Origin of the sequence: Rhizorhabdus antheiae, assembly GCF_049889055.1 — a bacterium.
GTDB lineage: Bacteria > Pseudomonadota > Alphaproteobacteria > Sphingomonadales > Sphingomonadaceae > Rhizorhabdus.
In genome coordinates this window covers 1-55,829 of the sequence record NZ_JBLTWO010000014.1, presented here as the reverse complement: position 1 = coordinate 55,829, position 55,829 = coordinate 1, and the positions used below count along the sequence as shown (strand labels likewise).

Below are 55,829 nucleotides of genomic sequence, written 5' to 3'. Positions count from 1 at the left end.
GGTCGGTGACATGGCCTGCGACCGCGCCGTCGGCACCGATCACCGGCCAGCCACTCAGGTCCGAATCCTCGCGCGCGATGCTGAAGCCATTGGCCTTGCTGAGCGGCAGGATGCGCGGATGGCCCTCCATGTCGAGATCGGGGTGCTTGGCGCGCTCGGCCCAGGCGGCCGGGCCGATGCCGTCGGCGAGCGGATTGCCGGTGGGCTCGTATGGCGCGCCGGCGAAGCGGTCGGTGCGACGCGCGGCGATGTCCACCGGCTCGCGGCCCTTGGTCGGCGCCGTGACGAAGCCGTGGCCGAAGGGCAGGCGGAACGCCTTGGTCGAGGCGGTGCTGAGCGGGCCGCCGGGCGTTTCGACCCGACCGGTGAACTCATCCTCGAGCGGATAGCCTTCGCGCCGGTCTTCGCGGCGCAGGTAGAAGACCAGGCAGACGAAGAAGAGGACGAACGACCAGAAGACCAATAGGGCTACATCGATGCCGGGCGTGAGTTCCAGGTTCATGGCAGGACCTTTCAGATCGGAAATTCGCTGAGGCCGAAGCCGCGGGTTGAGGACGGGGTGGATCGATAATTGCGGACGAGCGGTCCGAGTGCGACCAGTGCCGCGACGAGAAGCAGGATCTCGATGGCGTAGACCAGTGCATAGCCTGTCGTCGGCGCGGCCAGCGTCGCGCCGAAGCGGTTTTCGACCGCCGCAGACGACACCGCGTCGCGGACGATCGCGCCGATCGCGATGGCGAGGCCTGCGGCCGTCGCCTGCACCGCGCCCCAGGCGCCCAGCGCCAGGCCGGTCCGCTCCGCATCGCTCAGCGCCATCGCCGCCGTCAGCGTGCCGACAGAGAACAGCCCAGCGCCGACCCCGATGAAGGTCGCGCCGATACCCAGAAGCACCGGCAAGTGGAGCGGTCCTGCGAAGATGACGCAAAGGAAGGCGCCGATGCCTGCCACGCTGCCGAACCCGGCCAGCCGGTGCGGGTCGGCTCCGGCGGAGAGCGCGCGGGCGGCATAAGTGAAACCGGCGAGCATGCCGACCGCCCAGAGCGCGGTGAGCGACGTCGTCGCCCCGACCGAGAGGCCCAGGATCTGCCCGCCATAAGGCTCGAGCAGCACGTCCTGCATGCTGAATGCCGCAGCGCCCAGCCCGACGGCGACCAGCAGTCGCCGCGTCCGCGCACTGGCGATGAACGGGGCCCAGACCGCACCAAAGGCAGGGCGCGGCACCGCCGGCACGGTCGAGCGCGGCATGCGGGCTTCCTGCTTCCACAGCGCGACGACGTTGAGCACCATCGTCAGCATCGCCGCACCCTGGACGATCTGGACCAGCTTGGTCGGTGTGAAGTCCGCCAGCAGACGGCCGATGACGAGCGCGCTGACCAATGTGCCGACGAGCAGCATGACATAGAGCAAAGCGACCACGCGCGGCCGGCTATCTTCGGTGGCGAGGTCGGTCGCAAGTGCAAGGCCTGCAGTCTGCGTCGTATGCATCCCCGCGCCCACCAGCAGGAAGGCCAGGGCGGCACCGATCTGCCCGACGATCGCGGGCCCCGTTCCGCCGCCGGTCATCACCAGCAGCCCGAATGGCAGCAACGCCAGCCCGCCGAACTGCAGAAGCGTCCCGAACCAGATATAGGGTACCCGCTTCCAGCCGAGCACCGAACGGTGCGTGTCGGAGCGGAAGCCGATCAGCGCGCGCAGTGGTGCGAACAGCAACGGCAGAGAAACCATGGCAGCGACGATCGACGCCGACATGCCGAGCTCGACGATCATCACCCGGTTGAGCGTACCGGTCAGCAGTACCGCGGCCATGCCGACCGACATCTGGAACAGCGACAGCCGCAGCAGGCGGCCGAGCGGGAGGTCGGCCGTCGCGGCATCGGCAAAGGGCAGGAACCGCGTACCCACGCGGTTCCAGAACGCACCGTTCCGCAAGGCGGCCACGCGGCTCATCCCGGCAGCACCTCCAGCGCATGGCTGGTGTAGAAGCCGCTGCCTATGCGCTCGCTGCGGCCGATCCGGGCAGACGGCATCGCGCCGCCGATCAACGTGTGCAGCAGCCGCTCGCGCACCGGCTCGATCGCCGGCGCGCGGTCGCCGCGCGGGAACAGCTTGCCGATCGCGTGCATGACGACGAGCGGCCGCGTCGACGGCGCGAAGGTGAACAGCAGCGATCCGTCGGTGCGCTCCGCCAGACCCGACAGCACGTCGACGATATCGAACGCGCGGTAATGGATCAGCGAGTCCATCGCCACGATATGGTCGAAGCGGCCAAGCGCGGGATCGAGCAGATCGCCGACCCGCCAGTCGATCTTCAGGCCCTGCGGCGTACGATGATGGGCGACCTCGACCAGGCTGCGCGCCACGTCGATCGCCACCACCGATGCCCCGCGCCGTGCGGCTTCGACCGCCAGCGCGCCGGTGCCGCAGCCCGCGTCAAGCAGCCGGAGCCCTTTCATGTCGGCCGGCAGCCACGACAGCAGGGTGTCGCGCATCCGGTTGCGGCCTGCACGAACGGTAGCGCGGATGCCGCTGACCGGTGCGTCCGATGTCAGTTGCTCCCAGGTCTTCGACGCGGTGCGATCGAAATAGGTTTCGAGCGACGTGCGGCGATCCGAATAGGAGGAGGAGGGCGCAGCGCTGGCCATCACTCGAACCCCAGGAATTCGAAGATGTCGCGATCCTTCATCGGCTCGGCATCGAGCGGGTCGACACCGGCCCACAGCATCGCTGCCAGCCGCTTATATTCATCGCAGGCCGCCGCGACCTCGGGCGTCTGCTCCATCTCGAACAGGGTGCATTTCTTGAGACGCGAGCGCCGGATGGCGTCGAGATCGGGGAAATGCGCGAGGCGCTTCAGACCGGTGGCGTCGTTGAAACGGTCGATCTCGTCGGTCGCGGCAGAGCGGTTGGCGATGACGCCCGCCATGCGCACGTCATAGTTTTTCGACTTGGCTTTGATGGCGGCGACGATGCGATTCATCGCGAAAATGCTGTCGAAATCGTTCGACGCCACGACCACGGCGCGCTCGGCATGCTGGAGCGGGGCGGCGAAGCCCCCACACACCACGTCGCCCAGAACGTCGAACAGGACGACGTCGGTGTCCTCTAGCAGGTGGTGCTGCTTGAGCAGCTTCACCGTCTGGCCGACGACATAGCCGCCGCAGCCCGTGCCTGCAGGCGGTCCGCCAGCCTCGACGCACATGACGCCGTTATAGCCTTCGAACATATAATCCTCGGGGCGCAACTCCTCGCTGTGGAATTCGACGGTCTCGAGCACGTCGATGACGGTCGGCATCAGCTTCTTGGTCAGCGTGAAGGTGCTGTCATGCTTGGGATCGCAGCCGATCTGGAGCACACGCTTGCCGAGCAGCGAGAACGCGGCAGACAAGTTCGACGAGGTGGTCGACTTGCCGATCCCACCCTTGCCATAGACGGCGAACACCTTGGCGGTGCCGATCCGGTCATTGGGGTCGAGCGCGACCTGGAGCGAGCCTTCGCCATCCAGTTTCTTCGCAGGGGGATCGAACAGGGCCATCATCAATTTCCTTATGCCGCCACGGGGGTGACGCCTTCGAGGCGGTCTTCGAGTTCGTCGCTGGCCGCCTGAAGCGCGGCGAGAGTTTCCGGATCGGGCATCCAAAACTGGCGTTCGCTGGCCTCGATCAGGCGGTTGGCCACGCGGGCCGAGGCTTTCGGATTGAGCGCAGCGAGGCGCTCGCGCATTGCCGGATCGAGGACATAGGTTTCGCTGATGCGCTGGTAGATCCAGGGCGCGACCTGTCCCGTGGTGGCCGACCAGCCCATGGTGTTGGTCACGTGGCTCTCGATGTTCCGCACGCCTTCGAAGCCGTGCTTGAGTTGCCCTTCGTACCACAGCGGGTTGAGCATCCGCGTCCGCGTCTCGAGATCGACCTGCTCGGCGAGCGTGCGGACCTTGGTCGGCCCTTGCGTCGCGTCGACGATGTAGATCGGAGCGGGGCTGCCCTTGGCGCGCGTGATCGAGCGGCTGATCCCGCCCAGCGCATCGACATAATGGTCGATGTCGGTGACACCCAGTTCGACCGAGTCGAGATTCTGGTAAGCGAGTTCGACCGTCGCCAGCGCGGACTTGAACAGTTCCGCCTGACGCGCCGGCTTGCCATCGGGGCCATAGGCATAGCCCTTCTGGCGCTCGAACACTTCGGCGATCTCGTCGGGATCGGTCCATGCACCGTCGTCGATCAGCATGTTGACGTTGGCGCCGTACGAACCTTCGGCGTTGGAGAAGACCCGCAACGCCGCCGTCTGGAGGTCGCAGCTGTGCCGGTCGGCATGCGCAAGGCTGTGCTTGCGAACGAAATTCTGCGTCAGCGGTTCGTCGGCCGAGGCGGCGAGCCAGGCGGCCTCGGCGATCATGCGCGTCTGGAGGGGCAGAAGATCGCGGAAGATGCCCGACAGGGTCACGACCACGTCGATGCGCGGGCGGCCGAGTTCCGCCAGCGGCACCAGCTCTGCCCCGGCAAGCCGGCCATAGCCGTCGAACCGCGGGCGCGCGCCGATCAGCGTCATCGCCTGCGCGATCTGCACGCCTTCGGACTTGAGGTTGTCGGTGCCCCACAGCACCATTGCCAGCGTCTCGGGCAGCGCACCGTCGGCGCCATGCCGAGCGAGCAGCGCATCCGCCTGCCGCTTGCCCTCGGCCATCGCATAGGCGCCGGGGATGCGGAAGGGATCGAAGCCGTGGATGTTGCGCCCGGTCGGCAGCACCTTGGGGTTGCGCAGCACGTCGCCGCCCGGTGCCGGCCGGACGAAGCCGCCGTCGAGCGCATGGACCAGCGCGTCGAGTTCGCCATTATGCTCCGGCAGCTCGGCACCGGCTGCGATCATCTCGGCGCGTTGAGCCTCGGGGATCGGCTGGCCCAGGACGTGCAGGCCGTGCGGGATCAACTCACGCTCGATCTCGTAGATGCGGCTCGAAAGCACCGCGATGTCGCTGGCATCGAGGTCGAGCAACTCCGCCGATGCCGCGATCATCGGCTCCAGTGCGGCGCGCTCCTCGATCGACGGCGATGAGCGCCAGCGCTCGATCAGCGCCTTGAGGTCGGTAAGGCCCTTGTAGAGCCCCGACTGCGCAAGGGCGGGCGTCAGATAGCTGAGCAAGGTTGCGCCGGAGCGGCGCTTCGCAATCAGGCCTTCGGACGGGTTGTTTGCGGCGTAAAGATAGATGTTGGGCAGATCGCCGATCAGCCGCTCCGGCCAGCAATCGCCGCTCAGCCCGGCCTGCTTGCCGGGCATGAACTCCAGCGCGCCATGGGTGCCGAAATGGAGCACGGCGTCCGCACTGAAATCCTCGCGCAGCCAGCGATAGAAGGCGCTGAACGCGTGGGTCGGCGTGAAGCGGCCCTCGAACAGCAGCCGCATCGGATCGCCTTCATAGCCGAAGGCGGGCTGGATGCCGACGAAGACGCTGCCGAATTGCGCGCCCAGCACATGAATGGTGCCGCCGTCGCTCTGCTGCTTGCCGGGCGCGGGCCCCCATTGGGCCTCTATCGCTGCCAGATGCGGCTCGCGGCGCACATGGTCGTCGGTCTGGATCCGCGCATGGACATTGGCGTCTGCGCCGTAACGGGCGGCATTGCCCTTGAGCACCGCGTCGCGCAGCGCATCGACATCGGCGGGGACAGCGACGTCATAGCCTTCGCCAGCCAGGCGGGTCAGCGTTGCATGAAGCGATTCCCAGACCGCGAGATGCGCCGCCGTGCCGGTCGCACCGGCGTTGGGCGGGAAGTTGAACAGCACGATCGCGAGCTTGCGCGCCGCGCGCTCGGAGCGGCGCAGCGCTGCCAGCTTCGCGACCTTGCCCGCCAGCGCCTCGGCGCGTTCGGGGCAGGACTGCATCTCGCGTGTCAGCGCCGCAGCGGGGAAGGTGCAGCCGCGCCCGCAACCGGTGCAGGGCGCGCCCGATCCGTCCGCCCGCCCGCCGAACACGCTCGGCAGGATCGCGCCGTCGATCTCGGGGATCGCGACCATCATCGTCGCCTCGATCGGCAGCAAACCCTGGCGGCTGGCGCCCCATTGCTGGAGTGACTGGAATTCGATCGGGTGCGCCGCGACATAGGGCACGTCGAGCGCGGCCAGCATCGCCTCCGCCGCCGCCGCATCGTTGTAGGCGGGGCCGCCGACCAGGCTGAAGCCGGTGAGCGATACGACCGCATCGACCGTCGCGCGTCCGTCGGCAATGAAGAAGCGCTCGATCGCGGCGCGGGAGTCGAGCCCGCTCGCGAAGGCGGGGATCACGCGCAGCCCGCGCGCTTCCATCGCCGCGATGACGCCGTCATAATGGCCAGTGTCGCGGCTGAGCAGATAGGAGCGCAGCATCAGCAGGCCGACCGTGCCGTTCCTCGCCTTGGCTGCGGGCAGCGCCTCGATCCGGTCAGTCATCCGCTCGGCAAGCCGGGGATGATACAACCCGACATCGGGATAGTCGCGGGGGCTTTCGGCGCGCGTCGCGTGACCAGCGTAGCGATGGGCCAGCGCGCGGACCATGCCGACGACATTGTCGTCGGACCCGGCGAGCCAATATTGCAGCGTCAGGAAATAGGCGCGGACATCCTGCGCGGTGCCGGGAATGAAGCGCAGCATCTTGGGCAGGCGGCGCAGCATCTTCATCTGCCCCGCGCCTGACGAGCCGCCCGACTTGGACGACCCGCGCAGCCGCTTGAGCAGCGCGAGCGGCCCCTTTGCGGGCTTGTCCATGCGATAATCGCCCAGCCGGGTCAGTTTCACGACCTCGGCGCCCGACATCAGGCCCACCATCGCCGCGCAGGTCTCGCGCCGTGCTGCGAGTGCGGGCAGGACGGCGCGGATATGATCGTCGAGAAACAGCATCGACGCGATGATGATGTCGCCGCGCGCGATGTCGGCGAGGCAGGCAGTGAGGCGGGTTGGATCGCGGTCCCAGTCGGCGGCGGCGTGGAAGCCGATCGTGATGTCGGCCCCGTCTGCGGCGAACCGCGCTGCTGCGCGCTCGGCGGCGCCCGACAGATGATTGTCGAGCGTGACGATCACGACCCGGAGAGGGGTCTGGCGAGGAGGAGCGCTATTAGCGGGCATAATGCGCCTTCGCGTCATACAGCGTGTCGAGGGTGATCGTGGCGAGGCCGCGCTCGGCTGCGAATTTCTCGGTGTTCCGCCGCGCCTTGCCGCGGACGAAGAAGGGGATCTTGAGCAGTTCGCGCTCGGCCTCGGCGGCCCAGCCCCCGACCGCGTCGACCAATGGCTCGAGCGCGGCTTCGGCGCGCGGCTCGGACACGGCCACTGCGGGGGCGCCGTGGCCCAGATGGCTTGCGCCATGCGCATCGGAAAATTCGAAATCTTCCCGGAACATCGTCAGCAGATGCTCCTCAAGCCCCATCACCAGCGGGTGGACCCAGGTGTCGAACAGCACGTTCGCGCCCTCGAACCCCATTTGCGGGCTGTAGCGCGCGGGGAAATCCTGGACATGGACCGGCGCGGAGATCACGGCGCAGGGAATGCGCAGGCGCTTGGCGATGTGCCGCTCCATCTGCGTACCAAGAACCAGCTCGGGCTGGATCGCCTGGATCGCGTCCTCGACGGCGAGATAATCGTCGGTGATCAGCGGCTCGACGCCGTAGCGTGCCGCCGCCTCGCGCAGGTCGCGGGCGAATTCGCGATTGTAGCAGCCGAGCCCGACGACTTCGAAGCCGAGTTCGTCGCGCGCCACACGGGCGGCGGCGATGGCGTGGGTCGCGTCGCCGAAGATGAAGACGCGCTTGCCGGTCAGATAGGTCGAGTCGACCGAACGGCTCCACCAGGGCATATTCGACGTGTCGAGCGCGGCTGCCGGGTCGATGCCCGCAAGGGCTGCGACCTCGGCGATGAAGTCGCGGGTGGCGCCGTAGCCGATCGGCACGGTCCGCACCGTCTTCTGCGCATAGGTGCGCTCGAGCCAGCGGCAGGTAGTATCGGCGATCTCTGGGTAGAGGCAGATATTGAAATCCGCGTCCGCCAGCCGCGCGAGGTCGGCGGGCGTCGCACCCAGCGGAGCCACGACGTTCACGTCGATGCCGAGCGTGCCGAGCAACCGGCTGATCTCGATCACATCGTCGCGGTGGCGAAAGCCGAGTGCGGTCGGTCCGAGGATATTGGCCGACGGCTTTGCCCCATCCACTCGCGTCGCCTTCGTCACGCCCGCGCACATCCGGCGTACGAGCTGATAGAAGGTCTCGGCCGCGCCCCAATTCTCCTTGCGCTGATAGCTCGGCAGTTCGAGCGCCACGACCGGGCAGGGCAGGCGCATCGCCTCGGCGAGTCCCGAAGGATCGTCCTGGATGAGCTCGGCGGTGCAGGATGCGCCGACCAGCATCGCCTGCGGCTGGAACCGCGCATAGGCATCGCGCGCCGCCTGCTGAAACAGTTCGGCGGTGTCCTTGCCAAGGTCGCGTGCCTGGAAGGTGGTGTAGGTGACCGGCGGGCGCTTGCCGCGCCGTTCGATCATCGTGAACAGCAGGTCGGCATAGGTGTCGCCCTGCGGTGCGTGGAGGACGTAATGGACGCCCTGCATCGCGGTCGCAATCCGCATCGCGCCGACATGGGGCGGGCCCTCATAGGTCCATACGGTCAGTTGCATAGGCCGCCCTCCAACCCGTTCGCTTCGAGCGCCGCCGAGCAGCGCCGATCAGCCGCTGAGGGCCGCTTCTCAACGGCGCGCGAAGCGAACGGAGGCTGTGTGTCGTTCATAGCCGCAACACATCTCGCCGCCGCAACGGGCGCGCGAAAAGCTCGGCCAGGTCGCCGGCCTGGTCGAAGCCGTGAATCGGCGAAAAGACCAGCTCGATCGCCCATTTTGTGGTCAGCCCCTCGGCCTCCAGCGGATTGGCGAGGCCGAGGCCGCACACCGTCAGGTCGGGCCGGGCGGCACGGACGCGGTCAAGCTGACGGTCGACATCCTGGCCTTCGCTGATGAGCGTTCCGGCGGGCAGCAGTGCCAGTTCCTGCGCGAGGTGGCGGCGGTGGAGATAAGGCGTGCCCACCTCGACCGGCTCCATGCCCAATTCGGTCGCCAGGAAGCGCGCCAGGGGCACTTCCAATTGCGAGTCGGGGAGGAAGGTGATGCGCTTGCCCGCCAGCTTCGCACGGCTGTGTTCGATGGCCCGCTTGGCGCGCTCGCGTCCCGGCGCGATCACGCGGCGGAAGTGCATCTCGTCCACGCCGAACGCTGTCGCGGCGGCATGCAGCCAGTTGGTCGTGCCTTCCGCGCCGAACGGGAAGAGCGCGTCGAGCCGTGTTGCACCGCGATCCTCCAGCGCCCGAGCGGTTTCGCCCAGAAAGGGCTGCGCCAGCAGGAAGCGCGTATCGGGACCGACCGGCGGCATTGCTTCGGCACGGCGGGCGGGGAGCATGTGGACATTCGCGATGCCGAGCTCGGCGAACAGGCGGAGGAACTGATCCTCGACCACGTCGGGCAGAGCGCCGACGATCATCAGGCTCGGTACCCCCGTCGTGTCGGCGGGCAGATCGGCCACCAGCGCGGCGAGGCAGGCATCCTCTCCCTCGGTGAAGGTCGTCTCGATGCCGCTTCCGGAGTAGTTCAGAATCTTCGTGGCGCCCGTATGCTTGGTCGAAAGCCGTGCGGCCGCGCGCGACAGGTCGAGTTTGATGACCTCCGACGGGCACGAGCCGACGAGGAACAGCAGCTTGATGTCGGGCCGGCGAGCGAGGAGGCGGTCGACCACGCGGTCGAGCTCTTCGTTGCAATCGGCGAGGCCCGCGAGGTCGCGCTCCTCGATGATCGCGGTGCCGAAGCGCGGCTCGGCGAAGACCATCACGCCCGCCGCCGATTGCAGCAGATGGGCACAGGTGCGAGAGCCGACGACGAGGAAGAAAGCGTCTTGCACCTTGCGATGCAGCCAGATGATTCCTGTCAGTCCACAGAAAACTTCCCGCTGCCCGCGCTCGCGCAGTACCGGGGCGGCGTCGCAGCCCAGGGTCGCGGTGGAGGACGGAGGGGGCGTCACGCTTCGAGCGCCATTTGTGATGGCGCGGTCAGGCGAGCGGCGCGCAGCTTCAACAGGAATTGTGCGGCGTTGATGACGTAGCTCGCATAGGCGGCCAGCGCGAGAAGCATCAGCCCCCGTTCGCTGCCAAATCCGGCGATCAGCATCACCAGATAGCCGGTGTGCAGCGCCAGGACGAGCATGCTGAACACATCCTCCCAGAAGAAGGCGGGCACGAACAGCCATTTGCCGAACACGACCTTCTCCCAGATCGAGCCGGTGATCATGATCGCGTAGAGAAGCATCGTCTTGGCGACGATCGACACGGTCGCCGCAAAAGCCCCTTCGCCGGTGGCAAGGTAGCGGACGATCAGAATGACGCTGGCGAGGAAGACGAAAAACTGAAGGGGGGCGAGGATGCCCTGCACCAGGGTCCAGCGCGTCGAGTCACGCCGTTGGCGCTGCTCGATCGTGTAAAGCGGAGCGGCTCCCCGTCCCTTTGCGGAATATGCGTCGTTCGACCGCATCGCCCCGTCGTGCCCTTCTCCAGTGAGATGCCAAGCTACGACCAAGTTGACGAATGTGTCAAACAGAAATGACGTCCAATTGTTTGGACATATTTTCGTCAAACCCCCAATGCGAGGTTGCTACGCATCGACAACAGGCATAGTGTCACGACTCGTGGGGATGCCAGATCGCAGCTCCATCAACTGCCTGCGGGGCATCAACCAGCGAGAGGGACGGGCAATGGCGTCGTTAGCGCCTCGAGATCCTCAGACCGTTCCGACTGAGCGCACGCGGGGATTGGCGCGACTTGCGCCTGATCGCCTCCAACTGGCTGATTTCCACAGGGAAGCTGCAGAGGCGACATGTGATCGGTCGTTGTCCACGCTGATCGAAAATGAAATCATTCCTCGGCTGATGGTCGCGCATGCTGTTCGCGCGCACGACGTAGCCGAGGGCAGAGCCGCCCCGGAAGATATCGAGGCGCTCGCGCGTCTGGCTCTGCAGGTCGATGCCGATGCGCTCCTGAGCCATGTCGAGTCGATCCTCGCCCGGCGTGTCGGGGTCGACACGATCATGGTCGATCTGATCGCCCCTGCGGCGCGCCTGCTCGGCACCTATTGGGAAGAAGACCGGTACAATTTCGTCGATGTGACGATGGGGCTCTGGCGCTTGCAGGAGGTCGTTCGCGAGATTGCCGCGCGTGTCCCCGCCGATCGGCGGATGACCACTGGGGGGCGTCGGGTCCTGTTCGCGGCGGTACCTGGGGATCAGCATACATTTGGCGCGGTCATGATCGACGAAGTGTTTCGCCACAACGGCTGGCTGACCGACCTGATGGTGGACTGCGAAACATCCCAGCTTCTGCGACGCGCGAGCACTGAATGGTTCGACCTTGTCGGATTGACTGTCAGTTGCGACTGCCACATCGCCACCCTCCCATCGATCATATCTGCACTGCGGAACGTTTCCCGAAATCCGGGCCTTAGCATCATGGTAGGCGGGAGGGTGTTCGCCACCGATCCCGATCTCGCGATGCAGGTTGGTGCTGATGGCACTGCCGGCGACGCGAAGCTTGCCCTCAAAGTGGCTGCGGATCTTGTCCGCGTCCGCGAAGGGAATATTTCCGCTTGTAGCTGATATTATTTTCTGGAAAGCGACGCTCGTCGATGACCATGCCTGTCGCCCCGTACCAGAAAATCGCCTTTGCGCGGCCTGACATGATGCCGGGGCCCCTGTCGGCAGACGACGCTGCTTCGCTCATGTCGGCGGTCGGAGACGTGACCTTCATTCTGTCCGGAGTCGGGCGGATTCTGGATGTCGCGGTGTCGCAGACCGGCCTTGCAAGTCAGGGTTTCGCCGAGTTTATCGGTGAGGCGTGGATCGACACGGTGACGATCGAGAGCCGCCCGAAGATCCAGGAAATGTTGTCGGAGGCCGCTGTCGCCGGATCGGCGCCGCGCTGGCGTCAAGTCAATCATCCAACCGCTGGTGCCGACGTGCCCATCAGCTACATGACTATGGCGGTGGGCGACGGAGACCGTTTGATCGCGGTCGGGCGCGACATGCGTGGAGCGGCGGCGATGCAGCAGCGGCTGCTTCAGACCCAGCAATCGCTTGAACGCGACTATATCCGACTGCGCCAGGTCGAGACACGCTACCGTCTGTTGTTCGACATGTCGTCGGAGCCGGTGCTCATCGCCGATGCAGCGACAAGACGCATCCGCGAGGCGAATCCCGCAGCGCATCGTCTGCTCGACGCATCCGAGGGATCGCTGGTCGGCAAGTCGCTGGCGACGATCGTCGATCCGCGTGACCGCGACGATTTCATTGCGTATCTGGGGGCTTCCGAAGCGACCGACGATCTCGTGCCTGCCTCGCTCCGGCTCGGCAAGGCGCGCGGCGAAGCGCGGATTTCGGCGCGGCTTTTCCGTCAGGCGCGCTCGCCTCTCATGCTCGTCCGCATCTCCATGGCCGATCGTGCGGTCTCCGACCATCCCTATGACGCTGCACTCGGCGCGGTGGTGGAGCGGATGCCGGACGCCTTCGTCCTGGTCGATCGGGAATTGACCGTGCTGGCGGCCAACACCGCCTTCATCGAACTCGCCGAGATGCCGTCGCTGGAGCGTGTGACCGGTCAAGGCCTGGGAAACTGGCTCGGCCGTCCGGGAATCGACCTCGATCTTATTCTGACCCAGCTGCGAGAGCATGGCTGGGTTCGCAATGTCTCGACGATCCTGCGTGGCATGACCGGTGGCGAAGAGGATGTCGAACTATCGGGCGTGGTCGCGCCGATGGGCGACAGCGAGTGCTATGGCTTCACGATCCGCGCGGTCGCACGCCGGCTGGATGTGGTCGCGTCCGCACCGCGCGACGCGCCGCGTTCGGTGGAACAACTGACGGAACTGGTCGGTCGCATGCCGCTGAAAGACATCGTGCGCGAATCCACCGACATGATCGAACGGCTGTGTATCGAAGCGGCGCTTGTCTACACGTCCGACAATCGCGCTTCGGCCGCCGAAATATTGGGTGTCAGCCGTCAGAGTCTCTACTCGAAGCTGCATCGCCACCGGCTGGGCAATCTCGTCGGAGGACATGACTGACCTGCTGACCGTCAATTTGGTTTGACGCCTGCAGATGTCAGTTCTAGCGTTCCAAATATGGAGCGCACGAAGATTCCTCGTATCGCGACGCCGGTCCCCGATCCGCGCGATGTGCTGGAATTGCTCAAGCCGGTGACCTGGTTCCCGCCGATGTGGGCCTTTCTGTGCGGTGTCGTGTCGTCCGGGGTGCCCCTCGTCGATCGCTGGCCGTTCCTGCTGGCCGGCGTCCTGCTGGCCGGGCCGCTGGTCTGCGGCACGAGTCAGGCGGTGAACGACTGGTTCGATCGCCATGTCGATGCGATCAATCAGCCGGAGCGGCCGATTCCTTCGGGGCGGATTGGCGGCAGTTGGGGGCTGTGGATCGCGTGCACAGGCACGATCCTGTCGTTGTTCGTGGCATGGGCGACCGGCGCGTGGATCTTCGCTGCGACCTGCCTCGGTCTGGCTTGTGCCTGGGGCTATAGCGCGCCGCCGTTTCGATTCAAGACCAGCGGCATATGGGGCCCGGCGGTCGTCGCACTGACCTACGAAGGCCTGACCTGGTTCACCGGCGCGAGCGTCATGGCGGGCGCCTTGCCACCGACGCATGTGCTGATCATCCTGGCGCTCTATAGCGTCGGCGCGCATGGAATCATGACGCTCAACGATTTCAAGGCGATCGAGGGCGACCGCGCCACTGGCCTGCGCTCGCTCCCTGTCGTGCTCGGGGTCGGCCGCGCGGCTCAGCTGGCGTGCGTGGTGATGGCCATACCGCAGGCGGCCGTGGTCGCGCTGCTGGCAAGCTGGGGCCACATGCTGTCTGCGGGCATCGTCGCAGCTTTGCTCGGCGGGCAGTTGGTGCTGATGCGGCGTCTTCTGTCCGATCCCCGCCGTCATGCGCCATGGTATAATGCCACGGGGACAACCCTTTATGTGCTCGGCATGCTGGCCGCCGCGCTGGGTCTCGGTGGGGTGATCGGGCTGTGAAACCGCTCGGCTGGCTCGGGATCATCCGCCTCGGGCTGGTGCAGAGTGCGATCGGGGCGATAGTCATGCTGGCGACATCGCTGCTGAATCGCGTGATGGTGGTCGAATATATGCTGCCGGCAGCCCTGCCGGCCGGGCTTGTCGCGTGGCACTATGCGGTGCAGCTGTCGCGCCCTGCATGGGGGCATGGCTCGGATCGCGGACGGCGGCGCACCCCCTGGATCATCTTCGGAATGGTGACCTTGGCGGCGGGCACGCTGCTGGCGGTCAATGCGCTCGGCCTGCTCGCCGTGCGCTCTGCATGGGGATATGCGCTGGCGCTGTTGGCTTTCTCGCTGATCGGAGCGGGCGTGGGGGCGGCGGGAACGTCGCTGCTGGCGCTGCTCGCCACGCGCGTCGCGCCGGAGCGGCGGGCGGCGGCGGCATCCATGACCTGGACCATGATGATCGCCGGCATCGTCGTCACGGCAGGCATAGCCGGCGGACTGATCGATCCCTTTTCGCTGTCGCGGCTGGCGATGGTGGCCGGCGGGGTCGTCACGGTCGCAGTCCTGATCGCGGTGGCGGCAGTATGGGGCGTCGAAGGTCAGCCGGCTCGGGTAACGTCCGAACCCGTGGAGCGAGCGCCCGATTCGGCATTCGGCCCGGCGCTGCGCGAGATGTGGAGCGACAGTGCGGCGCGGCGCTTCACCGTCTTCGTCTTTTTGTCGATGCTGGCCTATTCGATGCAGGATCTCATTCTGGAGCCCTTCGCTGGCTTGCTGTTCGATTTCACGCCGGGGCAATCGACCAAATTGTCTGGCGTGCAGCATGCGGCGGTCCTTGCGGGCATGATCCTCGTCGGCGTGGGCGGTGGCGCATTCGGCGGGCGGAGGCCCGAAGGGCTGCGGATTTGGACGGCCGGTGGCTGTATCGCATCGGCTGTGGCTCTCATCGGGCTGGCGATCGGCGCGCGGTCCGGATCGGGCTGGCCGTTAACGGCCAACATCGCCTTGCTGGGATTCGCCAATGGCGTGTTCGCCGTCGCCGCCATCGGCGCGATGATGGGACTGGCCAGCAGCAACAAAGGGCGCGAGGGCATCCGCATGGGTGTGTGGGGCGCATCGCAGGCGATAGCATTCGGTCTCGGCGGCTTGCTCGGCGCGGTGGGTGTCGATGTGGGCCGGGCACTGACCGGGTCGATTCCCGATGCGTTCACGACCGTGTTCGCGGCCGAAGCACTGTTGTTCCTCGTTGCTGCAGGCCTCGCCGTTCGCCCCCTGCGGAGCGGCGCGATGCCGAGAATGGCCAGGGCGGCATGACCTACGACTGCGTCGTCGTAGGGGGCGGTCCGGCCGGAGCCACCGCTGCAAACGACCTCGCAAAGGATGGTCGCCATGTCCTGTTGCTCGACCGCGGCGGCCGGATCAAGCCGTGTGGGGGCGCTATCCCGCCGCGACTGATCCGCGACTTCGCTATCCCGGAGCAGCTTCTCGTCGGCCGCGCCGTTGCTGCACGGATGATCGACCCGCGCGACCAGATGGTCGACATGCTGGTCGACGAGCGCCGCCGGACGGGCTTTGTCGGGATGGTCGATCGCGACAGCTTCGACGAATGGCTTCGTGCGCGCGCCGAAACATCGGGTGCCGAGCGCAGGACCGGCACCTTCCAGCGGATCGAGCGCGATGCCGATGGCGGCGCGATCGTCGTCTACACTGACAGGCGTGGCGGGCCCGAACAACGCGTGTCGACGCGCTGTGTGATCGGCGCTGACGGAGCCCGCTCGCGGGTGGCACGGGCCACCTTGCCCGATGCCGCCGAAATGCCCTGTGTTTTTGCCTATCATGAAGTGATTGAATCTCCGCCGGCAGGCGACCCGCTGTTCGACCGCAGCCGCTGCGACGTCTTCTACAAGGGCGCCTTGTCGCCGGATTTCTATGCCTGGGTATTTCCCCATGGAAACACGACCAGCGTCGGCGTCGGCAGCGCGATCAAGGGATTCGGTTTGCGCGATTCGATTATGCGGCTGCGCGCGAATGCCGGTCTCGACAGCTGCGCTACCATCCGGCGGGAAGGAGCGCCGATCCCGCTCAAAACGCTGAAGCGGTGGGATAACGGGCGCGACGTGCTGGTTACAGGCGACGCTGCCGGAGCCGTCGCCCCGGCTTCGGGCGAGGGCATCTATTATGCGATGGTCGCCGGGCGGGAGGCGGCCTCTGCGGTCGGGGCCTTCCTGCTTTCGGGCAATCCCAAGGCTCTGCGCAGAGCGCGCCGCGCTTTCATGCGGGCGCACGGACTTGTGTTCTGGGTTCTTCGGATCATGCAATATTTCTGGTATCGGAATGACCGGCGCCGAGAGCGTTTCGTGACGATGTGCGAGGACCGTGACGTGCAACAACTGATATGGCCAGCCTATATGGACAAGCGGTTGGTCTATGCGCAACCGGCAGCCTATTTCCGCATTTTCCTGAAAGATATGCGGCACCTGCTGCAGACGGCGGGTCTGTCCAGATGAACCGCGCCTGGCTTTTCCCCACTCTGATCGCCGGTGTCGTGGCAACGGTCGTGGCGGTGATGGGGGCGACCATTACCGACATCGGGCCTTGGTATCGCAGCCTTGTCCAACCGAGTTGGGCGCCCCCGGACGCGGCTTATGGTGTCGGCTGGACGGTGATCTTTGCGTTCGCGGCTCTGTCTGCCGTCAGCGGCTGGTTGGCAATGCGCTGGAGCGAACGCGAGTGGCTGATCGGACTTTTTGCGCTCAACGGCTTCCTCAACATCCTCTGGAGCCTGCTCTTCTTCAAGCTGCACCGCCCTGACTGGGCGATGATCGAAGTGATCTTGCTCTGGGTTTCGATCCTGGGGCTGATCGTCTTCATCTGGCGCCGGTCGATCATGGGTGCCGTTTTGTTGTTGCCCTATCTGATGTGGGTCACCTTCGCCGGATATCTCAACATGACGATCGTGCGACTGAACGGACCATTTAGCTGAGCAGCTGGCTGGCCTGGGCCTTCTCCAGCGGTCATGCCGCCGATCTCGTCCTGCTGGTCATCGCAGTCGAGTTTGTCTGGCTGGTCAGGGCGCGGAGCTGGCTCCTGGCTGACGCAGCATTGCGACTCTTGCCCGGAGCATTGATGATGGTGGCGCTGCGATTGTCGCTGGTCGATGCGCCTTGGCCGCTGATCGCGCTGACCCTGGCGGCGTCATTTCCAATCCACCTCGCCGACCTGAGCCGGCGAGGTGGATCGAAGGTCATTTGAGTGTTGCGAGATAGGCGATCACGTCGGCACGCTTCTGCGCATCGGGGATCCCACTGAACGCCATCTTCGTGCCCGGCACGACACGCTGCGGGCCCTGCAGATACTGGAACAGCTTCTCGGGCGTCCAGGTGATGCCGCTGTTCTTGTTGGCCGGCGAATAGCTGTAGTCTGCAACGCTGCCGGCCTTGCGGCCAACGACGCCGCCGAGATGCGGGCCGATCTTGTTCTGGACCGGGTCATGGCAGGTCTTGCAGGCAACGAAGGCCGCTTCGCCCTTCGTTGCGTCGCCGGTAAAGCTGGCGAGCTTGGTGCCGTCGGTGGTATCCGTATTGTCTGCCGCAGGTGCAGCTGCACCTGCCGGCGCAGCCGCCGGTGCGGCCGTCGTGGCAGCCGGAGCGGCCGTATCGGTCGCGCTCGCCGTCGTCGTATCGGCAGCTTTCTCTTCGGTCTTGCTGGAACAGGCGGTCAGCGCCAAGGCGGAAACCGCAGCAAAAAAGGTTAGTCGACCAAAACGAACCATCGATTCAGATCGCATCATTACGTTCCTCTTAGCAGCATGCTCCCCGCACATATTCTCTACCGGCGAAATCAAAATGTCCATCGCTCTTTGCGTACAGGGGGGAGCGAACTGCCGGTGTCCTCCAATCGCTTGAACTTGATGCCAGGCCTTTGCCTCGCAAGGCGGTAGAGCGGGAGAAGATCATTATTCGATAGAACTGCGACGTCGACTTGGATCGCATATCGCGCATCGGTGCCGCGGCACGTCGCAGTCGAGGTTCACAGGCGTAAGGGTCGTGAAATCTGCCCAAAGAGTGCAAGAATGATTCGTAAACACAATGTGTTACGCCGCCCCGAAACTGTCTCTCGGCTATCGTGGCTATAATCTTCTCCATCGCCCGAAGAAGGTTGAGAACATTTGTTCCCTAAATGTTCTTGCGTTGTTGGGAAGTTTGTGGCTGCTTTACTCCCGGGATTTCGGGCCGAGCCGTGGGGTCGGCCTCCTTGGGGTGGTGGGCTATGGGCGGACACAATCAAACGCGTGGGACTTCGAACTGGGATAGCGCCAAGGCCGGGTTGCGGGGCGTGGTGGACTCGGCGCCGTTCGATTTGGGGGATTATACTCCGGCGGTGGTCAATGCGATTATCGATGCCGCACATGGCAAGTCGTTCCAGGCGGCCCTTGACCGGCGATTGAAGGCCGAAAAGGCACAGAATCGCTATGATGAGGCGGTTCACCCTTACGCCCGTTTGGCGGGCAAAGCGGCCGGAACATTGGCCCAGACCGCCGTACCGGGCTTGGCTCTGGCCAAGACCGTGAACGCCCCGCGCATGGCGGTCGCAACGCGGTTGATGGCGAGCGAAGCAGGCAAGCTTGCTGGGATCGGGGCAGGTGTCGGCGTGGGCACCCAAGGGGTAGGCGACGTCGTGCGCGGGAAGCGGGGTTCTCTCGGCGAATATGCGGGCAGCGCGATCGGCGGCGCGGCGGGCGTGGCAGCTGCTCTTGCGGGCAAGCCGCACTATGTCGGCGCGGTAACAGGGGGCGTCGCAGCCGGCGTTCAGGATCTTTTGGATCACGGGACGGGATCGCGACAGGACCTAGTGCGTCTGGCGAGCAAGGTCAGTACTGGTGCTGCGGACGGCAATGTCGCGCTGCTTCCCGGGTTCGGGGTCATGCGGAGTATCGAGAGACTCGCGCCGAAGAAGAAGGGTGAGATCGGCGAGATGCTGGCCCGCCAGCGGACAGGATTGCGAGGAGAGAGAGTCGAGCAAGGTCCGCCAAGACAATATCTTCGGGGCGGCGGTTATACCGTACCCGATCATCGGGTCCGGACGGCTGCCGGAAACGGCATCGTCGAAGCTAAGTTCGGCGCAAGCCACGCCAAGAAAGGGCTGAGCCGCGCGCAGACGAGAGCCAAGACTCAATATGGTGATCTTTACCGGGTCGACCATTTCCTGCCGCGCGATATTCTGGCCGGTGCGTCCGTTCCCGCCGGCTCCATCCTTTATCAGATTCCGGCACGAAATCGGTCGGAAAGACCGGTCAAGAAGGGGAAATAGTCATGAGCGTGCATGATAGCTGGATCGCGGTCCGCGATCTTCCGGGCGAGGTCCTGCTCGATCTGCTGGGGCTGGAGGAGACGGGTAAGGAGGATGTCGCTGCTTGTGCGGCGGACCCCTATGCCTGGGGCCGGACCGAGGCAGGCTGGACGGTGCTCTATGCCAATTTCAATGGCCTCGCCCATCCCGACAATCTGCGCGAGCTGTCGGGCCACGGCACGGTCATGGCCTGCGACTATCAGGATCAGGTCGATACGCTCAGCGGGCTGATGATCGCCGTGCGCGACGGCGAGACGCTCTGGAAGATCGATGTCGTGGGAGACGTGCTGGAAACAGAAGGGGCGCTTCCGCCCGAGTTCGGCCCCATCCGTGATCGGCTGAAAGCGCTCGATGACGCCGATCCCGACACAGCCTATCTCTGGGATATTCCGATCGAGCTGGGCGAGGCGCTCTGCGGGTTCAACCCGTTCAAGAGCGAAACGCAGTTCCGGTCGCTGCGTCCGCGCAAGGGTTCGACCTGGCACAGGTCGCTCACTTTGGCGGAGCACCGGAGTTACCCCGAGCCGCCGAAGTCTTCCTCCAATAATGTCCTGTGGGAGTTGGGCAGATATATGCTCTGGTGGATGTTGGGTCTGGTCGCGTTTATCGCGCTCTTGAATTTGGCAGACAGATAGCGCTGCCTCGATGCCAGCCCAACTGCGCACTGCACATGAGAATGACTGGCAATAGCGGGGAATGATCGCTATGGGCCGCTCCGACTTGGCGTTGGGGAGGCGGAATGAGTCGCGCGTTTCTGTTGTGCTGTGCTGCTTTGCCCGTTCCCGCAATGGCAGCGGATGATGTGGACCGGGGCGACGGCCGGACGATCATCGTCACCGGCAAGGCGGTCGGCTACAAGGCCGACGACACCGCCACCGCGACCAAGACCGACACCCCGCTGATCGACGTGCCGCAGACCGTCTCGGTGGTCACCCGCGCGCGGATCGACGATCAGGCGCTACGCAGCATGGCCGACGTGCTGCGCTACGTCCCCGGCACGACCGTGGGGCAGGGCGAAGGCAATCGCGACCAGATCACGCTGCGCGGGCAGAACACGACCGCCGACTTCTTCCTCGATGGCGTCCGCGACGACGTCCAATATTATCGCAGCCTCTACAATATCGAGCGGGTCGAGATATTGAAGGGACCGTCCGCGCTGACCTTCGGGCGCGGCGGCAGCGGCGGCGTGGTCAACCGGGTCCAGAAGACCCCCACGGCCGATCTTCTTCGCGCGACGGCAGAAGGCAGCGTCAACAGCTTCGGCGCCTGGGACATCGCCGCCGACGTCAACGCGCCCGTTGCCGACAATGCGGCGATCCGGATCAACGGCTTCTACGAAGAACTGAACAATCACCGCGACCGGTTCGATGGCGAGCGTTATGCCGTCAATCCCTATGTGGCGGTCGATCTGGGCGCCTGGAAGCTCGGCCTGTCCTATGAATATGTGAACGACGACCGGGTGACCGATCGGGGCATCCCGTCGGTGGAGACAGGGGCTGGGCGCCCCAACCGGCCCGTGCGCGGCCAGCGCGACACGTTCGTGGGTGTGCCAGACGCCAATCGCGCTGGGCTGGAGGCGCATATTGCCAAGGCCCGGCTCGACGGGGCACTGACCGACAGCCTCGATTGGTCGACGACCATCCTTTATGGCGATTACGACAAATATTACGACAATGTCTTCGCCAACGGCGCTGCAAAGTCGGACAGCGGCACCGTTCCCTTGTCGAGCTATGCCGACGCGACCACGCGACGGAATTTCATCGCCCAGTCCAACCTCGTCTGGAAATTCGCGCTCGGCGAGATCGGCAACACGTTGCTAGCCGGCGTCGAATATGGCGACCAGCGTTCCACCAACCAGCGCCGCAACGGCACCTTGTCGAACGCCGACTTCGATCTGTCGAACCCCGTCTATCCGACGGTCCGGTTCGGTGCGCTCGCCCGCGACACCAGGTCCGACGTCACCACATTGTCCGCCTATGTGCAGGACCAGATCGCCTTCGGCGACCATGTCGATGTGGTGATCGGCTTGCGCTACGATCGCTTCCGGATCGAGGGCACCGATTTGATCGGAGCCGCCCCGCGCCCCTTCGCCCGCACCGACGAGAAGATCAGCCCGCGCCTGGGCCTGATCCTCAAACCGCGCGAAAACATGTCCTTTTACGGGAGCTTCAGCCGGTCCTTCCTTCCCCGGTCGGGCGATCAGTTCCTGAGCCTGACCGCCACCCAGTCGAACCTCGCTCCGGAACGCTTCACCAATTACGAAATCGGCGCGAAGTGGGACATCCAGCCCGATTTGAGCGCGACGCTCGCGCTCTTCCAGCTCGACCGGACCAATGCGACGACGCCCGATCCCGACAATGTCGCGGCCACTATAAACATCGGCGGTACGCGGACCAAGGGCGTGGAAGCGGCGATCACCGGCCGGATCGCGCCGGGCTGGCAGACCAGTGCCGCTTACAGCTATCAGGACGCCAAGCTGCGCGGGAACGGATTCGTCCGGCTGGGGCAGGTGCCGCGCCATCAGGCGTCATTGTGGAACCGTTACGACGTCAACCCTCGCTTCGGCGTCGGTCTCGGCGTGATCCGGCAGTCGTCGCAATATGCCGCCATCCGGACGGTCCCGACCACCACGCGCCTGCCCGGCTTTACCCGGGTCGACGCGGCGCTGTTCCTCAAGGCCAGCGACCGCATCGACGTCCAGCTCAACATCGAAAATCTGTTCGACGAGACCTATTTCTCGGACGCACACAACAACAACAACATCTCGACCGGTGCCCCGATCAACGGCCGTCTGACCGTCCGCGTGAAGCTGTAGCCGGCGGTGCCCATCCTCCTCGACGAGGGTGGGCGCTGCCGCGATACCCCGAGGGACAGGCTGCACAGCGGCACCCGCGCGCCTAGGTCTGGTCGATGGCCTATACTGTCATCCTGCTTCTGGGCGATCAGCTCAGCCCTGATCTGTCCTCTCTGAAGGCGGCCGACCCTGCTTCGGATGTCGTGCTGATGGCGGAGGTGATGGAAGAGGCGACCTATGTCCGCCATCACAAGAAGAAGATCGCCTTCCTCTTCTCGGCGATGCGCCATTTCGCCGAGGAACTGCGCGCGGCGGGCTGGACGGTCGATTATGTGCGGCTTGACGATGCGGACAATAGCGGCTCGCTGCGGGGCGAGGCCGAGCGGGCGATGGCCCGGCACGGTGCGTCTCGGATTGTTGTCACCGAACCCGGTGAGTGGCGCCTGCTGGCGGAGATGCAGGGCTGGGCCGAAGCCACGGTTCTGCCTGACGATCGCTTCCTCGCGGACCGCCACGACTTCGTCGTCTGGGCCGAAAGCCGGTCGATGCTGCGCATGGAGCATTTCTACCGGCTGATGCGCAAGAAGACCGGGCTGCTGATGGACGGGGCCAAGCCGGTCGGCGATCGCTGGAACTTCGATGCCGAAAATCGCAAGCCCGCAGCCGACGACCTGTTCCTGCCGCAGCCGCTGAGTTTCGCGCCCGATGCGATCACCGCAGAGGTGCTCGACCTGGTCGAACGCCGCTTCCCCGACCATTTCGGCGATCTTCGCCCGTTCGGCCATGCGGTGACGCGCGAGCAGGCGGAGCAGGCCTTCGCCCATTTCCTGCGCAGCGCGCTGCCCGATTTCGGCAGCTATCAGGATGCGATGCTGCGCGGGCAGAAATTTCTCTTCCACGCCGTGGTCTCGCCCTATCTCAACGCTGGCCTGCTCGATCCGCTGGACATGTGTCGGCGGGTGGAGGCCGAATGGCGGGCCGGGCGGGCGCCGCTCAACAGTGTGGAGGGCTTCATCCGCCAGATCATCGGCTGGCGGGAATATGTCCGCTGTATCTATTGGTGGCGCATGCCCGGCTATGAGCGGGTCAACCATTTCGACGCCCGCCGGCCGCTGCCCGCTTTCTACTGGGGTGCCGATACGCCGATGGCCTGTATCAGCCAGTGCGTCCGCCAGACGAAGGAAGAGGCCTATGCCCACCATATCCAGCGGCTGATGGTGACGGGCAATTTCGCCCTGCTCGCCGGCATCGACCCGCATGAGCTCCACACTTGGTATCTCGCCGTCTACGCCGATGCCTATGAGTGGGTCGAACTGCCCAACACGGTGGGCATGAGCCAGTTCGCCGATGGTGGGCTGCTGGCGTCCAAGCCTTATGCCGCAAGCGGCGCCTATATCGACCGCATGTCGGACTATTGCGGCAGCTGCCATTATGACGTGAAGGCGAAGACCGGGCCGAAGGCCTGCCCTTTCAATCTGCTCTACTGGCGCTTCATCGGCACCCATCGGGACGGGCTGCGTGGCAATCCCCGGATGCGTCGGATGGTCGATCTGTGGGATGGGTTCGACGCCGGACGGCGTGAGACGATCATGCGTGAGGCGGAGTCATTTCTTGCCGGGCTTGGCTGAGCGGCAGCGGTCGGAGCAATACAGCACCGACTCCCAGTCGCGCTCCCATTTCTTCCGCCAGGCAAAGGGTCGACCGCAACTCGTGCAGATCTTGGTGGGCAGGTCACCCTTGCGAACCATCTTCGGCATGGCTGCAGTCTAGCGGAACACGGCCGAAGATCGATCTGAACCTTCGGCCGTCCGGTCCCTGATCGGGCTCAGTTATACCAGTCGACGTCGCCCGAGTCCGAGGGCTCGTCCTGAGTCAGCGAACCGCTGGCGTGGTGAAGCCGGGCGGTGATGCTTTCGAGCGTCGCCGCATAACTGGCCGCGCGGATGTCCTGCGAGCGGAGGATCGTCGCGACCGAGGCGCAGCGCTGGCTGACATGGTCGAGCGACTGCAGTTCGCGGATGTGCTGAGTCGCGGTCTTGGGGTCCGCGATCAGCACCATGCCGAGCTTTTCGAGCTGCACCTGGGCGGCATCGAGTTCGCTAGCCAGCATGGCCAGTACGTCATTCTGTCCGATTATCGTCATGGCATGACCTCTCTCGTCATGCTGCGTCCCGTACCAGACGGCAGCTGTTCAATATGGCGGCCGCGATGTCACCAAGGGGGAGGCTGACATCGACGGCTCCCGCCGCGCGGGCCGCCGAAGGCGCCTGATCGACCACGCAAGTCGATGCGTCTTCGGCGATGGCATAGCCACCCGCCGCGCGCAGCGCCTTGAGGCCAGCCGCGCCGTCGGTACCCAGGCCCGTGAGGATGCAGCCGACCGCGTTGGCCCCGGCGGTCTTGGCGACCGTCGCGAACAACAGGCTGGCCGAGGGGCGCGAACCGCCGACCGGATCCGAGCGCAGCAGGCGCAGCGAAGGATCGGGCCAGCGATCGATGACCGCGTGCGAGCCCAGGTCGGTGGCGAGGTAGATATGGCCCTGCTTCAGCGGCTGGCCATCCTCGGCGAGCATGATCTGTGCCTGGCAGGCGGCCTTGAGGCGCTTGACCAGCGGGTCGATGAAGCCCGGATCGATCGGCAGGCAGATGACGGTCGGGGGGCAATTGGCCGGGAAGGTCGGCAGCAGATTGATCAGCGCATCGACACCGCCCGTCGATGTGCTCATCGCCACCATCTTGCCGTTCCAGTCGAACGCGTCATGCGCAGTCGGCTTGGTCGCCTGCTTGGCCTTCTTCACCCCGCCGCTCGACGCGGCGATCACCAGCGCGGCGAGCTTCGGCGCCAGGGCGTTGAACTCCTCCGGCGTCGCGCTCTTCGGCTTGGGAAAGCAGTCCACCGCGCCCAGTTCGAGAGCCTTGAACGAAATCTCGGCGCCCTTCTGGGTCAGTGTGGAGAGCATCACGACCGGTGTCGGCCGCTCGCGCATGATCTCCTCGAGAAACTCGATACCGCTCATCCCCGGCATTTCGACGTCCAGGGTGATCACGCTCGGTTTGAGCCGGATCATCATCTCGCGGGCTTCGTCGGCATTGGCTGCCATGCCCACGACTTCGATCCCCCGCGCGCGCTCCAGCACCCCGCTGAACAGCGCCCGCATCGTCAGCGAGTCGTCAACAATCAGAACACGGGCGGTTTCCATCATCAATTCCTGGGTATTCGAAGTTGTCAGGCAGCCTCGGCGATCTGGCCGACGGGCACATCGATCGACAGGCGATCGAGCGCGAGGATCATCACCATACGGTCTTCGACCGAGGCGATGCCGTCGAGGCATTCCGAAGCTTCGTTGTCGCTCAGGCTCGGCGGCGGCTGCAGCGCCGACTCGTCGATCGTGACAATGTCGTTCACCGCGTCGACGATCAGGCCCTGGAGCTGGTCGTTGATGCGCACCACGATGATCACGTGGCGGGCAGTGGGGTCGGTCAGGCCCCAGCCGAGGCGGGCGGCGAGGTCGATCACGGGGAGCACGGTACCGCGCAGATTGACGACGCCGCGCACGTGCGACGGGACATGCGGCAGCATGGTCGTGGGCGTCCAGGCGCGAATCTCGCGAATCGCCATGATATCGACGCCGAGATACTGCTCGCCGATCTGGAAGGTGATGAATTGACGGCTCATCTGGATTTCCTTTCTCGCTGAGGAGGGAGACCGATCAGACGGTCACGCGGCGAATCGCCGAGGCGAGCTTCACCGGGTCGAAGGGCTTGACGATCCAGCCGGTGGCACCCGCCGCACGGGCGCGGGCCTTCTTCTCGTCCGAGCTCTCGGTCGTGAGGACCAGGATCGGCATATCGCGGTGGACCGACTTGGCGCGCACCGCCTCGACGAGACCGAAACCATCCATGCGCGGCATGTTGATATCGGTGATCATCAGATCAGGCTTCTCGTTCGTGGACAACCACTCGAGCGCGGCGATGCCGTCTTCTGCCTCGTGCACGTCATGCCCCTGCTCGACGAGCGTGCTGCGCAGGAGCATGCGCATGCTGGGCGAGTCATCAACCGTCAAAATCGTTTTGGACATCGCTTCATCCTTTTCCCGTTCCGCCGGGCCCACTGAGTGGCGCATCCCGGACGTTATGGACCATATCCGGTTAAAAAAGTTCAACCTCACCTTGATCTTGTACGACTGCGGGCCGCCGCACTTCGACTGGCACCTCGGCCTCGACCAGACGACAGCGCGCCTGCCCCATCGCGGCGCGGAATTCGACCCGCCGCGCCTGCGTTCCGCCGAGGTCCCTATGGGCCAGCGGTATGCGGTCGCGTGCCAGGAATTCCTCGGCGAAACGGGCGTTGCTCGTCCCGATCGCCTGCATGCCGGCATGCATGTTCGCGCCGCCGTAGAGGTGGGCGCGCAAGGTGCTGCGGGTGGCGCCGGCCTTGAGCATCTCGTTGACGAGAAGCTCCATCGCGAACAGGCCGTAGCGTTCCGCTTCGGTGTTGTCGCTGCGCATCCCTTCGCGGGGCTGCGCGAGCAAAAAATGGTTCATCCCTCCGACTTTCGCATGAGGGTCGAACAGGCAGCAGGCGACGCAGCTGCCCAGAACCGTCGTCAGCACGATCTTGGGATCGGCGGTGACGAAGTTGGTCCCCTGGATGACGTTGACGCGGTCGCGGATCGATTCGCTCGTCAGATGCTGCATAGATCGAGAACCTTCTTGCCGATGCGCTCGAGGGGCAGCACGGCTTCGCAGCCGCCCATCTCGGCCGCTGCGCGCGGCATGCCGTAAACGACGCAGGTGGCTTCGTCCTGACCGATGGTCCGGGCGCCCGCCTGTCGCATCTCGTGGAGGCCGGCGGCGCCGTCGCGTCCCATGCCGGTCAGGATCACGCCTACCGCGCGGTCGCCGAAGCTCTGTGCCAGCGAGCGGAACATCACGTCGACCGAGGGGCGGTGCCCAGACACGGGATCGGCGGCGACGAGGCGACAGATCGGATGAGTACCGTTGCCCACCATAAGGTGCGAAAGCCCGCCCGGCGCGATATAGACGCGTCCCGGAACCAGCGGCGCGCCGCTCGTCGCCTCGACGACTTCGGCCGCGCAGAGCCGGTCGAGCCGCGCCGCGAAGGAGGCGGTGAAGGTGGCAGGCATATGCTGCACCACGATCGTCGGCGGGCAGTTCTTGGGATATTCGCTGAGCAAAGTGGTCAGCGCCTCGACGCCGCCGGTGGAGGCGCCGATGCCGACGATTCTCTCGTTGCAGCGATAGTCGGTCGGCGGCGCCGCCTGCTGGTGCAACTGCGGCGAACGGCGGCGGCTGCGCGCGGCCTGCTTGACCATATTGGCGAGATTGCCGTCGTCGATCGCCAGCAATTCCTGCAGCGGGCGCTCGGGCTTGGCGTAGCAGTCGACTGCCCCGATTTCGAGCGCACGGAGGGTCGCCTCGGCGCCCTTGGTCGTCAACGTCGAGCACATCACCACCGGCGTCGGGCGCAGGCGCATCAGCTTCTCGAGGAAGTCGAGACCGTTCATGCCGGGCATCTCGATGTCCAGCGTGATGACGTCCGGGTTGAGTTCCTTGATCATTTCGCGCGCCGACTGGGCGTTCGGCGCGGTTCCGATCACTTCGATGCCGGGATCCCGGCCGAGCAGGCCCGTCAGCAGGGCCCGCATCATCGGCGAGTCGTCGACTATGAGACAGCGAACGCTCATCAGCGGATCTTTCGATAGATGGTCTGGCCGATCGAGGCGTAACGGGCGGTGCAATCGCCGATGAGCCTCTCGGAATGACCGATGTAGAGATGGCCACCGGGCGCGAGCTGTTCGGTCAGCCGGGAGAGCAGCGTCTCCTTGGTCGGCTCATCGAAATAGATCATCACGTTCCGGCAGAAGATGACGTCGAACTGCCCCTTGATCGGCCAGGGATTCAGCAGGTTCAGTTTCCTGAACCGGACCAGGTCGCGGACTTCCTTGAGAATGCGGACGTCGTCGCCGACCTTCTCGGTCCAACTGTCGAAATAGCGCCGCGGAATGTCGGTCGTGGCGGAGGTCGGGTAGACGCCTGCCTCACCGATGTTGAGCACATTCTGCGACAGATCGGTTGCCAGCAGCGCGACGTCGGTCTGGAGCAGCTGGCGCCCCTGGCCGCGGTCGCTGCCGAGCAGGACCATCGCCAGCGAGTAGATCTCCTCGCCGCTCGATGAGGCGGAGGACCACATCCTGACGCGCTCGCCCCGCCGCAGCCGGGCAATCATGTCCGGCCGCACCTCCTGCTCGAAATGGTTGAAGTGGTGATCCTCGCGGAAGAACTTCGTGTGGTTGGTGGTCAACGCCTCGATCGCGCGGGCGCGCTCCGGGGCGTCATGGGTGATCATCTCGACATAGTCGGCGAAGCTGCGCTGCCCGGTTTCGCGAAGCAGCTTGGACAGCCGCGAGTAGACCAGCATGGCCTTGCCGTCGGGCAGGCAGATGCCGGCATGCGCGTGGACCATCTTCGCGATCGCCTGGAAATCCGCCTTCGTATAGGGAAGTTCGGTTCCGGTCGAAGCGATCTGAGCGTCGAACTGCGTCATGCAGCGAGGCTCCGGGCGGGTTCGGGCTGATGCTTGATCGTCGAGGTGATCGCCTCGACGTCGAGGATCAGCGCGACGCGCCCGTCGCCCAGGATGGTGGCGCCCGCGATGCCGTCGACCCGACCATAGTTCGATTCGAGGCTCTTGATGACCACCTGACGCTGGTCGAGGATCTCGTCGACCATCAGGACCCGTCGACCGGTTTCCTCGGATTCGACGACGATCAGGACCGCATCGGTAGGTTCCGATCGGGAACCGGGGACCGAAAGTTCACGGCCGACCGACAGCACCGGCAGCCAGTGGCCGCGGACGTTGAGCATCGACTGGCCCGCGCCGATCGACTTCACGATGTCGGCCCGCGGCCGCAGCGTTTCGACGATGTGGTTCAGCGGCAGCACGAAGGTCTGCTGGCCCACCGTGACGATCATGCCGTCGAGAATGGCGAGCGTCAGCGGCAGCGCCATGGTGAAGGTAGAGCCTTCGCCAGGGCGCGAGGAAATGGTGATCCTGCCGCCCAGCGCGCTGATGTTCCGCCGCACCACATCCATGCCGACGCCGCGGCCGGAGATGTTCGACACGGTCTGCGCGGTCGAGAAGCCAGCCGCGAAGATCAGATTGTCGATCTCTTCGTTCGACAGCTTGGCGTCTGGGCTCACGAGCCCGCGCTCGATCGCCTTGGCCAGTACGCGCTCGCGGTCGATGCCCTTGCCGTCGTCGGACACGCTGATCAGGATGCGGCCCGAGCGATGTTCGGCGGAAAGCTTGATCCGGCCCTCGGGCTGCTTGCCGGCGGCAAGGCGCTCCTCGGGCGTTTCCAGGCCGTGGTCGACGGCGTTGCGGATGAGGTGAGTGAGCGGATCGCCGATCCGCTCGACGACGGTCTTGTCGAGTTCGGTCGATTCGCCCTCGAGTTCGAGGACGACGCGCTTTCCGGTGCTCGCCTGCAGTTCGCGCACGATACGCGGCACGCGGCCGAAGACCGAGCGGATCGGCTGCGCGCGGATCGACATCGCGCTGTCCTGCAATTCGCGGGTCAGATGGTCGAGATCGACGAGCTCGCTGATATGCGAAAGGCCGCAGTCGAGCAGGCGCTGGGCGAGCATCGACTGGGTGATGACGAGTTCGCCGACCAGATTGACCAGCCGGTCGAGCTTTTCCAGGTCGACGCGGATCGTCGGCGTGACGCCGACGGCCTGCGCCATCGCGCCGGCCTTGTCGGCATCGGCCGCAGCGTCCGCAGCCGGCTTGACTGCCGGAGCAGGAGCGGGGGCTACGCTCTTTGGCGCCGGCGCGGGGACTGCGGCGACGGCCGGAGTCGCCTCGACCGGGATGACCTCGACGAACGCCTGGGCGACTGGAGCGCTGTTCTCGTCCGCCGCGTCGGTGACTTCTGCGCTGACGGTCGCCTCGGCGACCGGCTCGTCCTGACTGCCTTCGGCGGCGTCGGGGCCGGTCTTGTCGAACGACAGCTGGCAGCAGTCGGAGACGAATTCGAAGATCTCCTCGATGTCCGACCTCTGGACGCTGGACGGAATTGTCGCATGCCAGCCGATATAGGCCTTGCCGGGGTCGAACTGCTCGATCGTCGGGATCGAAGAGAGGTCAGCCGAGCGCACGGTCGCACCGAGGTCGACCAGTTCGCGGATCAGAAGCAGCGGTTCGCCGCCATTGGCGAGCGCCCCGTCGAGCGGACGGACATAGAGATTCGTAAGCTCTTCCGCCCCCTCGGCGGCAGGCGCCTCTTCGGCGACGGCCGTGGGCGCTTCGTCGGCGGGACCCTTCTCCCAATCCTCGGCGGGCGCCATGCTGTCTTCGATCGCTCCGATCATCGCATCGAGATCGAAGCCGAGCGAGTCGCCCGAATTGTCGGCCGGCGCAGCAGCCTCGACTTCCGCGCCGGAGACGACCGCCTGCAACTGGGCAAGGACCGCGCTGTCTTCCGGCATCGGCTTTTCGCCGCGAATGGCGCCGACATGGTCGGCCAGCGTGTCGAAGGCGGCCAGCAGCAGCGACACGAGATCCGGCGTCAGGGCGCGCTCGCCGCTGCGCACCTGATCGAGCAAGGTCTCGAAATGGTGGGTGAAATTCTGCAGCGCCGAAAAGCCGAAGGCTCCGGCGCCGCCCTTGATCGAGTGGACCGCGCGGAAGATGGTGTTGATGGTTTCGTCGTCACCGCTTCCGGACTGCAGGGCGAGCAGTCCGGTCTCGGCATGGCCGAGCCCTTCGTCGCACTCCTGGAAGAAGATGTCCTGGATTTCCTCGATCTTCATGCGCTGGTCCCCGCGCTATTCGTTTGGTCGATGAACATGTCTGCAAGGCCCGCGAGGCGGATCACCGGTTCGATGCCCCTGCAGTCCTTGAAGCTGATGGCGATGTCGCGTTCGCGGCAGGTCCGCACCGCACTGGCAAGCAGCTGGAGACCCGCCTGACCGATCTGCTGCACCTCGCCGCAGCCGATTTCGATCGGCTGGCCAACCGCGAAGGCTGCCCGCAGCTCGTCAAGGTGCTGCACCACTGCGCTGCGATCTATGACCGGCGCCAAGGCGATCACAGTCGGCCCCGAGCCTTGTGTTTGCGTCATCACTTCCACTCCTGCAGGCTTCTCGCGCTCCGGAACGCCGTCCTGTCGACGACACCCCGATGTCCCCGACCGGCGCGACGGCTGAATTGCATGCGGTGCCCGACCGCCCCTTCGCGCCGCCGTTCACCCACGACCGCCGACGAAGAGCGATGGAGGGAATCGGTTGCGGAAAGAGACTGTTCTTCGGACATCGTTCGGACACGCTGCCCGAACTTGGTAAGATATTGGTTAAGGCTGGCGATCTCGCTGCGTCCTGGGCGGCGGGCGAGATGGTGCATTAGACGAAGGTCGCAGGGGGCCGCGCTGCAAAGGGCGTGCAGACGGGGCAAACCGATCGGTTCCGCCGGGCCAGTCCGCCTCATCCGCTTGAATCCTTCTTCATCGCAAGCCCCGGCGGGACATCCCGCAGAATCCGATCCGGGGATGCGATGAGGTAGCCGATGCGGGTAAAGTCGAAGTTAAGGCGCAGCGAAACAAGCGCACTGTTACTGTCACGTAATTGTACCTGTAATAGGTCATTGAGCGATTGCCGACGCTCTCCCTATGCTGTGTCATGAGCAGAACATGACGCCGGATCGATTCACGATGCCCCGCGAGCGGCTGTTCGAGTCGGGCGACTTTACTCGCCCGCTTGCGGCGACCGCGCTTGTCGTGCTGATTGCGGCGGCTGCCATGATCATGGTGCTTATCGGCCAGGTCGACCGCGACGCTGCCGCCCGCGAGCAGGCCATATTGTCGCACGGCGTGGATTCGCGCTTTGCCGAACTGGCTGCGTCGATCCAGCCGCAGCTGGCATGGGATGAGGCGATCGAGCGGCTCGATCATCGCTTCGACCCGTTATGGGCGCGCGACAATCTCGGTGTCTATCTGACGGACAATGCGGGCTTCGAGACGGTGACGCTCCTCGATCGCGCCGATCGCCCGATTTTCAGCCATGTGGCCACTGGGATATCCTTACGCCCACCGCCGCTATCCCAGGAGGCCGTCGCGGCCGTCATTGCCAAGGCAAGACGAGCCGAACGCGAGCGCCGGACATCGCCGGGTCGCAAGGCCGCCGGGCAAGCCTCGCCACCGCCTTATGCGATCGGCGCGGCCCGGATCGACGGGCAGGTCCATCTGCTGATCGCGATGATCGTATCCCCCGACCTGGGGCATGTCCGGCCGCTGGGTAGAACCGCGCCGCTGGTGCTCGTCACGCGACGCCTCGACCGATCCTTTCTCGATCTCATTGCCGTCCGTTTTCTGATCCGGGGACTGCACTATCGTGAAGGGAAAGAGGAGCTTGGTGGCCATGCCGACGAAGCCCGCATCGATCTGACCGACGCGCTGGGCAAGCCGGTGGCCTCGCTCGGCTGGGAGCCGGTGCGGCCCAGTGCCGCCGTGCTCGGCCGTCTCAAGGGGCCGCTGTTCCTGTTGCTGCTGCTCCTATGCCTTTCGGTGTTCGCGCTCCATCGGCGTACCCGGCGCATGGCGCGTGGCCTGATGGCGAGCGAGGCGCGCGCCACGCATATCGCCTTTCACGACATGCTGACGGGCATGCCCAACCGCACGCTGTTCGTCCGCCGGCTGCGCGAAGTTGCGGGACGCAACCGGCGCGACGGCAAGGTTTCGGCCATATTATGCCTGAACCTCGATCGCTTCCGCGAGGCGAACGACACCTATGGGCATCTCGTTGGGGACGAACTGATTCGCCAGGTGGGTGCCCGCCTGCTGCAGGCCTGTCGCCAGCATGAGATGCTGGCTCGATTCTCCGCCGACGAGTTCGCCATTTTGCTGGAGGACGCCAGTCCCGATGGTGCGGCGCGGCTCGCCGAGCGGCTTTGCGCTACGGTAGCCGAGCCCTTCGCTCTCGGGATCGGCCGGCTGACGGTCACCTGCACGATCGGCATTGCGATGCTGCCCGACGGCGACATCGACCCGGAAGAGGTGGTTCGCCAGGCCGACATGGCATTGCTCCGGGCCAAAACTGAAGCGCGCGGCCAGTATCGGCTTTTCGATGCGGAGGTCGACGCATCGGTTCGCGCCCGGCGCATCCTCGAACAGGACCTGTCCGACGCATTGCGCGGCGGTGGCTTGCGCGTCGAATATCAGCCGCAGGTCAATGCCAGCGAGCGGACAATCGGGGTCGAGGCGCTGGTGCGCTGGACCCACCCCGACAAGGGCGAAATATCGCCCGCTCTGTTCGTTCCCGTTGCCGAACAGTCGGGCTTGATCGAGCAGCTGGGCTTGTTCGTGCTGCGGCAGGCGTTCGAGGACAGCAAGAAATGGCCATCGCTGCGCGTCGCCGTGAACATCTCGTCCTGCCAGCTCCACGCGGAAGGCTTCGTCGACCGGCTCGGCGAACTGGTGCGCGACGTGAACGTGGACCCCCGCATGTTCGACCTGGAGATCACCGAGGGGGTTTTCCTGCGCGACGACCGGCATTTGCGGGAAAAACTGGCGCGGCTGCGCGACCTCGGCTTCGGCCTGGCACTGGACGATTTCGGTACCGGCTATTCCAGCCTCGGCTATCTGCGCAGCTATCCGATCACCAAGATCAAGATCGACCGCTCCTTCGTCATCGGCATTGGCGCCGGTGAAGCCTCCGATCAGGTGATTGGCGCGATTATCCGGCTCGCTTCTGCGTTGCGCCTGGCTATCGTGGCGGAAGGGGTGGAGACCGAAGCGCAATGGGCGTGGTTGATAGAGGCGGGCTGCCGCGATGCGCAGGGGCATTTGTTCGCCCGTGCCATGCCGGGGGATGCGATTACGGAACGGCTTCGCCATGAAAACGCGCAAGGGGGTTCGCCGGTCATGGCCGCCTGATCCCGACACGATGATACCCGACCGTGAGGCCGGGTATCGATCTTCGCATTGTTTGACGGGTCGAGGATCAGCTGGCCGCGCGGAGCCAGTTCTGGCTGTCGTCCCACGACGCGCTGGCGCTCTGCGCGGGCGAACGGCGGTTCGCATCCATTGAGAAGCGTCCGACCAGCCCGGACAGGCGGGTCGCTTCGGTCGAAAGGCTGTTGGCGGCGGCGGTGGCCTCTTCGACCATGGCTGCATTCTGCTGGGTCGAGCGGTCCATCGAGTTCACCGCGCCATTGACTTCGGCTATGCCCTGCGCCTGGGTCGCGGCGGTTTCTGCGATCTCGGCGGCCAACGCATTCATCTGCCCGATCCGGCTGGCGATGCGCGACAAGGCCTCACCGGTTTCGCCCACCAGATGCACGCCCTGCGTAACGCGGGCGGAACTGCCGGCGATAAGGTCCTTGATGTTCTTGGCCGCGTCGGCCGAGCGCTGCGCGAGCGCCCTGACCTCGTTGGCGACGACGGCAAAGCCCATGCCAGCATCGCCAGCGCGCGCAGCTTCCACCCCCGCGTTAAGGGCCAGCAAATTGGTCTGGAAGGCGATCCCGTCGATCATGCTCACGATTTGCGCGATCTCGTTCGAGGAACGCTCGATGTCGGCCATGGCACCGACCGCCTTCTGCACCACTTCGGCGCCGATCCCGGCGTCCTGCTGGGCATCCTGGACGGCGGCCCGTACGGCGTTAGCGCGGCTCGCAGTCTGCTTGACGGTGCCGGTGATCTGCTCCATCGCCGCTGCCGTCTCCTCGACATTCGCGGCCTGTTTCTCGGTGCGCTCGGCAAGGTCGGACGACGCATGGGCGATTTCGGACGAGCTCACCCGGATCATCTCCGAGGCGTCCGCGACCTGTGTCAGCGTTTCGTGCATCTGCGCGCGCATCTGCTCGAAATCCTGCTCGATCTGTTGATATTCGCTGCTCATGTCGGTCAGACGGTTTTCGAGGTCACCCTCGGCGAGCGAAGACAATGCCTGCCCGATCCGGCCGATCGCCTCGGCGCGCTTCTCGTCCTCTGCCTTGAAATAGGCAGACAGCGCCAGCTGCATGTCGAACAGCGCGGTCTTGACCAGCGTTCCGATCGCCTGGGTCAGCGCCTTGCCGCTCAGACGGCGGCGCACCGACTGCTTCATCATGCCGGTGATGACCTCGTCGAGGACCATCGCATAGGCGCCGATGTACCAGACCGGATCGAGACCGACCCGGGCGTGGATCAGGCCGATCGTCTCGGATCCCTTCATGAACTGGGCGTTGATGCCCTGCGTGAACAGCGCCGACCAATGTTCGAGCTGCTTCGTTCGCGCATGCTGGATGGCGCCCGGACTGCGGAAGAGTGCGCCGAGTTTCGGGTCGGCGGCGATCTTCGCATAAAGCTTGTCCAGCACGGGGCCGGCATGGTGCTCGACACCCTCGTGGATCAGAGGAAGATCCTCGTTCAGACCGGCAGACAGGCCGAAAAAGCTCAATTGCTCCGACTCGGCAGACGAGGACATCCTTATGTTGGTCATAGCACACTCCTAGTTGGGGGAGTGTCTACATCGACTCCGGTAAATATTTCATAAGCGCATCGAAAGTCTAATCGATCAAGCTGGTTCAAACTGCAAAATGGCTGATTTCCGATGTTTTCCTGAAATCATGAGAGAATCGGCGGTCAGTTTCCTGTCGGTACTTGTCGATATGTACCTAAGGTCAGGGTCGGATCGCGGGGGCGTCCAGCTTTGTGACCCCTGCTGCAACCGCGATTTTCAGCGCTTCGGCAAGCGAGCGCACACCCAGAGCGCGCATAAGTGCGGCGCGATAGAGTTCGACCGTGCGGATGCTGAGGTCCAACTCATAGGCGATGACCTTGTTCGCTTTTCCCTGGCTCAGTTTGACAAGAACTTCGCGCTCGCGCTGCGTCAGTCCGGCGATCTTGGTCTCGGCATTCTTTTGCTCCGCCGCCGTGATGCCGCTTGTTTCCATCCGGACATGCTCGGCACGACGCTGGAAATTCGCCAGCTTGCTGTCGATGGCCGCGATCAGAAGATCGAAATCGATCGGCTTTACCAGATAATCATCGGCACCGGCCTGACGGCCGTCGATCAAATGACTGTTGTCGCCATAGGCCGACAGGAAAATGAACGGGATCAGCCCGGTTCGCGACTCCTGCGCACGCAGCTCGCGCACCAGCGAAAGCCCATCCAGTTCGGGCATTTGCATATCGCTCACGATCAAGTCGGGCAGGCGGGCTTCCACGCGGGCCAGAGCCTCGATGCCATTGCCGGCGCCCTCGACCGAGAACCCTGCATTGGCGAGTTCTTCGACCAGATCGGCTAGTATTTCTGCCTCATCCTCGACGCATAGGATGTGATATTGCGAGCGTGTACTGGCCGCTGCGGCCGGATGCGTAGCCTTGTCGACGGCGGCGTCGACGGCGGCCCCACCATTGTTTTCTGCCATCGTCATCATACTCCCCAACACATCCGCCTCCGCATGGCTACGCCAAGATGATCCGAAAAGCGATTCCGCACCTGTCCGTAGATTTGTTTATGGAATAAAGACTTCTTCTGCCTTCAGTATTGTTCCGAGGGGTCGCCGCCTCTGGCGGAGAGGATCGGCTCCTCTTCGTCGACCTGCCACGTCACGGGTTTCGGCAGGCTGAGCGCGACGGTCGTCCCCCGGTCTTTCTCCGAATGGATTTCAAGCGCGCCGCCATGCGCGTCGAGTATCTGGTCGGCCAGGTAGAGCCCGATGCCAGCGCCCGGCGTGCCTGCGCTGTTCGTGCCCCGGAAGAAGCGCTGCTTGACCTGCGCCAGTTCTTCCGGCGCGATGCCGGGGCCGCTGTCGCTGACCGTCAATATGGTGCGATCGTCCTGCTCGCGCACCGATATGCGCACATGGCCGTCCTCACCCGCATAGCGCGCGGCATTGTCCACGACCGCCGCGACGGCGACGCGCATCATTTCGGGATCGATCTGGAGCGGAGTCTCCGGCAGATCGTCCACCTCGATCGTCCGACCCGGATATTGGTCGCGCAGTGCCTCCTGCGCCGGAGCGACCAGTTCGGACCAGATCGCGCGCGTAAGCCGGGGCGGCTCGCCGCGTCCGGTCTTTTCGACCCGCAGCAGTTGCAGCGCGCTGGCGAGGACGTCGTTGCAGCGGCGCACCGCGCGCCGCAGGCTCACTGATCTGTGTCGCAGATCGTCCGGTTTCAGCTGATCCGCGCGGCGCGCCAATATCTGGCCGCAGCTGTCGATAACCGTCAGCGGCGTCCTGAACTCGTGCGAGATCATGTCGATGAACCTGCGCTGCGCGGCGTTTATCGTAACTTCGCGCTGGAGTGCGGTACTGACCTGGCGCTCCTGCCCACTGATGGTCTGATAGGCATGGGCAAGCCCCCGCGACATGTGCACGAGGCTGTTCGCCAACGAGTCGATTTCGGTGACGCCGCAATGGGGGGCGGGCTGCTCGTGACGCCCGGCACCAATCTCGAAAATGGTCTCTCCGATCGCGTCGAGCGGGTCCGACAATTTCCTGCTGAGCTTCCGCGTGCGCGCATAGAGGTAGATGAGGAAGATGCAGTAGAAGAGAAACAGGGCCAGCGCCATGAGTTGCCCGATCGTCTGCAGCCGCCTACGCAGCGACTCCGCCTCGCTCAGGATCTCGTCTGCGGGAGCGAGTACCAGCAGCTTCCATCCCGGACCCGCGACGGCTCCCCTCGCGGCGATCATGCGTCGTCCGTTGAGCGTTACGTCGGTTGCGACGGTGCGATTGTCGCGAAAGAGTGCCGCGAGCGGGGCCAAGTCCTTCCGGCGCAACAGATTGTAGCTCTCCGGCTTGAAAGTGTCCGATGTCACGGCACCGTCATAGGCGTGATGACGCATCTCCTTGACACCCAGATCGCGTTCGCCGGGCCCCGGTATCGCCAGCATGGTGCCGTCGCGACCGACCAGGATGGCATAGCCTTTCCACGGGATGTTCATGGCCAGGACATGCTCGATCAGCGCTCCGATCGTGACATCGATCCCGACCACGCCTTCGAGCCGCTGCCGTAAGTAGACGGGGGCAATCGACGACACCATCCAGCCGGCGCCGGCTGGATCGAGATAGGCATCGGTCCAGGCCTGTCGGCGCGACGGATTATGTTTGGCGTCGGCCTCGTAAAAGAAATTGTAGGTCCGCACATCCATGTCGGCCGGATAGATCACCGCCGCATCCATATAGGGATAGATGCGGTTATAGCTGTCCCAGCTGTTGAAATAGGACTGTGCGACGAGAGGGTTGGTTTCCTTGAGGTCGCGCAGCAGCGGATCGATCCGGGTCAGCCTCCGCACCTTGTCGATCTGCGCAGCCCCGATGCCGCGCCGTCCGCTGTAGAAGCTGGCGCTCTTGTCGATGCCGGTGAAGGTGACCAGTGCACCAGCGGACGTGCGGCGGTGCCGCGCCATCTCGGTCGCGCTGTCCGGCGAAGCGGGCAGGTCGAGCGCGCGCCTTGTCTCGCGCGCCAATATGGTGGTCATCCCAGCAATGCTGTCGAGCGAGCCCGAAATCGACAGAGCTTCGCGCTGGGCCAGATCCGAGAGATAATCACGCGATATCTTCTCCACCGCCGCTGCGTTGCGGTCGTAGATGAAGTTGCTGCTAACCCAATAAATTGCGAGAAACGTAAGTTCGATCAGCAACAGCGGCAGGATGGCGGTGCGCAGATAGGATCCGGATATCCACGTGGCCAGATTGACCGACCCAGGCGCATCGTGGCGCGGACCATGCTCCATAAGTCTAATTCCAGATTTTTAACTTAGACAAAGATTTAATAGTCAGGATAGGGTGCCATAGCGGGAAATCAGGGGCGGCAGGAATTGCGGACAACCCTTAAGCAACGGAAGGAAGAGCAGGATCTGCCGTTGTTCGATACGGCTTACACCGTTGTGCTCGGTCAGCTTGCCAGTCCGATCTGGCTGTTTGATCTCGACAGCTTCGAGCTCATATGGGGCAATGATTCGGCGCTGACCTTCTGGGGAGCGGCGTCTATGGACGAATTCCGTCGACGCGATGCCAAGCCCCAATCGCCCGGCGTCCGGCAGCGTTTGGGCGTCGTTCGGCATGATCTGCTCGTCCATGGCATGGTCGAGGATGCCTGGACCCTCTATCCCAGCGGACAACCGACGCCGCTGACCTGCCGCCTGCGCGGATTTCGACTCGACAATGGTCATGTGGCGATGCTGGTCGAAGCGCAGACGGCGACGATCGCGCCCGACAAGATGAACGACCTCCGGCTGATGGAGGTGATCCGCCACACGCCGATGCTGGTGTCGTTGTTCCAGCCGGATGGCCGGAGCATCGTCAACAATCCGGCTGCGCATGCCTGGCTCCATGAGGTCGGGCTCGACGATGACGAGGAGGGGGACCTGTTCCTCGCGATGTTCGTCGACAGCAAGGCGGCGACTGCCCTGCGCCGGCGGGCGCTTACGACGGGGTTCGCCGAGGCGCGGCTGCGCGTGCCGGGGCGCGGCGTGCGACACCATGCGGTGCAGCTTCGCCGCGTGCTCGATCCGCTGACCGGAAGTCCGGCGCTGCTCGCCGCGCAATTCGACATGACCGCCACCATGCGGCTGGAGGCGCGGCTCGAAAAAGCCCTAAGCAAGGAGCGCGTGATCAACGAGAATCAGCGGCAGTTCCTGTCGCTGGCGACGCACGAGTTTCGTACGCCGCTGTCGATCATCGATGCGGCCACGCGACGGCTCCTCCGCCTCGGCACCAGCCTCAGCCCGGCGGTCAGCGAGCGGGTCGAGTCGATCCGGTCGGCGACGACCCGGATGCTGGCGGCGATCGAGAAGACGCTCGCGGCTTCGCTGGTCGAAGAGGGCAAGATCGCCTTTCAGCCCGAGGCGACGGATATCGGGCGGCTGATCGATCAGGCTGTGGCGACCCAGCAGGGGCTTGCCAGGGACCGGACGATCAGGCTGGAGCGTGAGGCGCTGCCGTTCCTGATGCTCGACCGCATCCTCGCCGAACAATGTATAGACAATATCCTGTCGAATGCGGTCAAATATTCCTATCCCGACAGCCCCATCGACGTGGCGGCGGTCGTGCGCGGCAACCATGTCGTGATCCGCGTCCGCAACGAGGGCATCGGCATTCCCGCGCACGACCTGCCACGGATTTTCGATCATTACTTCCGCGCCAGCAACGCGCGTGGGATCAAGGGCACCGGGATCGGTCTCTATACCGTGCGCCACTTCATGACCCTGCACGGGGGCATGATAAGCGTCCGCAGCAGCGAGCAGGAGTGGACCGAAGTCGAGTTGCGCTTTCCGATACCGGCCGCCACCTGAAAGCAGAGGGCCACCACGAGATCCTCGTGATGGCCCCTCAATGCTTGTCCGGATCCTTTACTTCGCGTTGGCGAAGTCGGGCTTCCGCTTGCCGAGGAAGGCAGCGACGCCTTCCCGTCCTTCCGGCCCCGCGATCGCGCCGGCGATGCCGCGCGCTTCGAGTTCCAGATGGGTTTCCCAGCTATTGTCATAGGCGTTGAGCAGCAGCGCGCGCGACCGGGCGATCGCGCCGATCGCGCCGCTGGCGAGCTTCGCCGCGACGGCTGCGCCTTCTGCGGCAAGCGCCTCGTCGTCGACTACGCGTGTGATCATACCAAGCGCCTCGGCTTCCTCGGCGGTCACCTTGCGGTTGGTGAGGATGATCTCCTGCGCCTTGCGCAGACCGACCAGGCGCGGAAGCAGCCAGGTCAGACCGCCGTCGGGCGATACGCCGAGCATGCCATAGGCCGCGTTGAACACCGCCGCGCGGCCGGCGAGGACCACGTCGCCGCTCAGCGCCATGCCATAGCCGGCACCGGCGGCGGGGCCGTTGACCAGCGTGACCAGCGGCTTGTTCATGCGGGCGAAGCGCGACATGGCGAGGTGTAGCGTCGAGGCGAGGTCGCCGACCATCGCACCGACCTTGTCGCCCGCCGCCGCCATCGCCGACACATCGCCGCCCGCGCAGAACATGCGGCCGGCACCCGTCATGGTGACGCAGCGTATGCTGTCGTCGCTGTCGCATTCGGTTGCGACCTCGAGCAGCGCGCGCGCAACTGGCATGTCGAGCGCATTGGCCGCCTCGGGGCGATTCAGCGTGACCTTGGCGACGGAGCCTTCGCGCTCCAGCAGGACCAGCGCACTCATCGCGGCGCCATCCGGATCGCGCCGTCGAGGCGGATCGTCTCGCCGTTCAGCATCGGGTTCTTGATGATGCTCTCCGCCAGCATCGCATATTCGCTGGGGTCGCCCAGGCGGCTCGGATGCGGCACCTGCTGGCCGAGCGAGTCCTGCGCGGCCTGCGGCAGGCCCTTCATCATCGGGGTCATGAAGATGCCCGGCGCGATCGTCATCACCCGGATCTTGTGCTGGGCGAGGTCGCGTGCGGCGCACAGGGTGAGCCCGGCGACGCCCGCTTTGGAGGAGGCATAGGCAGCCTGGCCGACCTGACCGTCGAAGGCGGCGACCGACGCTGTGTTGATGATCACGCCGCGCTCCTCGCCGACCGGCTCGACCGTGAGCGCGCGGGCGGCGAATTTCGACAGCGTGTTGAAGGTGCCGATCAGGTTGATCTCGATGACCTTGCGGTAGAGGTCGAGGTCGTGCGGGCTGCCGTCCTTGGCGACGACCCGCGCAGGCGGCGCGATGCCGGCGCAATTGACCAGCACGCGGGCGACGCCGTGCTTCGCTTCGGCCTCGGCGATGCCGGCGGCGACGCTTGCATCGTCGGCCACGTTGACCGACACGAAATGGCCGCCAATCTCAGCGGCGGCGGCTGCGCCGGCTTCGGCATTGAGATCGAAGATCGTCACTCTGGCGCCATTGGCGGCCAGCATCTTCGCGGTTTCGCCACCGAGGCCGGAAGCCCCTCCCGTGACGATCGCGGCAACGTCCTTAAGGTTCATTTACATCATCCCCTTGTCCTGGGCGAGCCAGCCCTAGAGGGGCGCCCGCCGAATATCCAGCGCCGTATCAGACCAGCTCGACCGCCATCGCGGTGGCTTCGCCGCCGCCGATGCAGAGGCTGGCGACGCCGCGCTTCAGGCCGCGATTCTGGAGCGCGCCGAGCAGGGTCGCGATCACGCGCGCGCCGCTCGCACCGATCGGGTGGCCGAGCGCGCAGGCCCCGCCGTTGACGTTGAGCTTGTCGGCCGGGATCTGCAGGTCCTTCGCGGCGATCATCGCGACGACCGCAAAGGCTTCGTTGACCTCGAACAGATCGACATCGTCGACTGTCCAGCCGGCCTTCTTCAACGCCTTCTCGATCGCGGGGACGGGGGCGGTGGTGAACAGGCCCGGTTCATGCGCATGCGCCGCGTGCGACGCGACGCGGGCGACGACCGGCAGGCCGAGCTTATTCGCGACGCTCTGCCGCGTCATCACCAGTGCCGCCGCGCCGTCCGAGATGGACGAGCTGTTGGCCGCGGTGATGGTGCCGTCCTTGGCGAAGGCGGGCTTGAGCGTCGGGATCTTCTCCGGACGCGCTTTGCCCGGCTGTTCGTCGGTCGCCACGGTCACCGGCCCGCTGCGCGTCTGCAGCGTCACCGGCACGATCTCGCGCTCGAACGCACCACTGGTGATCGCTTCGTTAGCGCGGCTCAGCGAGCGGATCGCATAATCGTCCTGCGCCTCGCGCGTGAACTGGTAGTTGCGCGCCGAATCCTCGGCGAAGGCGCCCATCAGCTTGCCCGGCGTATAAGCGTCTTCGAGGCCGTCGAGATACATCGAGTCCTTGATCACGTCATGGCCGATGCGCGCGCCGCCGCGATGCTTCGCGAGCAGATAGGGGGCGTTGGTCATGCTCTCCATGCCGCCCGCGACGATGACGTCGGCGCTGCCGGCGGCGAGGGCGTCATGCGCCATGATCGCGGCCTGCATGCCCGACCCGCACATCTTGTTGACCGTGGTCGCCTCGACATTCTTGGGCAGGCCGGCGCCGAGCGCCGCCTGGCGGGCCGGGGCCTGGCCGAGCCCGGCCGGGAGCACGCAGCCCATGAAGATCTGCTCGACCTGCTCGCCTTCGATGCCGGCGCGCTCGATCGCGGCCTTGACGGCGGCGGCGCCGAGTTCGGTGGCGGACGCGCCCGAAAGCGCGCCCTGGAAGCCGCCCATGGGCGTGCGGGCGTAGGAGGCGATGACGACGGGATCGGTGCTCATGCTGCTATCCTCATGCGAAAAGAAGAAGAGGTAAGTCGGGATCAAAGGCCGCGGGCGATCACCATGCGCTGGATATCGGACGTGCCTTCGTAGATCTGGCAGACGCGAACGTCGCGGTAGATTTTGGCGAGGCCATATTCCTCGAGATAGCCATAGCCGCCGAGCGTCTGGATGGCACCCGAGACGATCGCTTCGGCAGCTTCCGAGGCGAACAGCTTGGCCATCGAGGCTTCCTGCAGGCAGGGTTTGCCGGCATCCTTGCAGGCCGCCGCGTGGAGGACGAGGTGGCGCGATGCTTCCAGCCGGGTTGCCAGATCGGCGAGGCGGAAGCCGACCGCCTGATGTTCGATGATCGGCTTGCCGAAGCTGCGCCGGTCGCGGGCATAGCCGACCGCGATTTCGAGCGCGGCCTGCGCCATGCCGACGCATTGGGCGGCGATGCCGATGCGGCCCGCTTCCAGATTGGCGAGCGCGATATTGTAGCCGCGCCCCTCGGCGCCGAACAGCAACTCGTCCTCGACGAACAGCTCGTCGAAGCGGATCGCACAGGTGTCCGATGCTGCCTGGCCCAGCTTGTGCTCGACCTTGTCGACGACATAGCCGGGCCGGTCGGTCGGCACGAGGAAGGCGGACATGCCCTTCTTACCTGCTTCGGGATCGGTGACGGCGAACACCATCGTCAGGCCCGCGATCTTGCCCGAGGTGATGAACTGCTTGGCGCCGTTGAGCCGCCAGCCGCCGTCGACACGCTGCGCGCGGGTGCGGATCGCGGCGGCATCCGATCCCGCATCGCTCTCGGTCAGCGCAAAGGCGCCGATCATGCGGCCGCCGATCAGGTCGGGGAGGAAGCGCTGCTTCTGCGCCTCGCTGCCTTGCGCCAGCAGTCCGCCGACGAGCAGGCTGTTCTGGATCGATACGACCGTCGACAGCGCGCCGTCGGCTGCCGCCAGCTCGATCAGTGAGAGGGCGTAGGACACATAATCGGCGTCCGCGCCGCCATAGGTTTCGGGGGCCACCATGCCGAGCAGGCCCAGGCTCGCAACCTCTTCGAACAGGCCGTCGGGATAGCCGCCTGCCCTTTCGTAGGCGGCGCTGTGCGGCTTGATCCGTTCCTGCGCGAAGCTCCGTACTGCCTCCTGGATCGCAAGCTGCGTCTCGTTGAGAATCATGAAACCCCTCGGAAAATTCTATACTCACAGGTATATTGATTGCTGGCAGGTTTTGTGTCAACTCGGACGCAGAATGAAGATAGCCGATCAGCGCGACGCGCCTGCGTCCCCGTTCAGAACGCGCGAGCAGCGGGAAGAGGAACGGTCGGCCAAGCGGCTGGCGCTGCTCGTCGCGGCGGTGCGGATGTTCAACGAGCGCGGCTTCCACGCGACCCTGCTCGAGGATGTTGCGGCCAGCCTCGGTGTGTCCAAGCCGACCATCTACCATTATCTCGGCAACAAGGAGCGGGTGCTGCTCGAATGCATCCGTCTGGGCATCGAACAGTTCCGCGAGGCGATCGACGCGGCGCGGGCGCTGCCCGGCAATGGGCTCGACCGGCTCCGCCATTTCCTGCGCGCCTATGCCTGCATCAACATGGACGATTTCGGCCGCTGCGTGATCCGGACAGGCGTCGAGCCGCTGTCAGCCGAAGGCGCGCAGGTGATGCGCGACCAGAAGCGTGGCATCGACGCTGCGCTGCGCTCGTTCATCGAGGAGGGCATGGCCGACGGCTCGATCGCCGCGAGCGATCCCAAGCTGCTGGCCTTCACGCTCGCGGGCGCGCTCAACTGGCCGGCGCGCTGGCATGCGCCCGGCGGACCGATGAGCGCGGGGGACATCGCGACGCAGATGGTCGATATACTGACCACGGGGCTCGCGCCGCGCCGCGCTGAGCCGAGCGGAAAGCGGGGTAGTGGGTCAGTTTGAAATCAGCTCTGCAAAATAGCGCAGAGAGCGCTATATAGAGCGCATGACAGTTAGATCACCCGGAACGAACGCGCCGCTTCACCGGCGTACCGAAAAGGCCCTTGAGCGCAAAGCGGCACTTGTGGCTCGCTATTTGGAAGAGGGCATGACCGAAGAGGAAGCGACCGAGCGCGCACATGCTGAAATGCGCGACAATGGTAAAGGTGACTGGCGTCGAGGATGACCGCCAAGACACGCAAGCGCCCGCGTGATCCCAACCAGCTCGCGAAGCTAATTACGGATATTGCGACTGGCGAGGCGAGCGAGCCCGAGCAGACTACGTTCGAGAGGCGCGCTAGCAAGGCGGGGAGCAAAGGTGGCCCGGCTCGGGCAAAGGCTCTTACTCCTGCTCAGCGGACGGAAATCGCCAGTAACGCAGCAAACGCTCGTTGGAGGAAAGCCTAAGCGGCTTCCTCGCCCTTATAGCGCTCAGCCTGTTCAGCCGCCCGATGCTCGGCCACGTCGTCTTGAAATTCAAGGTGGAACGCTAGCTGGAGATCGGACGGAAAGTTCTTATTCATCCGCTCGACGTCGCAGACGGCACGATAAACATCGTGTGCGATTGCTTCTCGACGTTGCCGTATCGACATTTGCCGCTTCGTCGGCGTTCCTCCGTGGTCGATGTCGAAGTAGTGTTTCACCCCAACGCCGTTGGCATTGAACAACGTGACGCACTGCTTCGCGCGGTAAGTGAAGCTGCCTTCTTCATCGTAGCGTTTCGCTTGGCGCAGCGCTTGGGTGACCTGCTTGCGAAGTATCTGGCGGACGTCCTGAGGGCGCAACCCAAGCTTCCCATGTGCCATAGCCCAATCAATGAAGTCGTTAGGATCACCCGAATCCTGACCAGTCTCTTCCTCCCACTGATCCCAGTGACGGAGTAGCTGTTCGTTGTAATCGGCCATCACAAACTCCTAAAGGCCGGTTGGGGAGAAATGGCCCCAGCCGTCCTTGTGCTTCCAATCCATCAGATGGTCGCGAACCCCGATCTGATACTCGCGAAGCCAATTCCATTTCTTCGTGTGGTTTTGGATTTGCCCGACAACGATGCCGGGATGCACCTCCATACGAGCGGCAAACTGCACCACGTCCTCACGAGAAATGAAGGGGCTCTTTCGGGCGATGAAGGAGTGCAGTTGGGTGGCGGGCACACAGAACGTTGCCGCCGCCTCATTGGCAACTCGCTCGCATTCTAGTTCGGCATCCTTGCCGATATCGCTATCGACAGGAGCAAACGAGTATTCCTTGCCGTCACCGTTGAGCACATGCTCAATTTCGTGGCGCAGCACGAACGCAAAGTTGTCGATCCGGTCGAGACGCAGTGTCATTCCGATGACGGGCTGACCGCCCAACCAAACACAAACACCGTCAATCTTTGAGCCGGGGAGATGCTCAACCAGCACGAAGCGTACGCCGCACCGGTGCAAAATCTCCGGAATGTGGACCAGATCCTCCTTCAAGAGCAGATGCTCCTTTATGGAGGGCAGGCTCTTTCGCAGTTCATCCTCGGAATACGGCGGGCACTCCATCTGCTCCGCCATCTTACGAACTCGATTGAGCCAAACGTACTGGATTTCCGTGGTGCCCTCATAGTCACGCTTCCGCGCCGCGTGCGCGAGCAGCGGCGCATCGCTGACAAAAGGAATATCCTGAATACGGTTTTTGTCGAAGAAGCGCATCATCTGAAGATCAAGCAGGTCTGGTTCAGCGTCCTCGATCCAGCCACGCTTAATCATTTCCCGCAGAGGGAATACCGACAGCCATGTCGCTCGGGTCTTCACCCCGGGGTCGGCCTTTTTTGCCTTTTGAAGGTCGTACATCTTCTGCAGGTTCATGAAGAAGTCCGCAGGCATGTCGAAAGCATCGCCGAGCGCGACCGCCGTGTCCGGCGTGATTGAAGTCGCACCCTTGATCAGCTTATTCAGCTGGCTGCCATCCATCCCGAGAATGTATGCGAGATCAGCCTGCGCCCACCCTCGAGCGTCAAGCTCCTCCTCGATGAAGGTGCCGGGATGATCGACCGGCAATGGGGCGGTGGCCTTGGCCATTAGTGGTAATCCTCAATCTGCAATATCGTGACCGTCTGCGGCTCGGTTTCTTCGTCCAGTTCGAAAACCAATCGGAACTGATCGTTCAACCGTATTGACCGCTGACCTTCACGATCCCCCCTCAGCTGCTCGTAGTGCAGGCTTTTCCAATTCCGGAGTGAACGAACATCGCCCGCCGCTCTTAAGACCGTGAGCTTGCGCCGCGCCGACTTGATGATCGCGACGCCCAGACGGGTTTCCCCTGCTCGGTCAGTCTCGATCAGCGCCAGCTCCTTATTAGCAAACACGATCCTCATAACGAGGGCCTTATCATGCCCGGAATCTAGGGCGCAAGCATAAATTGACTACTAATACCAAACTGACTGTTATGCTTGACTTATACAATAAATGGTCAGATAGGTGGTACATGAATAGACTCTCAAACGACGACCGCTCTAAAATCCTCCACTTTCTGTGCGAGGGGGTTAGCATCCGCGCGATCACGCAGATGACCGGGGCGAGCAAGAACACTGTGGCAAAACTGCTCGTTGACGCGGGCAAGGCGTGCGCCGCCTATCACGACGCCAACGTGCGGAACGTGAAGGCGGCCCGGGTGCAGGTCGATGAAATCTGGTCGTTCGCCTACGCCAAGCAGAAGAACGTCGCGACCGCGAGGGATGCGCCGGAAGGTGCTGGCGATACGTGGACGTGGACCGCGCTCGACGCCGATAGCAAAATGATCGTGTCCTATCTGGTCGGCGGTCGCGGTGTTGAATACGCCATGTGGTTCATGGACGATCTGGCAGCGCGGCTCGCCAATCGCGTCCAGCTGGCGCACGACGGGCACCTAGCCTATCTAGAAGCCGTCGAGGCCTCGGTCGGCGCGGACATGGACTATGCGCAGCGAGTGAAACTCTACTGCGCTACGGTTGGTCCCGCCGGTCGCTACAGCTCCGCGGAATGCATCGGATCGAAGAAGGTCTGCCGCGAAGGCAACCCGGATATAGACAAGGTTTCGACCAGCTATGTGGAACGCCAGAACCTCACTGTGCGGATGCACATGCGCCGCTTCACGGCCCTGACCAACGCCACCTCAAAGAAAGTCGAGAACCATGCGTACGCGGTCGCGCTGCACATGATGCATTATAATTTCGTGCGCATTCATACGACGCTGCGCGTCACCCCGGCGGTGGCCGCCGGCGTCACCGATCGGCTTTGGGAGATTGCGGACATCGCAAAGCTGGTGGAAGATGCGGAGGCTAAGCCCGCGAGGCGGGGGCCGTACAAAAAAGGGGTTGAAACCCGACGATCTGCCACCGATATCATCGTCGCCGTCGTCTAGTGGTAGGACGCTTCGCTCACAACGAAGAAACTCGGGTTCGAATCCCGATGGCCCATCCAAGCCCGCTTCGGTCGGGTTTCCATTTCAGCGCCAATTTTCAAACTGACCCACTACCGACGGCGGGCTTCGATTGAGCTCACTGGCCAGGCGATGTATCCCGGCGCGGTTCGGAGGTCATGCATCATGCCGTCGCGTCATATCCTGTCCGCAGCGCTTCTTCTGGCCCTGCTCGCCCCGACCGCAACCGCCGCGGCTGAGCCTGCCGGCCGGATAACCGGCGTGGGGGGCGTCTTCTTCCGCAGCAAGGACCCCAAGGCGCTGATGCACTGGTACCGCGACGTGCTGGGCATCCCGCTCGAAAGCTGGGGCGGCGCGGTGTTGCGCTACGACGCGCCGGGCCATCCGCCGGCGGTGGTCGTCAACGCGTTCGAGGAGGCGGGGGACTATATGGCGCCCTCTACCCGGTCCTATATGCTGAATTTCGCGGTCGATGACATGGACGCCTTCCTCCGGCGCATCGAGGCGAAGGGTGTGAAGGTCCTGAAGCGCGACGACAGCGACCCCAGCGGGAAGTTCGCCTGGATCCTCGATCCGGACGGGACCAAGATCGAGTTCTGGCAGCCAGGTCCGGAACGCTGACGCTCCCGCCTCAGCCGAACAGCCCCGCCAAGAAATAGAAGAGCGCACCGATCGCGGCAGCGGCGGGGAGGGTGATCACCCAGGCGATGACGATGCTGCCCGCCACGTTCCAGCGCACCGCGGACAGCCGGCGCGATGAACCGACGCCGACGATCGCGCCGGTGATGGTGTGCGTCGTCGACACCGGAATGCCGAGCCAGGTCGCGCCGAACAGGGTGATCGCGCCGCCAGTTTCCGCGCAGAAGCCCTGCGCCGGGGTGAGGCGGGTGATCTTCGATCCCATGGTGTGGACGATCTTCCAGCCGCCCATCAGCGTGCCGAGGCCCATCGCCGACTGGCAGGTTATGACCACCCAGAAGGGGACGTGGAATTCCCCGCCGAGCATGCCCTGCGAATAGAGCAGGACGGCGATGATCCCCATCGTCTTCTGCGCGTCGTTGCCGCCATGGCCGAGCGAATAGAGCGAGGCCGAGATCAGCTGAAGCCGGCGATATCGGCGGTCGGCCGCTGTCGGTGTCGAGCGGACGAACACCCAGCTGGTGATCAGGACGAGCAGGAGCGCGAGCACCAGGCCGATGGTCGGGGAAAGCACGATCGCGAAGCTGGTCTTGAGCACGCCCGACCAGACGATCGCGGCGCTCCCCGCCTTGGCAGTGCCGGCGCCCAGCAGTCCGCCGATCAGCGCGTGGCTGGACGAGGAGGGGATGCCGAGCAGCCAGGTGATGACGTTCCAGCTGATCGCCCCCATCAGCGCGCCGAAGATCACGCGCGCGTCGACGATCTCTGCACTGACGATGCCCTTGCCCACGGTCTCGGCCACATGGAGGCCGAAGAACAGGAAGGCGATGAAGTTGAAGAAGGCCGCCATCGCCACCGCATGGTGCGGCTTGAGCACGCGGGTCGAGACCACGGTCGCGATCGAATTGGCGGCGTCGTGCAGGCCGTTCAGAAAATCGAACGCCAGCGCGATGCCGATCAGGCCGACCAGCAGCGGAAAGGAAATGATCGGGTCCATCGTCAGGCGTGGTCGAGCACGAGGCCCTGGATCTCGTTGGCGACATCCTCGAAGGCGTCGGTGATCTTCTCGAGATGGCTGTAGATTTCGCGGCCGATGATGAAGGCCATCGGCGACTTCTCGCCCTTGGCCTTGAACAGCACCTTCAGGCCGAGCGCATGGATTTCGTCGGCATGACCCTCCAGCCGCACGATCCGCTCGGTCAGGCTGTGCAGCCGGCCCGAATTGCGGCCGAGATCGCGCAGCAGCGGCATCGCGTCGGCGGTGATCCGGGCGGCTTCCACGATGATGCCCGCCATGTCGCGCATATGCGGCTCGAACTCCTTGACCTCGTAGAGCATGATCGCCTTCGCGGTCTGGTTCATCTGGTCGATCGCATCGTCCATCGAGCCGATCAGGCTGGTGATCGCAGTCCGGTCGAACGGGGTGATCAGCGTCTTGCGGACGTCGACCAGCACGTCGCGGATGATGTCGTCTGCGTCATTTTCCCGGTCGAAGATTTCCTGGCTGTGGGCCGGCATGTCGGGGCCGCCCTGCAGCAGGCGCCCGAGCGCATCGGCGGCCGCGACGTTGAGCGCGGCATGCGCCTCGAACTGCTCGAAGAAGCGGCCCTGCTTGGGCAGGAGTGCCTGGAACCAGCGCACGATGGTGAACCTTTCTGCTGAGTGGCGGCGCGTGGCCGAAACGACGCGTTCCGCCAGCCCCGGATTCCAGACCGGGGGGGTGAACTGCGCCAATATGAGTTTGAGATCGGGCTCGTCGACGGCCGCCGCGGCGTCGGTCGGCATGAACCAGCGGGTCTGCCGCTCGTCCTTTTCCGGCCATTCGTCGAGCTGGGTGGTGACCGAGAAGGGGAAGATATCGACCGTCGCCGGGCGCGAGGTGCCGTTGCGGCGCTGCTTGCGATAATCGTAACTGCCGATCGCATAAGGGCAGGCGATGCCGACCAGCCCCGCCTCCTCATAGGCTTCCTGGCTCGCCGCTTCGTGGCTGCTCAGTCCCTTGATGCGGTTGCCCTTGGGCAGCACCCATCGGCCGGTGTCGCGCGACGTGATCAGCATGACCTCGATCAGGCCCGCTGGGGTCGTGCGATAGGGCAGGACGGCAATCTGGCGAATGATTCGAATCCCCGGAGCGAAGGGGCTCCCTACAAATGTGACAGTTATGTTGCAACGTCGACGGCGAATCGGCCGCCGTGGCTCCCGCTTTCCCTTACGCCTGTCGTTCGTCGAACGTCCCCGTCGTTTCGTCGGCAGCATTCGACTTTGGTGGAGGCGGTGCGACGGTCGGTCGAAGCTCGCATGCGGCGAGTCGGGCAGGCGCCTATCCCAGGATCAACGGCACGGCACATCGAAACGCCGGGCCGCAGACAAGGATTTCACCGGGCAGACGAACGCCACGTCCTCCCGGCGCATAACAGGAGAACGACCATGACCCGCATCTTCACCGCCTTCGCCGCCCTCGCTTCCGTCAGCGTCCTCGCCGTTCCGGCTTTTGCCCAGCGCACCGCCGAAATCGCCTATGGCGATCTCGACCTGACGAGCGCAGACGGCGCCGCCACGCTCAAGGCCCGCGTTCAGCGCGCCGCCAAGCGCGTCTGCGCCTCGGAAGGCGACCGTTCGCTGAACAACGTCGCGCAGAGCCGCGCCTGCTCGACCGTCGCGATGGCCAAAGCGATGCCGCAGGTCGAACTGGCGCTGGCCAAGGCCGGCACCCAATATGCCGACGCCGGCCGCCTGACCGTCGCCGCCAAATAACCAGCCCCCGGCGCGCTTCGCCCCCAGACGCCTTGCCGCAGCGCGCTGCAGCGACGGACATCCGCAGGGATCGTCCGTCGCTGCTCTGGCACGAACCATCTACGGCGTCGCTTGATCGCGCCGAGGCATTGCCCACCTCTACAGATACATGCGGCCGGACTGGCAATTTCCTCCGCATGGGACGCACCCTCGGGTTCCCTTTCCCGGGGGTGCTTTCCGTTTCTCCCCGTTCATCTCGCAGCAGCACAGGACCGGTTCGCCTCCGCAACGGAACCCTCCGGCCGATCGCGCGTCCTTAGATCGGGCGCACCGGGCTTCGCTCGGTTCGTCCCTGTCGGCGTGCCCCATGTCCAGATGAACGGTGATTTTAACGAGATGCTGTCCCGGTCCCATCAACCGGTGCTGGCGCCACCCCCGGCGCTCGACCCCCTCCGCTTCGGCCTGTTCATCGATTTCGATGGCACGCTGGTTCCTCTGGTCGACCATCCCGACCTCGTCCGTGCGGACGGCGAACTGATCGAGCTTCTCACTGCGCTTCATGGGCGTTTTGCAGGCCGTGTCGCCATCGTCAGCGGCCGGTCGGTCGCCCAGCTGGATGCGATGATCGGAGATGTCGCTTCGGCGATCGCGGTGGCGGGGAGCCATGGCGCCGAGGTTCGTCTCGACGGCCGGCTGGTCGAACCCGAACGGCCCGCCGGCCTCGACGCCGCGATCGCCGAGGTGCGCGGCTATGGCGCCGGACACCCCGAAATGTTCATCGAGGAAAAGAGCCATGGAGTCGCGATGCATTACCGCAAGGCGCCGATATTGGAGGAGCCGGTGCGCCGCCGCGCCGCAGCCATTGCCGAACGCAACGGTCTCCAGGTTCAGCCCGGCAAAATGATGGTCGAACTGCGCGGGCCGGGCTGGGAAAAGGGGCAGGCGATCGAGGCGCTGCTCGCCGAACCGCAGTTCGCAGCGAGCCTGCCGGTGATGATCGGCGACGACCTGACCGACGAATCCGCGCTGCGCGTCGCCGAGGATCGCGGCGGCTTCGGCGTGCTGGTGGGGCCCGGACGCGAGACCGCCGCCCGCTTCGGGCTGGCCGACGTCGGATCGGTGCGCCGCTGGCTGTGGGAGGCGGTGGCATGACCGCGACGCTCGATCTCTGGCCGATCGGCAATTGCCAGGTGTCCGCGCTCGTCGACCGCGCCGGACGCTTCGTCTGGGCCTGCGTCCCGCGCGTTGATGGCGACCCCGTCTTTTCCTCGCTGCTCGACAGCAACCGGCCCTCGGCCGAAGGCGCGCGCGGCTTCTGGGAGATCGACCTGGAGGATTGCGTCGACACCCAGCAGCATTATGTCCGCAACACCCCGATCCTCGTCACCCGCCATGCCGATGCGGCGGGCAATGCGATCGAGGTGATCGACTTCTGCCCCCGCATCCATCGGCACGGCCGCATGTGCCGCCCGGTGGCGTTCGCGCGGATCGTGCGGCCCGTATCGGGCAGCCCCCGCATCAAGGTGCGGCTGCGTCCGTCGCGCGACTGGGGAGCGTCGGCGCCAGAGACGACGCGCGGGTCCAATCATATCCGCTATTTGCTGGCCGACACGACATTGCGCCTCACCACCTCGGCGCCGATCGGCTGGATCGAGAGCGAGCGGCTGTTCCGCGTCGAACGCCCGCTGCACTTCTTCCTCGGCCCCGATGAAAGCTTCGTCGGCGATATCGGCGACGCGCTCGACACGATGCTCGAGCATACGACGCAGGAGTGGCGGCACTGGGTCCGTGCGCTGGCGACCCCGGTCGAATGGCAGGATGCGGTGATCCGCTCGGCGATTACGCTGAAGCTCTGCCAGCATGAGGAAACGGGCGCGATCGTCGCCGCGCTGACCACCTCGGTGCCCGAACATGCGGGCAGCCAGCGGAACTGGGACTATCGCTATTGCTGGATACGCGACGCCTATTACACCGTGCAGGCGCTTAACCGCCTCGGCGCGCTCGACGTATTGGAGACCTATCTCGAATATCTGCGCAACATCGTCGACAATGCCAAGGGCGGGCATATCCAGCCGCTCTACGGCGTCGGCGGCGAGGCGCGGCTGGTCGAGCGGGTTGCGCCGCATCTCGACGGCTATCGCGGCATGGGGCCGGTGCGCGTCGGCAACCAGGCCTATGAGCAGATTCAGCACGACGCTTACGGCCAGATCATCCTGTCCAACGCGCAGGCTTTTTTCGACCAGCGCCTGTTCCGCATGGCCGGCGAGGAGGATTTCCGCGCGCTCGAACGGGTCGGCGAACTCGCCTGGCAGGTGCATGACAAGCCCGACGCCGGTCTGTGGGAACTGCGCACCAAGAGCCATGTCCACACCTATTCGGTGGCGATGTGCTGGGCGGCGTGCGACCGGTTGGCCAACGCCGCGCGCGCGCTGGCGCTGCCCGAGCGCGAGGCCTTCTGGCGCGACCGCGCGCTGCAGATCCGTGCGCGGATCGAGAGCGAGGCCTGGCGCGAGGACACGCAACGCATCTCCGCCACCTTCGGCGGGGACGATCTCGACGCCAGCCTGATCCAGTTGCTCGACCTGCGCTTCGTCGCGCCCGACGATCCGCGCTTTCAGGGGACGCTGCGCGCGGTCGAACAGGGGCTGCGGCGCGGCTCGCACATGCTGCGCTATGCCACCGAGGACGACTTCGGCCTTCCGCATACGGCATTCAACGTATGCACCTTCTGGTTGATCGAAGCGTTGTGGCTCACTGGGCGTACCGAAGATGCAAGGGAGCTTTTCGAGGAAATGCTATCGCGAAGGACCCGCGCCGGACTGCTGTCCGAGGATATCGATCCCGTGACGGGGGAACTGTGGGGCAATTACCCGCAGACCTATTCGCTGGTCGGCATCATCAATTGCGCCGCGCTGCTCAGCCGGCCGTGGAGCGCCGTCCGATGAGCCGCCTGATCATCGTGTCGAACCGCGTCCAGCCGCCGACTGGCGAGGGCGGGGGCAACCAGGGCGGGCTCGCGGTCGCACTGTCCGCCGCGCTGCGGGAATCGAGCGGCATCTGGTTCGGCTGGTCCGGCGAAGCCACGGAGCAGTTCACCGGCCATATCAACCTGCGCCGCGCTTTCGGGGTTACGACCGCGACGGTCGATCTGGAGGAGCAGGACGTCGACGAATATTATAATGGCTATGCGAATCGGACGCTGTGGCCGCTGTTCCACTACCGGGTCGACCTGGCCGAGTTCGAAAGCGGCTTTGCCGAGGGCTATGAGCGGGTCAACCGCCGCTTCGCCGAGACGCTCCAGCCGCTGGTCGAGGAAGACGACCTGATCTGGGTCCACGACTATCACATGTTCCCGCTCGGCCGCTTCCTGCGCGACCGGGGCGTGCGCAACCGCATGGGCTTCTTCCTGCACATCCCCTGGCCGCCTTACCGGCTGCTGATGTCGCTGCCCGACCATCGCGAACTGGTCGAGACGCTGTTCGCCTATGACGTGGTCGGCTTCCAGACGCAGGATTCGCTCGAGGCTTTCCACGACTATGTCGTCCATGAAATGGGCGGCACGGTTGGGGAGGACGGCAGGGTCGTCGCCGGCGACCGGTCGGTGCTGGCGATGGCCTGCCCGATCGGGATCGACACCGACAATTTCCTCGAAGCCGCCAGGTCACCCGCCGCGCTGGCCGCCTTTCAGCGGATGCGCGAGAGCGCCAATGGGCGCGACATGATCGTGGGTGTCGACCGGCTCGATTATTCCAAGGGG

General features: G+C 64.9%; 52 protein-coding genes (1 of these 52 running past the window's edge). 21 read left to right on the top strand and 31 right to left on the bottom strand.

Annotated elements, in window-relative coordinates; translation table 11 throughout:
- From puhA to bchF, 8 genes are all read right to left on the bottom strand, one after another.
- A protein-coding gene (gene puhA, locus ACNI3R_RS19180) for a photosynthetic reaction center subunit H (RefSeq protein WP_426186404.1) crosses the window boundary here: on the bottom strand, window positions 1-502 show its 5' portion. The gene continues 257 nt to the left of window position 1, outside the view; only the first 502 of its 759 coding nucleotides appear in the window; the start codon lies at window positions 500-502; its stop codon lies off the left edge, out of view.
- 11 nt (window positions 503-513) lie between these two features.
- Window positions 514-1,947, bottom strand: a complete 1,434-nt coding sequence (locus ACNI3R_RS19175; protein WP_426186401.1) for a BCD family MFS transporter — start codon at window positions 1,945-1,947, stop codon at window positions 514-516.
- On the bottom strand, window positions 1,944-2,642 hold the full coding sequence (gene bchM, locus ACNI3R_RS19170; protein WP_426186398.1) for a magnesium protoporphyrin IX methyltransferase: 699 nt from the start codon (window positions 2,640-2,642) through the stop codon (window positions 1,944-1,946). Before bchM ends, ACNI3R_RS19175 begins: the two co-directional genes overlap by 4 nt.
- The gene (bchL, locus tag ACNI3R_RS19165) at window positions 2,642-3,532 is read right to left on the bottom strand and encodes a ferredoxin:protochlorophyllide reductase (ATP-dependent) iron-sulfur ATP-binding protein (protein WP_426186489.1); all 891 of its coding nucleotides are present in this window, start codon (window positions 3,530-3,532) and stop codon (window positions 2,642-2,644) included. The genes bchM and bchL overlap by 1 nt, the downstream gene beginning before the upstream one ends.
- 11 nt (window positions 3,533-3,543) lie before the next feature.
- Window positions 3,544-7,089 (bottom strand): magnesium chelatase subunit H, encoded by a 3,546-nt coding sequence (locus ACNI3R_RS19160; protein WP_426186395.1) that lies wholly within the window; start codon window positions 7,087-7,089, stop codon window positions 3,544-3,546.
- Complete coding sequence (gene bchB, locus ACNI3R_RS19155) at window positions 7,079-8,626, bottom strand: ferredoxin:protochlorophyllide reductase (ATP-dependent) subunit B (RefSeq protein ID WP_426186392.1); 1,548 nt, start codon at window positions 8,624-8,626, stop codon at window positions 7,079-7,081. Before bchB ends, ACNI3R_RS19160 begins: the two co-directional genes overlap by 11 nt.
- A 106-nt stretch (window positions 8,627-8,732) precedes the next feature.
- Window positions 8,733-10,013 carry a ferredoxin:protochlorophyllide reductase (ATP-dependent) subunit N gene (locus ACNI3R_RS19150; protein ID WP_426186389.1) on the bottom strand — a complete coding sequence of 427 codons (1,281 nt, stop codon included), beginning with the start codon at window positions 10,011-10,013 and terminating at the stop codon, window positions 8,733-8,735.
- Window positions 10,010-10,519, bottom strand: a complete 510-nt coding sequence (bchF, locus tag ACNI3R_RS19145) for a 2-vinyl bacteriochlorophyllide hydratase (RefSeq protein WP_426186386.1) — start codon at window positions 10,517-10,519, stop codon at window positions 10,010-10,012. Before bchF ends, ACNI3R_RS19150 begins: the two co-directional genes overlap by 4 nt.
- Before the next feature lie 355 nt (window positions 10,520-10,874).
- Here bchF and ACNI3R_RS19140 point away from each other — a divergent pair, with 355 nt between their 5' ends.
- From ACNI3R_RS19140 to ACNI3R_RS19110, 7 genes are all read left to right on the top strand, one after another.
- Window positions 10,875-11,636 (top strand): cobalamin B12-binding domain-containing protein, encoded by a 762-nt coding sequence (locus ACNI3R_RS19140; RefSeq protein WP_426186383.1) that lies wholly within the window; start codon window positions 10,875-10,877, stop codon window positions 11,634-11,636.
- 80 nt (window positions 11,637-11,716) lie between these two features.
- Complete coding sequence (gene ppsR / locus ACNI3R_RS19135; RefSeq protein ID WP_426186380.1) at window positions 11,717-13,099, top strand: transcriptional regulator PpsR; 1,383 nt, start codon at window positions 11,717-11,719, stop codon at window positions 13,097-13,099.
- Window positions 13,100-13,156: 57 nt separating this feature from the next.
- Window positions 13,157-14,065: a chlorophyll synthase ChlG gene (gene chlG, locus ACNI3R_RS19130; protein WP_426186377.1), complete on the top strand. Its 909-nt coding sequence runs from the start codon at window positions 13,157-13,159 to the stop codon at window positions 14,063-14,065.
- Window positions 14,062-15,366, top strand: a complete 1,305-nt coding sequence (locus ACNI3R_RS19125; protein ID WP_426186374.1) for a BCD family MFS transporter — start codon at window positions 14,062-14,064, stop codon at window positions 15,364-15,366. Before chlG ends, ACNI3R_RS19125 begins: the two co-directional genes overlap by 4 nt.
- The gene (locus ACNI3R_RS19120; RefSeq protein WP_426186371.1) at window positions 15,363-16,559 is read left to right on the top strand and encodes a geranylgeranyl diphosphate reductase; all 1,197 of its coding nucleotides are present in this window, start codon (window positions 15,363-15,365) and stop codon (window positions 16,557-16,559) included. Before ACNI3R_RS19125 ends, ACNI3R_RS19120 begins: the two co-directional genes overlap by 4 nt.
- Window positions 16,556-17,035 (top strand): TspO/MBR family protein, encoded by a 480-nt coding sequence (locus ACNI3R_RS19115; RefSeq protein ID WP_426186368.1) that lies wholly within the window; start codon window positions 16,556-16,558, stop codon window positions 17,033-17,035. The genes ACNI3R_RS19120 and ACNI3R_RS19115 overlap by 4 nt, the downstream gene beginning before the upstream one ends.
- 143 nt (window positions 17,036-17,178) lie before the next feature.
- On the top strand, window positions 17,179-17,304 hold the full coding sequence (locus ACNI3R_RS19110; protein WP_426186365.1) for a hypothetical protein: 126 nt from the start codon (window positions 17,179-17,181) through the stop codon (window positions 17,302-17,304).
- Here ACNI3R_RS19110 and ACNI3R_RS19105 read toward each other — a convergent pair.
- Window positions 17,297-17,905 carry a c-type cytochrome gene (locus ACNI3R_RS19105; protein WP_426186362.1) on the bottom strand — a complete coding sequence of 203 codons (609 nt, stop codon included), beginning with the start codon at window positions 17,903-17,905 and terminating at the stop codon, window positions 17,297-17,299. The genes ACNI3R_RS19110 and ACNI3R_RS19105 overlap by 8 nt on opposite strands.
- 416 nt (window positions 17,906-18,321) lie before the next feature.
- On the opposite strand from ACNI3R_RS19105, the gene ACNI3R_RS19100 reads away from it, so the two are divergent.
- From ACNI3R_RS19100 to ACNI3R_RS19085, 4 genes are all read left to right on the top strand, one after another.
- Window positions 18,322-19,362: a hypothetical protein gene (locus ACNI3R_RS19100; protein WP_426186359.1), complete on the top strand. Its 1,041-nt coding sequence runs from the start codon at window positions 18,322-18,324 to the stop codon at window positions 19,360-19,362.
- Window positions 19,363-19,364: 2 nt separating this feature from the next.
- Window positions 19,365-20,036 (top strand): hypothetical protein, encoded by a 672-nt coding sequence (locus ACNI3R_RS19095; RefSeq protein ID WP_426186356.1) that lies wholly within the window; start codon window positions 19,365-19,367, stop codon window positions 20,034-20,036.
- Between the two features lie 104 nt (window positions 20,037-20,140).
- Window positions 20,141-22,216: a TonB-dependent receptor gene (locus tag ACNI3R_RS19090; protein WP_426186353.1), complete on the top strand. Its 2,076-nt coding sequence runs from the start codon at window positions 20,141-20,143 to the stop codon at window positions 22,214-22,216.
- Between the two features lie 95 nt (window positions 22,217-22,311).
- Window positions 22,312-23,823 carry a cryptochrome/photolyase family protein gene (locus ACNI3R_RS19085; protein WP_426186350.1) on the top strand — a complete coding sequence of 504 codons (1,512 nt, stop codon included), beginning with the start codon at window positions 22,312-22,314 and terminating at the stop codon, window positions 23,821-23,823.
- Here the strand turns inward: ACNI3R_RS19085 and ACNI3R_RS19080 are convergent.
- From ACNI3R_RS19080 to ACNI3R_RS19035, 10 genes are all read right to left on the bottom strand, one after another.
- Entirely contained in the window at window positions 23,800-23,952 is a 153-nt protein-coding gene (locus tag ACNI3R_RS19080; protein ID WP_426186347.1) for a DUF2256 domain-containing protein, read from the bottom strand. The two genes, ACNI3R_RS19085 and ACNI3R_RS19080, sit on opposite strands and share 24 nt — an antisense overlap.
- A gap of 68 nt (window positions 23,953-24,020) precedes the next feature.
- Window positions 24,021-24,338, bottom strand: a complete 318-nt coding sequence (locus tag ACNI3R_RS19075) for a hypothetical protein (protein WP_426186344.1) — start codon at window positions 24,336-24,338, stop codon at window positions 24,021-24,023.
- Window positions 24,339-24,354: 16 nt separating this feature from the next.
- Window positions 24,355-25,398, bottom strand: a complete 1,044-nt coding sequence (cheB, locus tag ACNI3R_RS19070; protein WP_426186341.1) for a chemotaxis-specific protein-glutamate methyltransferase CheB — start codon at window positions 25,396-25,398, stop codon at window positions 24,355-24,357.
- A 23-nt stretch (window positions 25,399-25,421) separates the two neighbouring features.
- Window positions 25,422-25,871 carry a chemotaxis protein CheW gene (locus ACNI3R_RS19065; RefSeq protein ID WP_296623863.1) on the bottom strand — a complete coding sequence of 150 codons (450 nt, stop codon included), beginning with the start codon at window positions 25,869-25,871 and terminating at the stop codon, window positions 25,422-25,424.
- 34 nt (window positions 25,872-25,905) lie between these two features.
- Window positions 25,906-26,274, bottom strand: a complete 369-nt coding sequence (locus tag ACNI3R_RS19060; protein ID WP_426186337.1) for a response regulator — start codon at window positions 26,272-26,274, stop codon at window positions 25,906-25,908.
- Between the two features lie 70 nt (window positions 26,275-26,344).
- Window positions 26,345-26,893 carry a chemotaxis protein CheD gene (locus ACNI3R_RS19055; protein ID WP_426186334.1) on the bottom strand — a complete coding sequence of 183 codons (549 nt, stop codon included), beginning with the start codon at window positions 26,891-26,893 and terminating at the stop codon, window positions 26,345-26,347.
- Complete coding sequence (locus ACNI3R_RS19050) at window positions 26,881-27,903, bottom strand: protein-glutamate methylesterase/protein-glutamine glutaminase (protein ID WP_426186331.1); 1,023 nt, start codon at window positions 27,901-27,903, stop codon at window positions 26,881-26,883. Before ACNI3R_RS19050 ends, ACNI3R_RS19055 begins: the two co-directional genes overlap by 13 nt.
- On the bottom strand, window positions 27,903-28,763 hold the full coding sequence (locus ACNI3R_RS19045) for a CheR family methyltransferase (protein ID WP_426186328.1): 861 nt from the start codon (window positions 28,761-28,763) through the stop codon (window positions 27,903-27,905). Before ACNI3R_RS19045 ends, ACNI3R_RS19050 begins: the two co-directional genes overlap by 1 nt.
- Window positions 28,760-31,033: a chemotaxis protein CheA gene (locus ACNI3R_RS19040; protein ID WP_426186325.1), complete on the bottom strand. Its 2,274-nt coding sequence runs from the start codon at window positions 31,031-31,033 to the stop codon at window positions 28,760-28,762. Before ACNI3R_RS19040 ends, ACNI3R_RS19045 begins: the two co-directional genes overlap by 4 nt.
- On the bottom strand, window positions 31,030-31,344 hold the full coding sequence (locus tag ACNI3R_RS19035) for an STAS domain-containing protein (protein WP_426186486.1): 315 nt from the start codon (window positions 31,342-31,344) through the stop codon (window positions 31,030-31,032). The genes ACNI3R_RS19040 and ACNI3R_RS19035 overlap by 4 nt, the downstream gene beginning before the upstream one ends.
- A gap of 59 nt (window positions 31,345-31,403) precedes the next feature.
- On the opposite strand from ACNI3R_RS19035, the gene ACNI3R_RS19030 reads away from it, so the two are divergent.
- Together ACNI3R_RS19030 and ACNI3R_RS19025 are read left to right on the top strand one after the other, a co-directional pair.
- On the top strand, window positions 31,404-31,625 hold the full coding sequence (locus ACNI3R_RS19030; protein ID WP_426186322.1) for a hypothetical protein: 222 nt from the start codon (window positions 31,404-31,406) through the stop codon (window positions 31,623-31,625).
- Window positions 31,626-31,908: 283 nt separating this feature from the next.
- The gene (locus ACNI3R_RS19025; protein ID WP_426186319.1) at window positions 31,909-34,149 is read left to right on the top strand and encodes a putative bifunctional diguanylate cyclase/phosphodiesterase; all 2,241 of its coding nucleotides are present in this window, start codon (window positions 31,909-31,911) and stop codon (window positions 34,147-34,149) included.
- 67 nt (window positions 34,150-34,216) lie between these two features.
- Here the strand turns inward: ACNI3R_RS19025 and ACNI3R_RS19020 are convergent, their stop codons facing one another.
- The 3 genes from ACNI3R_RS19020 to ACNI3R_RS19010 form a co-directional block, all read right to left on the bottom strand.
- The gene (locus tag ACNI3R_RS19020) at window positions 34,217-35,698 is read right to left on the bottom strand and encodes a methyl-accepting chemotaxis protein (protein ID WP_426186316.1); all 1,482 of its coding nucleotides are present in this window, start codon (window positions 35,696-35,698) and stop codon (window positions 34,217-34,219) included.
- Window positions 35,699-35,879: 181 nt separating this feature from the next.
- Window positions 35,880-36,638, bottom strand: coding sequence for a response regulator transcription factor (locus tag ACNI3R_RS19015; RefSeq protein WP_426186313.1), 759 nt, complete (start codon window positions 36,636-36,638; stop codon window positions 35,880-35,882).
- A 104-nt stretch (window positions 36,639-36,742) separates the two neighbouring features.
- The gene (locus tag ACNI3R_RS19010) at window positions 36,743-38,944 is read right to left on the bottom strand and encodes an ATP-binding protein (protein WP_426186310.1); all 2,202 of its coding nucleotides are present in this window, start codon (window positions 38,942-38,944) and stop codon (window positions 36,743-36,745) included.
- A 129-nt stretch (window positions 38,945-39,073) separates the two neighbouring features.
- On the opposite strand from ACNI3R_RS19010, the gene ACNI3R_RS19005 reads away from it, so the two are divergent.
- Window positions 39,074-40,504 (top strand): sensor histidine kinase, encoded by a 1,431-nt coding sequence (locus ACNI3R_RS19005; RefSeq protein ID WP_426186307.1) that lies wholly within the window; start codon window positions 39,074-39,076, stop codon window positions 40,502-40,504.
- A 57-nt stretch (window positions 40,505-40,561) separates the two neighbouring features.
- On the opposite strand, the gene ACNI3R_RS19000 is transcribed toward ACNI3R_RS19005, so the two are convergent.
- From ACNI3R_RS19000 to ACNI3R_RS18985, 4 genes are all read right to left on the bottom strand, one after another.
- Window positions 40,562-41,350 (bottom strand): enoyl-CoA hydratase/isomerase family protein, encoded by a 789-nt coding sequence (locus ACNI3R_RS19000; protein WP_426186304.1) that lies wholly within the window; start codon window positions 41,348-41,350, stop codon window positions 40,562-40,564.
- Window positions 41,347-42,108: an SDR family NAD(P)-dependent oxidoreductase gene (locus ACNI3R_RS18995; RefSeq protein ID WP_426186301.1), complete on the bottom strand. Its 762-nt coding sequence runs from the start codon at window positions 42,106-42,108 to the stop codon at window positions 41,347-41,349. Before ACNI3R_RS18995 ends, ACNI3R_RS19000 begins: the two co-directional genes overlap by 4 nt.
- A gap of 67 nt (window positions 42,109-42,175) precedes the next feature.
- Entirely contained in the window at window positions 42,176-43,360 is a 1,185-nt protein-coding gene (locus tag ACNI3R_RS18990) for an acetyl-CoA C-acyltransferase (protein ID WP_426186298.1), read from the bottom strand.
- A 41-nt stretch (window positions 43,361-43,401) separates the two neighbouring features.
- A complete protein-coding gene (locus ACNI3R_RS18985) occupies window positions 43,402-44,529 on the bottom strand; it encodes an acyl-CoA dehydrogenase family protein (RefSeq protein ID WP_426186295.1) in 1,128 nt (375 codons plus the stop codon).
- A gap of 73 nt (window positions 44,530-44,602) precedes the next feature.
- Between ACNI3R_RS18985 and ACNI3R_RS18980 the strand changes: the two genes are divergently transcribed.
- A complete protein-coding gene (locus tag ACNI3R_RS18980) occupies window positions 44,603-45,277 on the top strand; it encodes a TetR/AcrR family transcriptional regulator (protein ID WP_426186292.1) in 675 nt (224 codons plus the stop codon).
- A 440-nt stretch (window positions 45,278-45,717) separates the two neighbouring features.
- Here ACNI3R_RS18980 and ACNI3R_RS18975 read toward each other — a convergent pair whose 3' ends face one another.
- Genes ACNI3R_RS18975 through ACNI3R_RS18965 form a run of 3 tightly spaced genes read right to left on the bottom strand, consistent with a single transcriptional unit; the run spans window position 45,718 to window position 47,657 of the window.
- Window positions 45,718-46,218 (bottom strand): hypothetical protein, encoded by a 501-nt coding sequence (locus tag ACNI3R_RS18975; protein WP_426186289.1) that lies wholly within the window; start codon window positions 46,216-46,218, stop codon window positions 45,718-45,720.
- 9 nt (window positions 46,219-46,227) lie between these two features.
- Window positions 46,228-47,361, bottom strand: coding sequence for a HigA family addiction module antitoxin (locus ACNI3R_RS18970; protein ID WP_426186286.1), 1,134 nt, complete (start codon window positions 47,359-47,361; stop codon window positions 46,228-46,230).
- The gene (locus ACNI3R_RS18965; protein WP_426186283.1) at window positions 47,361-47,657 is read right to left on the bottom strand and encodes a type II toxin-antitoxin system RelE/ParE family toxin; all 297 of its coding nucleotides are present in this window, start codon (window positions 47,655-47,657) and stop codon (window positions 47,361-47,363) included. Before ACNI3R_RS18965 ends, ACNI3R_RS18970 begins: the two co-directional genes overlap by 1 nt.
- Before the next feature lie 110 nt (window positions 47,658-47,767).
- Here ACNI3R_RS18965 and ACNI3R_RS18960 point away from each other — a divergent pair, with 110 nt between their 5' ends.
- On the top strand, window positions 47,768-48,682 hold the full coding sequence (locus ACNI3R_RS18960) for an IS1 family transposase (protein ID WP_426186280.1): 915 nt from the start codon (window positions 47,768-47,770) through the stop codon (window positions 48,680-48,682).
- A gap of 183 nt (window positions 48,683-48,865) precedes the next feature.
- Window positions 48,866-49,321, top strand: coding sequence for a VOC family protein (locus ACNI3R_RS18955; protein ID WP_426186277.1), 456 nt, complete (start codon window positions 48,866-48,868; stop codon window positions 49,319-49,321).
- Window positions 49,322-49,331: 10 nt separating this feature from the next.
- Here ACNI3R_RS18955 and ACNI3R_RS18950 read toward each other — a convergent pair whose 3' ends face one another.
- Together ACNI3R_RS18950 and ACNI3R_RS18945 are read right to left on the bottom strand one after the other, a co-directional pair.
- A complete protein-coding gene (locus tag ACNI3R_RS18950; RefSeq protein ID WP_426186274.1) occupies window positions 49,332-50,336 on the bottom strand; it encodes an inorganic phosphate transporter in 1,005 nt (334 codons plus the stop codon).
- A gap of 2 nt (window positions 50,337-50,338) precedes the next feature.
- Window positions 50,339-51,454, bottom strand: a complete 1,116-nt coding sequence (locus ACNI3R_RS18945) for a DUF47 family protein (RefSeq protein ID WP_426186483.1) — start codon at window positions 51,452-51,454, stop codon at window positions 50,339-50,341.
- A 312-nt stretch (window positions 51,455-51,766) separates the two neighbouring features.
- Between ACNI3R_RS18945 and ACNI3R_RS18940 the strand changes: the two genes are divergently transcribed.
- From ACNI3R_RS18940 to ACNI3R_RS18925, 4 genes are all read left to right on the top strand, one after another.
- Window positions 51,767-52,093 carry a UrcA family protein gene (locus ACNI3R_RS18940; RefSeq protein WP_426186271.1) on the top strand — a complete coding sequence of 109 codons (327 nt, stop codon included), beginning with the start codon at window positions 51,767-51,769 and terminating at the stop codon, window positions 52,091-52,093.
- A gap of 375 nt (window positions 52,094-52,468) precedes the next feature.
- Complete coding sequence (gene otsB / locus ACNI3R_RS18935) at window positions 52,469-53,224, top strand: trehalose-phosphatase (protein WP_426186268.1); 756 nt, start codon at window positions 52,469-52,471, stop codon at window positions 53,222-53,224.
- Window positions 53,221-55,017, top strand: coding sequence for a glycoside hydrolase family 15 protein (locus tag ACNI3R_RS18930; protein ID WP_426186265.1), 1,797 nt, complete (start codon window positions 53,221-53,223; stop codon window positions 55,015-55,017). Before otsB ends, ACNI3R_RS18930 begins: the two co-directional genes overlap by 4 nt.
- On the top strand, window positions 55,014-55,829 hold an 816-nt coding region (locus tag ACNI3R_RS18925; protein WP_426186262.1), incomplete at its 3' end, for an alpha,alpha-trehalose-phosphate synthase (UDP-forming). The genes ACNI3R_RS18930 and ACNI3R_RS18925, both read left to right, overlap by 4 nt.

Coding starts and splice junctions, on each gene's coding strand:
- ACNI3R_RS18930 (WP_426186265.1), top strand. CDS start 53,221: ATGACCGCGACGCTCGATCTCTGGCCGATCGGCAATTGCCAGGTGTCC.
- bchF (WP_426186386.1), bottom strand. CDS start 10,519: ATGCGGTCGAACGACGCATATTCCGCAAAGGGACGGGGAGCCGCTCCG.
- ACNI3R_RS18975 (WP_426186289.1), bottom strand. CDS start 46,218: ATGGCCGATTACAACGAACAGCTACTCCGTCACTGGGATCAGTGGGAG.
- ACNI3R_RS19095 (WP_426186356.1), top strand. CDS start 19,365: ATGAGCGTGCATGATAGCTGGATCGCGGTCCGCGATCTTCCGGGCGAG.
- ACNI3R_RS19160 (WP_426186395.1), bottom strand. CDS start 7,089: ATGCCCGCTAATAGCGCTCCTCCTCGCCAGACCCCTCTCCGGGTCGTG.
- ACNI3R_RS19120 (WP_426186371.1), top strand. CDS start 15,363: ATGACCTACGACTGCGTCGTCGTAGGGGGCGGTCCGGCCGGAGCCACC.
- ACNI3R_RS18990 (WP_426186298.1), bottom strand. CDS start 43,360: ATGAGCACCGATCCCGTCGTCATCGCCTCCTACGCCCGCACGCCCATG.
- ACNI3R_RS18985 (WP_426186295.1), bottom strand. CDS start 44,529: ATGATTCTCAACGAGACGCAGCTTGCGATCCAGGAGGCAGTACGGAGC.
- ACNI3R_RS19000 (WP_426186304.1), bottom strand. CDS start 41,350: ATGAGTGCGCTGGTCCTGCTGGAGCGCGAAGGCTCCGTCGCCAAGGTC.
- bchM (WP_426186398.1), bottom strand. CDS start 2,642: ATGGCCAGCGCTGCGCCCTCCTCCTCCTATTCGGATCGCCGCACGTCG.
- ACNI3R_RS18940 (WP_426186271.1), top strand. CDS start 51,767: ATGACCCGCATCTTCACCGCCTTCGCCGCCCTCGCTTCCGTCAGCGTC.
- ACNI3R_RS19080 (WP_426186347.1), bottom strand. CDS start 23,952: ATGCCGAAGATGGTTCGCAAGGGTGACCTGCCCACCAAGATCTGCACG.
- ACNI3R_RS18965 (WP_426186283.1), bottom strand. CDS start 47,657: ATGAGGATCGTGTTTGCTAATAAGGAGCTGGCGCTGATCGAGACTGAC.
- ACNI3R_RS19015 (WP_426186313.1), bottom strand. CDS start 36,638: ATGATGACGATGGCAGAAAACAATGGTGGGGCCGCCGTCGACGCCGCC.
- ACNI3R_RS18950 (WP_426186274.1), bottom strand. CDS start 50,336: ATGGACCCGATCATTTCCTTTCCGCTGCTGGTCGGCCTGATCGGCATC.
- ACNI3R_RS19025 (WP_426186319.1), top strand. CDS start 31,909: ATGACGCCGGATCGATTCACGATGCCCCGCGAGCGGCTGTTCGAGTCG.
- ACNI3R_RS19085 (WP_426186350.1), top strand. CDS start 22,312: ATGGCCTATACTGTCATCCTGCTTCTGGGCGATCAGCTCAGCCCTGAT.
- ACNI3R_RS19105 (WP_426186362.1), bottom strand. CDS start 17,905: ATGGACATTTTGATTTCGCCGGTAGAGAATATGTGCGGGGAGCATGCT.
- ACNI3R_RS19035 (WP_426186486.1), bottom strand. CDS start 31,344: ATGACGCAAACACAAGGCTCGGGGCCGACTGTGATCGCCTTGGCGCCG.
- ACNI3R_RS18980 (WP_426186292.1), top strand. CDS start 44,603: ATGAAGATAGCCGATCAGCGCGACGCGCCTGCGTCCCCGTTCAGAACG.
- ACNI3R_RS19055 (WP_426186334.1), bottom strand. CDS start 26,893: ATGCAGCATCTGACGAGCGAATCGATCCGCGACCGCGTCAACGTCATC.
- ACNI3R_RS19090 (WP_426186353.1), top strand. CDS start 20,141: ATGAGTCGCGCGTTTCTGTTGTGCTGTGCTGCTTTGCCCGTTCCCGCA.
- ACNI3R_RS19065 (WP_296623863.1), bottom strand. CDS start 25,871: ATGAGCCGTCAATTCATCACCTTCCAGATCGGCGAGCAGTATCTCGGC.
- ACNI3R_RS18960 (WP_426186280.1), top strand. CDS start 47,768: ATGAATAGACTCTCAAACGACGACCGCTCTAAAATCCTCCACTTTCTG.
- ACNI3R_RS19040 (WP_426186325.1), bottom strand. CDS start 31,033: ATGAAGATCGAGGAAATCCAGGACATCTTCTTCCAGGAGTGCGACGAA.
- ACNI3R_RS19060 (WP_426186337.1), bottom strand. CDS start 26,274: ATGTCCAAAACGATTTTGACGGTTGATGACTCGCCCAGCATGCGCATG.
- cheB (WP_426186341.1), bottom strand. CDS start 25,398: ATGATGGAAACCGCCCGTGTTCTGATTGTTGACGACTCGCTGACGATG.
- ACNI3R_RS19010 (WP_426186310.1), bottom strand. CDS start 38,944: ATGGAGCATGGTCCGCGCCACGATGCGCCTGGGTCGGTCAATCTGGCC.
- bchB (WP_426186392.1), bottom strand. CDS start 8,626: ATGCAACTGACCGTATGGACCTATGAGGGCCCGCCCCATGTCGGCGCG.
- ACNI3R_RS19030 (WP_426186322.1), top strand. CDS start 31,404: ATGTCCCCGACCGGCGCGACGGCTGAATTGCATGCGGTGCCCGACCGC.
- otsB (WP_426186268.1), top strand. CDS start 52,469: ATGCTGTCCCGGTCCCATCAACCGGTGCTGGCGCCACCCCCGGCGCTC.
- ppsR (WP_426186380.1), top strand. CDS start 11,717: ATGATGCCGGGGCCCCTGTCGGCAGACGACGCTGCTTCGCTCATGTCG.
- ACNI3R_RS19100 (WP_426186359.1), top strand. CDS start 18,322: ATGGGCGGACACAATCAAACGCGTGGGACTTCGAACTGGGATAGCGCC.
- ACNI3R_RS18955 (WP_426186277.1), top strand. CDS start 48,866: ATGCCGTCGCGTCATATCCTGTCCGCAGCGCTTCTTCTGGCCCTGCTC.
- bchL (WP_426186489.1), bottom strand. CDS start 3,532: ATGGCCCTGTTCGATCCCCCTGCGAAGAAACTGGATGGCGAAGGCTCG.
- ACNI3R_RS19020 (WP_426186316.1), bottom strand. CDS start 35,698: ATGACCAACATAAGGATGTCCTCGTCTGCCGAGTCGGAGCAATTGAGC.
- ACNI3R_RS19045 (WP_426186328.1), bottom strand. CDS start 28,763: ATGACGCAGTTCGACGCTCAGATCGCTTCGACCGGAACCGAACTTCCC.
- ACNI3R_RS19110 (WP_426186365.1), top strand. CDS start 17,179: ATGATGGTGGCGCTGCGATTGTCGCTGGTCGATGCGCCTTGGCCGCTG.
- chlG (WP_426186377.1), top strand. CDS start 13,157: ATGGAGCGCACGAAGATTCCTCGTATCGCGACGCCGGTCCCCGATCCG.
- ACNI3R_RS18995 (WP_426186301.1), bottom strand. CDS start 42,108: ATGAACCTTAAGGACGTTGCCGCGATCGTCACGGGAGGGGCTTCCGGC.
- ACNI3R_RS19175 (WP_426186401.1), bottom strand. CDS start 1,947: ATGAGCCGCGTGGCCGCCTTGCGGAACGGTGCGTTCTGGAACCGCGTG.
- ACNI3R_RS19075 (WP_426186344.1), bottom strand. CDS start 24,338: ATGACGATAATCGGACAGAATGACGTACTGGCCATGCTGGCTAGCGAA.
- ACNI3R_RS18970 (WP_426186286.1), bottom strand. CDS start 47,361: ATGGCCAAGGCCACCGCCCCATTGCCGGTCGATCATCCCGGCACCTTC.
- ACNI3R_RS19050 (WP_426186331.1), bottom strand. CDS start 27,903: ATGAGCGTTCGCTGTCTCATAGTCGACGACTCGCCGATGATGCGGGCC.
- ACNI3R_RS19115 (WP_426186368.1), top strand. CDS start 16,556: ATGAACCGCGCCTGGCTTTTCCCCACTCTGATCGCCGGTGTCGTGGCA.